This window comes from Cytobacillus gottheilii, from assembly GCF_001636345.1.
In the GTDB taxonomy this organism is placed as follows: domain Bacteria; phylum Bacillota; class Bacilli; order Bacillales; family Cytobacillaceae; genus Cytobacillus; species Cytobacillus gottheilii.
Genome location: NZ_KV440945.1, coordinates 1435332 through 1493002, shown reverse-complemented (window position 1 = coordinate 1493002; position 57671 = coordinate 1435332). Strand labels below are relative to the sequence as shown.

General features: G+C 40.1%; 48 protein-coding genes, 1 pseudogene and 1 other annotated feature (2 of these 50 cut by a window edge). Of the genes and pseudogenes, 5 read left to right on the top strand and 44 right to left on the bottom strand.

The features are described from left to right. The 17 genes from mreC to A6754_RS07000 all read right to left on the bottom strand — a co-directional run. On the bottom strand, positions 1-232 hold the beginning of the coding sequence (gene mreC, locus A6754_RS07080) for a rod shape-determining protein MreC (protein ID WP_066443161.1). Its footprint begins 668 nt before the window's first position; only the first 232 of its 900 coding nucleotides appear in the window; the start codon lies at positions 230-232; its stop codon lies off the left edge, out of view. A 91-nt stretch (positions 233-323) separates the two neighbouring features. After that, a complete protein-coding gene (locus A6754_RS07075) occupies positions 324-1346 on the bottom strand; it encodes a rod shape-determining protein (RefSeq protein ID WP_066443160.1) in 1023 nt (340 codons plus the stop codon). A gap of 145 nt (positions 1347-1491) precedes the next feature. Continuing rightward, positions 1492-2181: a RadC family protein gene (gene radC, locus A6754_RS07070; protein WP_066443159.1), complete on the bottom strand. Its 690-nt coding sequence runs from the start codon at positions 2179-2181 to the stop codon at positions 1492-1494. 43 nt (positions 2182-2224) lie between these two features. After that, on the bottom strand, positions 2225-2797 hold the full coding sequence (locus A6754_RS07065) for a Maf family protein (protein ID WP_066443158.1): 573 nt from the start codon (positions 2795-2797) through the stop codon (positions 2225-2227). A 201-nt stretch (positions 2798-2998) separates the two neighbouring features. Further along, the gene (locus A6754_RS07060) at positions 2999-4057 is read right to left on the bottom strand and encodes a hypothetical protein (protein WP_066443157.1); all 1059 of its coding nucleotides are present in this window, start codon (positions 4055-4057) and stop codon (positions 2999-3001) included. A gap of 121 nt (positions 4058-4178) precedes the next feature. Continuing rightward, entirely contained in the window at positions 4179-4631 is a 453-nt protein-coding gene (locus A6754_RS07055) for a type II secretion system protein (protein ID WP_082851633.1), read from the bottom strand. 107 nt (positions 4632-4738) lie between these two features. Next, positions 4739-5536, bottom strand: a complete 798-nt coding sequence (locus A6754_RS07050) for a PilN family protein (protein WP_066443156.1) — start codon at positions 5534-5536, stop codon at positions 4739-4741. Then, positions 5533-6171 carry a PilN domain-containing protein gene (locus A6754_RS07045; RefSeq protein ID WP_066443155.1) on the bottom strand — a complete coding sequence of 213 codons (639 nt, stop codon included), beginning with the start codon at positions 6169-6171 and terminating at the stop codon, positions 5533-5535. The genes A6754_RS07050 and A6754_RS07045 overlap by 4 nt, the downstream gene beginning before the upstream one ends. Positions 6172-6174: 3 nt before the next feature. Continuing rightward, the gene (gene pilM / locus A6754_RS07040) at positions 6175-7167 is read right to left on the bottom strand and encodes a type IV pilus biogenesis protein PilM (RefSeq protein ID WP_066443154.1); all 993 of its coding nucleotides are present in this window, start codon (positions 7165-7167) and stop codon (positions 6175-6177) included. A 12-nt stretch (positions 7168-7179) separates the two neighbouring features. After that, complete coding sequence (locus A6754_RS07035; protein WP_066443153.1) at positions 7180-7923, bottom strand: prepilin peptidase; 744 nt, start codon at positions 7921-7923, stop codon at positions 7180-7182. Between the two features lie 6 nt (positions 7924-7929). Then, complete coding sequence (locus tag A6754_RS07030) at positions 7930-8328, bottom strand: prepilin-type N-terminal cleavage/methylation domain-containing protein (RefSeq protein ID WP_066443152.1); 399 nt, start codon at positions 8326-8328, stop codon at positions 7930-7932. 114 nt (positions 8329-8442) lie between these two features. Further along, positions 8443-9648, bottom strand: a complete 1206-nt coding sequence (locus A6754_RS07025) for a type II secretion system F family protein (RefSeq protein WP_066443151.1) — start codon at positions 9646-9648, stop codon at positions 8443-8445. A gap of 1 nt (position 9649) precedes the next feature. Continuing rightward, entirely contained in the window at positions 9650-10690 is a 1041-nt protein-coding gene (locus A6754_RS07020; protein WP_066443150.1) for a type IV pilus twitching motility protein PilT, read from the bottom strand. Positions 10691-10702: 12 nt separating this feature from the next. Continuing rightward, positions 10703-12367 carry a GspE/PulE family protein gene (locus tag A6754_RS07015; protein ID WP_066443149.1) on the bottom strand — a complete coding sequence of 555 codons (1665 nt, stop codon included), beginning with the start codon at positions 12365-12367 and terminating at the stop codon, positions 10703-10705. Between the two features lie 22 nt (positions 12368-12389). Next, entirely contained in the window at positions 12390-13775 is a 1386-nt protein-coding gene (locus A6754_RS07010) for a G5 domain-containing protein (RefSeq protein WP_066443148.1), read from the bottom strand. 26 nt (positions 13776-13801) lie between these two features. Continuing rightward, positions 13802-14557 carry a PRC-barrel domain-containing protein gene (locus A6754_RS07005; RefSeq protein ID WP_066443147.1) on the bottom strand — a complete coding sequence of 252 codons (756 nt, stop codon included), beginning with the start codon at positions 14555-14557 and terminating at the stop codon, positions 13802-13804. A 309-nt stretch (positions 14558-14866) separates the two neighbouring features. Then, on the bottom strand, positions 14867-16276 hold the full coding sequence (locus A6754_RS07000) for a hypothetical protein (RefSeq protein ID WP_066443146.1): 1410 nt from the start codon (positions 16274-16276) through the stop codon (positions 14867-14869). A 151-nt stretch (positions 16277-16427) separates the two neighbouring features. Here A6754_RS07000 and A6754_RS06995 point away from each other — a divergent pair, with 151 nt between their 5' ends. Genes A6754_RS06995 through A6754_RS06985 form a run of 3 tightly spaced genes read left to right on the top strand, consistent with a single transcriptional unit; the run spans position 16428 to position 19526 of the window. Continuing rightward, positions 16428-16952, top strand: a complete 525-nt coding sequence (locus tag A6754_RS06995) for a type IV pilus modification PilV family protein (RefSeq protein WP_066443145.1) — start codon at positions 16428-16430, stop codon at positions 16950-16952. Further along, entirely contained in the window at positions 16936-17496 is a 561-nt protein-coding gene (locus tag A6754_RS06990; protein ID WP_066443144.1) for a PilW family protein, read from the top strand. Before A6754_RS06995 ends, A6754_RS06990 begins: the two co-directional genes overlap by 17 nt. Before the next feature lie 11 nt (positions 17497-17507). Continuing rightward, on the top strand, positions 17508-19526 hold the full coding sequence (locus A6754_RS06985) for a hypothetical protein (protein ID WP_066443143.1): 2019 nt from the start codon (positions 17508-17510) through the stop codon (positions 19524-19526). Between the two features lie 127 nt (positions 19527-19653). Here the strand turns inward: A6754_RS06985 and A6754_RS06980 are convergent, their stop codons facing one another. The 4 genes from A6754_RS06980 to A6754_RS06965 form a co-directional block, all read right to left on the bottom strand. Continuing rightward, complete coding sequence (locus A6754_RS06980; RefSeq protein WP_066443142.1) at positions 19654-22551, bottom strand: VWA domain-containing protein; 2898 nt, start codon at positions 22549-22551, stop codon at positions 19654-19656. 168 nt (positions 22552-22719) lie between these two features. Further along, positions 22720-24438 (bottom strand): sensor domain-containing diguanylate cyclase, encoded by a 1719-nt coding sequence (locus A6754_RS06975; protein ID WP_306806917.1) that lies wholly within the window; start codon positions 24436-24438, stop codon positions 22720-22722. 57 nt (positions 24439-24495) lie between these two features. Then, on the bottom strand, positions 24496-25827 hold the full coding sequence (locus A6754_RS06970) for a bifunctional folylpolyglutamate synthase/dihydrofolate synthase (protein ID WP_066443141.1): 1332 nt from the start codon (positions 25825-25827) through the stop codon (positions 24496-24498). An 80-nt stretch (positions 25828-25907) separates the two neighbouring features. Next, positions 25908-28556: a valine--tRNA ligase gene (locus A6754_RS06965; protein ID WP_066443140.1), complete on the bottom strand. Its 2649-nt coding sequence runs from the start codon at positions 28554-28556 to the stop codon at positions 25908-25910. A 63-nt stretch (positions 28557-28619) separates the two neighbouring features. Further along, positions 28620-28860: a binding site (T-box leader), on the bottom strand. A gap of 177 nt (positions 28861-29037) precedes the next feature. On the opposite strand from A6754_RS06965, the gene A6754_RS06955 reads away from it, so the two are divergent. After that, the gene (locus A6754_RS06955) at positions 29038-29229 is read left to right on the top strand and encodes a YszA family small membrane protein (RefSeq protein ID WP_066443138.1); all 192 of its coding nucleotides are present in this window, start codon (positions 29038-29040) and stop codon (positions 29227-29229) included. Between the two features lie 15 nt (positions 29230-29244). Here the strand turns inward: A6754_RS06955 and ysxE are convergent, their stop codons facing one another. The 9 genes and pseudogenes from ysxE to hemA all read right to left on the bottom strand — a co-directional run bounded on the left by ysxE (position 29245) and on the right by hemA (position 40253). Beyond that, on the bottom strand, positions 29245-30312 hold the full coding sequence (ysxE, locus tag A6754_RS06950) for a spore coat protein YsxE (RefSeq protein ID WP_066451452.1): 1068 nt from the start codon (positions 30310-30312) through the stop codon (positions 29245-29247). 106 nt (positions 30313-30418) lie between these two features. Continuing rightward, positions 30419-31603 carry a stage VI sporulation protein D gene (spoVID, locus tag A6754_RS06945; RefSeq protein ID WP_066443137.1) on the bottom strand — a complete coding sequence of 395 codons (1185 nt, stop codon included), beginning with the start codon at positions 31601-31603 and terminating at the stop codon, positions 30419-30421. 654 nt (positions 31604-32257) lie between these two features. Further along, positions 32258-33817: pseudogene (locus A6754_RS06935) on the bottom strand (IS1182 family transposase); the annotation flags it as partial. 166 nt (positions 33818-33983) lie between these two features. Beyond that, a complete protein-coding gene (gene hemL, locus A6754_RS06930; protein ID WP_066443135.1) occupies positions 33984-35270 on the bottom strand; it encodes a glutamate-1-semialdehyde 2,1-aminomutase in 1287 nt (428 codons plus the stop codon). Between the two features lie 42 nt (positions 35271-35312). Further along, positions 35313-36293, bottom strand: a complete 981-nt coding sequence (gene hemB, locus A6754_RS06925; RefSeq protein WP_066443134.1) for a porphobilinogen synthase — start codon at positions 36291-36293, stop codon at positions 35313-35315. Positions 36294-36311: 18 nt separating this feature from the next. Further along, positions 36312-37094, bottom strand: a complete 783-nt coding sequence (locus A6754_RS06920; RefSeq protein WP_066443133.1) for a uroporphyrinogen-III synthase — start codon at positions 37092-37094, stop codon at positions 36312-36314. After that, entirely contained in the window at positions 37094-38026 is a 933-nt protein-coding gene (gene hemC, locus A6754_RS06915; RefSeq protein ID WP_066443132.1) for a hydroxymethylbilane synthase, read from the bottom strand. Before hemC ends, A6754_RS06920 begins: the two co-directional genes overlap by 1 nt. A gap of 34 nt (positions 38027-38060) precedes the next feature. Further along, positions 38061-38894, bottom strand: coding sequence for a cytochrome C assembly family protein (locus A6754_RS06910; protein WP_066443131.1), 834 nt, complete (start codon positions 38892-38894; stop codon positions 38061-38063). A 12-nt stretch (positions 38895-38906) separates the two neighbouring features. Further along, positions 38907-40253 (bottom strand): glutamyl-tRNA reductase, encoded by a 1347-nt coding sequence (gene hemA / locus A6754_RS06905; RefSeq protein ID WP_066443130.1) that lies wholly within the window; start codon positions 40251-40253, stop codon positions 38907-38909. Between the two features lie 307 nt (positions 40254-40560). Here hemA and A6754_RS06900 point away from each other — a divergent pair, with 307 nt between their 5' ends. Beyond that, positions 40561-41043 carry a LiaI-LiaF-like domain-containing protein gene (locus A6754_RS06900; protein ID WP_066443129.1) on the top strand — a complete coding sequence of 161 codons (483 nt, stop codon included), beginning with the start codon at positions 40561-40563 and terminating at the stop codon, positions 41041-41043. A 97-nt stretch (positions 41044-41140) separates the two neighbouring features. Here the strand turns inward: A6754_RS06900 and A6754_RS06895 are convergent, their stop codons facing one another. The 14 genes from A6754_RS06895 to A6754_RS06830 form a co-directional block, all read right to left on the bottom strand. After that, positions 41141-41878: an amino acid ABC transporter ATP-binding protein gene (locus A6754_RS06895; RefSeq protein WP_066443128.1), complete on the bottom strand. Its 738-nt coding sequence runs from the start codon at positions 41876-41878 to the stop codon at positions 41141-41143. 13 nt (positions 41879-41891) lie between these two features. Continuing rightward, on the bottom strand, positions 41892-42539 hold the full coding sequence (locus A6754_RS06890; RefSeq protein WP_066443127.1) for an amino acid ABC transporter permease: 648 nt from the start codon (positions 42537-42539) through the stop codon (positions 41892-41894). Between the two features lie 63 nt (positions 42540-42602). Continuing rightward, entirely contained in the window at positions 42603-43385 is a 783-nt protein-coding gene (locus A6754_RS06885; RefSeq protein WP_066443126.1) for a transporter substrate-binding domain-containing protein, read from the bottom strand. A gap of 198 nt (positions 43386-43583) precedes the next feature. After that, on the bottom strand, positions 43584-43874 hold the full coding sequence (locus A6754_RS06880) for a hypothetical protein (protein ID WP_066443125.1): 291 nt from the start codon (positions 43872-43874) through the stop codon (positions 43584-43586). Positions 43875-43991: 117 nt separating this feature from the next. Next, positions 43992-44582 (bottom strand): ribosome biogenesis GTP-binding protein YihA/YsxC, encoded by a 591-nt coding sequence (gene yihA, locus A6754_RS06875; RefSeq protein WP_066443124.1) that lies wholly within the window; start codon positions 44580-44582, stop codon positions 43992-43994. Next, positions 44579-46906 carry an endopeptidase La gene (gene lon / locus A6754_RS06870; RefSeq protein WP_066443123.1) on the bottom strand — a complete coding sequence of 776 codons (2328 nt, stop codon included), beginning with the start codon at positions 46904-46906 and terminating at the stop codon, positions 44579-44581. The genes yihA and lon overlap by 4 nt, the downstream gene beginning before the upstream one ends. Positions 46907-47165: 259 nt before the next feature. Further along, the gene (gene lonB / locus A6754_RS06865; RefSeq protein ID WP_066443122.1) at positions 47166-48833 is read right to left on the bottom strand and encodes an ATP-dependent protease LonB; all 1668 of its coding nucleotides are present in this window, start codon (positions 48831-48833) and stop codon (positions 47166-47168) included. A 579-nt stretch (positions 48834-49412) separates the two neighbouring features. After that, positions 49413-50678 carry an ATP-dependent protease ATP-binding subunit ClpX gene (clpX, locus tag A6754_RS06860; RefSeq protein ID WP_066443121.1) on the bottom strand — a complete coding sequence of 422 codons (1266 nt, stop codon included), beginning with the start codon at positions 50676-50678 and terminating at the stop codon, positions 49413-49415. Between the two features lie 772 nt (positions 50679-51450). Continuing rightward, the gene (tig, locus tag A6754_RS06855) at positions 51451-52737 is read right to left on the bottom strand and encodes a trigger factor (RefSeq protein WP_066443120.1); all 1287 of its coding nucleotides are present in this window, start codon (positions 52735-52737) and stop codon (positions 51451-51453) included. Positions 52738-52917: 180 nt separating this feature from the next. Then, positions 52918-53931 carry a tetratricopeptide repeat protein gene (locus A6754_RS06850; RefSeq protein WP_066443119.1) on the bottom strand — a complete coding sequence of 338 codons (1014 nt, stop codon included), beginning with the start codon at positions 53929-53931 and terminating at the stop codon, positions 52918-52920. 96 nt (positions 53932-54027) lie between these two features. Further along, the gene (gene leuD / locus A6754_RS06845) at positions 54028-54609 is read right to left on the bottom strand and encodes a 3-isopropylmalate dehydratase small subunit (protein ID WP_066443118.1); all 582 of its coding nucleotides are present in this window, start codon (positions 54607-54609) and stop codon (positions 54028-54030) included. A gap of 11 nt (positions 54610-54620) precedes the next feature. Beyond that, on the bottom strand, positions 54621-56036 hold the full coding sequence (gene leuC / locus A6754_RS06840) for a 3-isopropylmalate dehydratase large subunit (protein ID WP_066443117.1): 1416 nt from the start codon (positions 56034-56036) through the stop codon (positions 54621-54623). A gap of 58 nt (positions 56037-56094) precedes the next feature. Further along, positions 56095-57207 carry a 3-isopropylmalate dehydrogenase gene (leuB, locus tag A6754_RS06835; protein ID WP_066443116.1) on the bottom strand — a complete coding sequence of 371 codons (1113 nt, stop codon included), beginning with the start codon at positions 57205-57207 and terminating at the stop codon, positions 56095-56097. 219 nt (positions 57208-57426) lie between these two features. Next, a protein-coding gene (locus tag A6754_RS06830) for a 2-isopropylmalate synthase (protein WP_066443115.1) crosses the window boundary here: on the bottom strand, positions 57427-57671 show its end. It continues 1294 nt past the right edge of the window; 245 of the gene's 1539 nt are visible here — the last part of the coding sequence; its start codon lies off the right edge, out of view; the stop codon is at positions 57427-57429.

Below are 57671 nucleotides of genomic sequence, written 5' to 3'. Positions count from 1 at the left end.
CTTGATTTTCACTGTATGTATTTTGCAAGTCCTGCACATTTTCAATAAAGCCGGCAATATAATTTGTTGGGCCTGATAGAGCATTTTGCACAAATCCTGTCATGTCCTTAAGGAATTGCTCCGGCCACGTAACCTTTTCGCGTTCACGCAAGGAAAAACCAATTAATGCCACAAGTACGATAATGCTGACAAGCAAAATAATCAGGCGCTTATTCAAAAAAAACTGTGGCATTTTGAACACCTCGATTTATTTTTTCACTTAGCATATAAAGGAAAAAAGGCATCAGACCTGAAAAAGAATGATGCCATTCTATTTTCCTTGATTAACGTGAATCCTTAGCTTTTGTTTTAAACAGATCAATATGATCCAATGCTTTCCCTGTTCCAATGGCTACACAATCCAATGGGTTTTCAGCAATCAGCACTGGCATTTTTGTTTCTTCACTAATAACCTTGTCCAAATTCCGCAGCAATGCACCGCCGCCTGTAAGAACAATTCCGCGATCCATAATATCGGCTGCAAGCTCTGGCGGTGTTTTTTCTAATGTTACTTTTACCGCATCCACGATTGCAGCAACGGTATCATTTAAAGCCTTTGAAATTTCTTCTGCCGTAATTTCAATTGTTTTAGGCAATCCTGTTAACAAATCGCGGCCGCGGATATCAATATTATCGACACCCTCCGGATCACTGGCAGATCCAATTTCTACTTTAATCATTTCAGCAGTACGATCCCCAATCATCAGGTTGTACGTTTTGCGGATATAATTAATAATAGCATCATCCATTTCATCACCAGCAATGCGGATTGATTGGCTTGTTACAATTCCGCCCAGCGAGATGATCGCAACTTCTGTTGTACCGCCGCCAATATCAACAACCATGCTTCCAGTTGGCTCCCAAACAGGAAGATTTGCACCGATTGCAGCTGCAAATGGCTCTTCAATCGTATAGGCGTCTCTTGCACCGGCCTGACGTGTTGCATCAACAACAGCACGTTCCTCAACCGCCGTAATGCCAGAAGGCACACAAACCATGACATATGGCTTCCCAGAGAACAAACCTTTATTTTTATTCGCTTGTTTAATATAATATTTCATCATAACAGCCGTTGTTTCGTAATCTGCAATGACCCCGTCCTTCATCGGACGAAGAGCAACAATATTTCCCGGTGTACGGCCGATCATATTTTTCGCGTCATTACCTACAGCCACAATAGCTTTTGTATCTGTCTGCAGGGCCACAACGGATGGCTCTCTTACAACAATTCCTTTTCCTTTTACATATACAAGTGTGTTAGCAGTTCCCAGATCTATTCCTAAATCTTTAGTTCCAATTCCAAACATAACAGTATCTCCCTTTCTGATACATATAACCTGTCCACTATCCGTGAACAATTTAAGTCCATATCCCTCATTATATCATTTTATTACTGTGCATCTAAAAAATCATAAACAATATTATAGCCCAACGTCAAATAAAAACCTAGTGCTATAAATACCCTTTTTCCTTTAAGCTGACAAATTTATTTTCCCCGATAATAAGATGATCAAGCACTTCAATGCCAATTATTTTTCCGCACTCACCTAAACGTTTCGTCACTTCAATATCCTCCCTGCTTGGAGACGGATCTCCAGACGGGTGATTATGAACACAAATTACTGATGCAGCAGAACGCTTTAACGCTTCTTTGAATACCTCGCGCGGATGGACAATCGAAGCATTTAAGCTCCCGATAAAAACGGTTTGCTTGCTCAGCACCTGATTTTTCGTATTCAAATATAAGCATACAAAATGCTCCTGCGATAAAAAGCGCATATCATGCATGACATAATTTGCTCCATCCTCAGGAGAGCGGATGCTGTATCGTTCCTCATAAGTGAGATTAGAAATACGCCTGCCAATTTCAACGGCAGCCAGGACTTGAATTGCTTTGGCTGTGCCTATGCCTTTAATGGATGTAATTTCATCCAGCGTTGCATCCTTTAATAAGCGAAGACCTTCAAAATGCTTAAGAAGACGATTCGATAATTGCAGAACAGATTCATCTTTTGTGCCTGTTCTCAGCAAAATAGCGATTAATTCATGTGTGGAAAGACTTTCAGGACCTTTTTGAATAAACCGCTCCCTTGGCCTTTCGCTTTCGGGGAAATCTTTTATTAACAATGATTCCGTGTCCATCGTATTCCTCCCTTTGCTGAAGGGAGTTATGGAAATGGTGCCATTACATCGGGAGGTTAAAGCCAGCTTCTTTTAACTTGCGAACCGTCTGTGAAACAGGAAGACCTACTACCGCAAAATAATCACCTTGTATTTCCTTCACAAGCATGGAACCAAATCCTTGAATCCCATATGCTCCTGCCTTATCAAAAGGTTCGCCCGTTTTTAAGTAGGCCTTTATTTCATCATCCGCTAACTCCCAGAATAATACTTTTGTTTCTGTAAAAAACGTAGTTGTGCCTTGTGGAGACACAATGGATACACCGGTAAAGACAGAATGCTGTTTCCCAGAAAGAGAACGAAGCATCGTAAAAGCATCATCTTCATCGTGCGGTTTTCCTAAAATGGCATCACCTAACACAACAACTGTATCCGCACCGATCACATACGAATCTTTATGATCCTGAAAAACGGCGTCTGCTTTACGTTTGGCAAGTTCCATGACAACCTCGGCAGGTTTTGTGCCAGGTTCAAAATTTTCATCAACATCACTGCTTTTGATTTCAAATGGTAGTTGAAGAATTTCAAGAAGTTCTTTCCGACGTGGAGAAGAAGAGGCTAAAATGAGGGTTTGCATGTAATCACCTTACCTTTGTTATTGTACCAGAATGGAGATACATTCTAATCGTACCAAACTTTGCAGAAGCAAACAATTTTTAATAAAGCTTTTGCAGAAAATCTTTATGATTTTCTATCTTTAGGCATAAAAAAAGAGCCTGTCACATAAAATCGAACAGACTCGAAAAAATTTCCCGGGAAAATTTTTCTCTACTATAATTTATAAAGCATCATACGCGGCTAAAAAAGCAAGCAGATGACCTTGCAGTTTATTTGAAGAAGAAGCATCAGGTTTGCTGACATATGCTTCAAATTGTGCAAGTGCCGAACTCAGCTCCTGTTTTAAAAGAATCAGCTTTTCCTGTTTGATCTGATCTTCTGAAATAGCCGTAAGGACTTCGCCGGCTGCAGCTGTACTTTCAGCTGTATCTGCAGGAATTTCAACTCCAGTAAATGCAGCTGACGCACTGGCTGTTAAGCTTTTAAAAAGAGCAGGAATGTGTTCAAGCAGCGCTTTTTCATCTTCTGTCAGCCCTTCTATGGTCGCCCCGCCAAAAGTGAGCTCTTTTGCAAATACTTGAAATCCTTGTTCTTTCAGCTTAGTCCCAGCTTCCTTTGCTTTTGTAAGATCAGCCGATACAGCAAGCAGAAGCGGATAATTGCCTTCACCCTGAATATAAGAAGCTGGCACCCCTTTATCCATACTCTTTTGCTGCTCTTGCTTAACTCCTTCTTCTGTCGTAAATACTCCGCCTTGAACAATAAATGTATTTATAGGTCCGGCTTCAAACTGAATCGTACCAGCAGGCGCACCTGGCTGTTCACCTGTTTCCTCTGAAGGTGTTCCAGCAGCTGGCGAAGCAGTTGCATCAGGCTCCGCAATCACAAGCTTTAATAGAATGAAACCAAAGCTTGTCCCAAGCAATACGGCGAAAAACACAGCAAAAAAGACCGTTGGCACATAACTCTTTGTTCCTTTCTTTTTCAGCCCTGCGTTAAAAACAGAGAAACCTTTTACGTTTTTCTTCTTTTCAGGAGCAGAAGCAATGTTAAATTCCTTCACTTCATTTTCAGGCTCTTCCTCAGGAAGAATCCAGTCAAATTGATCTTCAGATTCCGCCTCTTGAGCAGCTGCCGTCTGGAAGCTCGCAAAACTCTCCATTGGTTCCTTTTTTTTCTGCAGCTTTTCCTCTGGATGATCTGTTTTTTTCACTTGAAACGGCCGGTCTTCTCCATTTATTTTAATGGTGATTGTCTTTTGTCCTTTTTTGTGTTCCACTGCTTGTCCTCCCATCCTGTCGATTTTTGAATGGTTACATCCTAACACAACAGCAAAAAAAAATAACAAGACTTTTGTCGTCTTGTTATGGGAGAGTTTCGTCAAATTTTTTATAGTCGCTTTAATTCGGCAATATATTTGCTGTGATTAACTCGCTGATAGGAATGGCATTTTCTGCACCATTATAAGTGCAAAGGTTTTTCTCGGTACCTTTTAAACAGACAGCTGTGGCTGATTCTCCTGTTATCACAACATATGTATCATCTGATGGCTCTAGCAAGTCACCGCTATGCGGATCTTTAAATGCATCTATAAACTGCTGTTCTTCCAGCGCTTTATAAGAAACAGAAGCTTGAAGGGTGCCTCCGCTTGTTAATTCATGACGAATATAAAAGTCAGCAGCTTCTTTCAAAGCGATCGCATTGCCGACAAAGGCCTGATCGCGTGCCTTTTGAATGACGTTTGTAATCGACATAACGGCAATTGCAGCGACAATGCCTAAAATAACAATCACAGCAAGCAGTTCAATTAATGTAAGTCCTTTTTCGTTTAGTCTAGTGTCCATTTTGATCATGACTAGACCCCTCTTTTTCGACAGAAGTATTTTTTACAGAGTTTCAACAGAGAGAGGAAGATTGCTATTATAAGCCTGCTGCCATTGCATAATAGCAAATACCCCTCTTAAGGTGTATCATCTTCATCTTCTTCCGTTGTGAAGCGATTTAGAGGATCGCTTTTATTTGAACCATCTGGTGCATCTACCGGCGGAAGCTCTGCCTCTAAATCTTCAAGTGCTGGATAATAATAGGCAGCAAGAGTGATTTCAAATGTGACATTGCTCGTATCCTGCTCGACAGAATATACCTCCTGAAGACCAGTAAAATTCAATTCTTCTATTTTAATAATCCGCTCCATAGACAATAGATTCTCAAGCAGCTTCTCTAATTCAAAATAGGAATCTGACTCTCCAAACAATGTTAGTGATGTTTTTTTAATGCCGTTTGGCAATGGAGTTTCGGGTTCTCCTGTTTCACTTGTTTCAGAATCTTCATCTACAATTTCCTCAGGATCAGCTTGCTCTTCCTCTGTTTCTGGATCATATTGTACTGTTCCTTCTTCACTGATCAAATCAATATTTTCATCTTCCTGTGTTCCATTAAGCTGTATTTCATTAATAGTTGCATCCGAAACAATTTCAGCCTTTTCCACATTTAAAAGAAGCTGATCTAAAAGACGCTTAACAGGCACTTCTTTTTGCAGTTCCATCGTATTTAAAACGGTCTGCTCACTATTTTGAGTTAACGTATTATCAATAATATCAAGTTCCTGTCTTGCCATATCGAGTTCTGTGTTCTTACGGTCAATCTGATCGTTCAGCGGCAAAATAAATAAGTAATAAAGCCCGAAAGTGAGAATACCGATTAAAACAATTCCCAGGAAGCCAAAGCCAAGCTGTTTTTTTGAAAGCTGTACATTCATGGTGAAGTGCCTCCTTCATCCTGGACACGATCTTGCTCATCATTTTCTGTCTGAGCAGCCTCTTTTAATGCAGGCACATTGATTCTCATCTCGTAATTGGCAATATATCTTGGAACAATATCATCACTAACAGCAGATTCATTTTCCTGGTCGGTTAAGTCAGCTGTTTGCGCTTCCGTAAGCACAGCTTCCTCTATCCAATCAACAGATGTCAGCAAGCTCAAATAGTATGCGGCTTCTGATTTTGTATCAAATTGAACCTGCTGATTAACTGCATGATCTTCGTCCATTTCAAACTCGCTGATAAAGCCCCGTTCTGGCAGAAGTTTTGTCAGCCCCTGCAGCATATAAACTACATTATAAGGCTGCTGATCTGCCCAAGTAATTGCATTTTGTAAGTCTGTTACAGAATTGGAGGACTGATAGTTTTCCAGCTTTGCCCGCTTTGCCTCCAGCAGCTCCGTTGTTTGTGCCAGCTGCTGCTCAGTATCCGCAATAGACTGCTTCCGGTCCTGAATGATAAAAAAGAAAACAGTAGCTATCATCAACACAATCAATATAGAAGCTAGAAGAACGATATAAGAAGCTTTTGTTTTTTTCTCTTTTTGCGGAAGCAGATTAATATCGACTAACATCTTCTACACCTCTTTTAAAGCTAATCCGATATTCAAATAAAATGAAGGAAGCTCAGCATCCTGACCCGAATCTATCACATCATTTTTTAATGTTAAAACAGGTACAGAATAGCGATTCTTCATTTCTTTAAAAATATCGTCAAGATAAGGATGATCACCATCGACAACGATCTTCGTAATCTTCTTTTTGCCTTGTGTCAGTGAAAATTGATAATAATCCTGAACCCGGTCGATTTCTTTATAGCTGTCCATTAAGGAACTGCCTACATCATTTGCAGATCCTGAATAATGAAGCTTCCTGCCGCCATTTTCAGATCTGACCGTATCCCATTGTGATGCATCAATGTCCAGCTTTAGATGGCGCATAATAATCGGGATATGATTTTCAAATATACTAACATTTACGGTTGTAAGATCATATTGAACGAGCATTAAGTTTTCATCCGCGTTTGCCATATCGAGCTTATGATACAGTCTATAAAGAGAAAGTGCTGATAAGTCAGCTGCTGCCGGCTTAAGCTTTACCTCTTCCAGAATATCTGTATACTCAGCAACTACACTTTCAGGTGCGGCAAAAAGCAGTACTTCCTTGCGCTCATTGTTCTGCTGCGGCAAAGAATAATAATCAAATATTGGATCCTCAAACGGAAGATGAATCGTTGCACCAATTTCCATAAATAAATAGCCCTTCAGTTCATCTTCATGCACATCAGCAGGGATTGCTATTTTTCTCATGACAATGAAAGGATCCGGAACTAAAAAGGTTACTTGCTTGTTTTTTAGCTTCCATTCATTCACACATTCTTCTAAAATGGCTAGTAATGTTTCACTATCCTGAATTCTGCCTTCCTTAATCAATCCACTAGGAATAAACCGTTCTTCTAAACGCTGGATGTGCAGATCTCCATGTGACTTTACCTCAGCTAAACGAATAACATGATCCTTAATGATCAGGCTAATATTTGATTGTTTTCCCAGCTTCAAACGAAAGGCCATTTTCAAAACTCCTTATAATAGTGAATGCAAATACCAGGTGATAATGTCATTGCCAAAAAAATAAGCTGCTAAAGCACCAATCCCGATAAAAGGACCAAAAGGAATCGGATTTCCTCTTTTAAGTTTGCCTGTCAGCAAGCCCAAACCGCCAAAAACAGCTCCTATTAAAGTAGCAATAAAAAATGATAATAGGACAAGCTTTACTCCAAGTGCTATTCCGAGAACTCCATAAAGCTTAATATCTCCGCCCCCCATGCCGCCTTTACTGATTACGGCAATAAAAAGCAGCAGACCAAAACCGACTGCAGCACCAGCAATTGAATCCCACCACGGTGTGAGCGGAATAAAGATACGTTCAGCTATTAAGATAATTGCAAATACAAGCAGGATTTTATCTGGGATCAGCATGTATTTAATATCGGTGATCCAGATGATGACGATCAGAGAGATAAGCGTCCAGGCAATCAATAATTCCGCACTCCACCCCATAAGGAGTGGCGCTGCCACAAACAGCAAACCTGTCATCAATTCAATTAGCGGATAAACGAGCGAAACAGGTGCCTTACAGCACCTGCATCTTCCTCGTAAAAATACATAAGATAAAACTGGGACAAGCTCAAGCGGCGTGAGAACATGTCCACACTTTGGACAATGCGACCGCGGCTTTACAATTGACTCTCCGTTCGGGACCCTAAGGCCGACTACGTTGTAGAAGGAGCCTAGGAGGAGGCCGTAGATGAGAACTAGTATATACATCCGTTCTTAATAATCTAATAGATTTTTTTCAGTAGCAGAATCAGTATCTGATACTAATGGTACTGAATCGTGATCTTCTAATGTGTAGATAAATTTACCAGCACTATCTTTTGTTAAGGTTACAGTATAGTCTGTATCATCAACACTATCTAAAAATTGACCTAATTCAGTTTGTGTCAACTTTGCACCAGATTCAGGGTTTGATGATGTAACATACATTTTAGCTGCACTAATTATTTGAATTCCTTCTGCTACTGTAGCATCTTTTTCTGACTTGTTAATAATCCCACCAATACTAGGTATAGCAATCGCAGCAATAATCCCTAAAATAACAATAACAGCAAGAAGCTCAATAAGAGTTAAACCTTTTTGATTTTTTAATGTGTTTCTTAGTTTTTGAAACATGTTCATTCTCCTTAAAATGTGAATTTTATGTTACTTTTTTACTAGTCTCATTATAACAGATTCATAGAATTGTGCTAGTAGGAAATTGTTTGAAATTGTAAAACTTTTGTATAGTTACCCGACATGGTTAAAGATCTCAAACATCGGCACCATAATGGATGTAACGATTGTTCCGACAATGCCTGCCAGGAAGACAATCATGATTGGTTCAATGAGAGATTTTAAGCGATCTGTCGCACTTTCTACTTCTTTTTCATAGAAGTCTGCTACTTTTGCCAGCATGGCATCAAGAGAACCGGTTTCCTCACCAATCGCAATCATCTGCGAGACAAGGGGCGGAAAGACCCAGTGCCTGCGCATTGGCTCTGTTAATGAGCGGCCTTGCTCTAGTGAATCTCTCGATTGGCGAATTACTTTTGCAATGACTTCATTTTCAACAATATTTTCAACAATGGTCATTGCCTGCAGAATTGGAACGGATGAAGTAAATAAAGAGCTTAATGTTCTCGTCATCCGGGCTAACGCTGCTTTTTGAAAAATCTTTCGGAAAATCGGCATTCTTAATAGAAAATAATCTAAATAATATTTTGTTTGTTTATTATTGCGAATAACCATAATGCCTACGAAAATGGCGATAAAAAACAGTATAACCAGCCACCAGTATACCTGCATCAGTTCACTGGATTTCAAGACAAACTGCGTGATCGCTGGAAGCTCGCCCCCAAAGTCCTCAAACATTTCAACAAAGGTCGGAACAACAGAGACAAGCAAAAAGATGACAACCGCAACAGCAATGATTCCTACCACAATAGGATATGCGAGAGCTGAGACGATTTTTTGCTTTGTAAAATGCTGCTTTTCATAATGAACTGCTAATCTCTCAAGCGTATCATCCATATTACCGCCTACTTCACCAGCACGAATCATATTAATAAACATGCTTGTAAAGATCTTCTTATGCTTCGCCGCTGCCTCAGAAAGTGGATTTCCTTCCCGCAGATCCTGTTCAACAACCTTTAAGGCTTTTCGCAGTGCTTTGCTTTCCGTTTGTTCGGAAAGGATGGCGGTCGAGTCGACAACAGACACGCCAGCCTTCAGCAAAGTCGAAAATTGCCGCAGATAGATGACAAAGTCTTCTAGCTTAACAGGGTTGCCGATCGTAATATCCTTTGTCAGGACCGTTTCGGGCAATTCCTGAAAATCCATGACACGAATGCCATTTTCCCTCAGCTGAACCACTGCCTCACGTTTTGAAGAAGCGGTGATGACACCTGACTTATTTCCTTTTCGGTCTCTTCCGCTATATTTATAACGAGGCATCTTATTCCACCTTCTCAACTAAATAAGGGTTCGCGAGTTCCTTTGAAATTAAACCGTTCTGATAAAGCTCTTTCACATTGGTCTCCAATGTATGCATGCCCTGACTTCTTGATGTTTGCATTACATTCACAATCTGATGAATTTTTTCATTGCGAATAAGGTTAGCGACAGCCGCATTATTGAGCAGAATTTCCGTTGCCGCTTTTCTGCCCTGTCCATTAACAAGCGGAAACAAGCGCTGCGAGACAATGGAAACAAGCACAGATGCAAGCTGAATGCGAATCTGATCCTGCTGTGCCGGCGGAAAGACATCAATGATCCGGTTAATGGTTGCAGGGGCACTGGATGTATGCAAGGTTGCAAACACTAAGTGTCCTGTTTCTGCTGCCGTTATAGCCGTTTGGATCGTTTCAAGATCTCTCATTTCTCCTACTAAGATAACATCAGGATCCTGTCTGAGTGATGCTCTTAAACCATTCGCAAAGTTATTCGTATCAAAGCCAACCTCACGCTGATCTATGATACATTTGCCGTGCTTATGCAAATATTCAATTGGATCTTCCAGTGTAATGACATGCTTGCGCATGGTCTGGTTCATATAATCAATCATTGACGCAAGCGTGGTTGATTTCCCGCTGCCTGTAGGTCCTGTAACAAGTACAAGTCCCTGCGGCTTTGCTGCAATTTCTTTTAAGATCAGCGGCAAGTCCAGTTCATCCATTGAAGGTATTTTCGTCGGAACAACACGGACTGCAAGTGCCACACAAGAACGCTGATGATAAGCATTCACCCTGAAACGGGAAACGCCATGCAGGCCATAGGAAAAATCCAGCTCGCCATTTTGCTTAAATGTATTCCAGAGATGATCCGGGATTACGGCTCTTGCCATGCTTTCAGTATCTGCCGGCAGAAGCGTATCTTGCCCGTAGCGTTTTAAATCTCCATTGATCCTCATGATTGGCGGTACACCAACCGTGAGATGAATATCTGATGCTTTTAGCTCAAAGCCTGCCTTCAGAAGCAAATCAATTTTATTTACCATACCGTTTTACTCCTAATCAGGTAGTGCTACTCTTAGCACCTCTTCTGTTGTTGTAATTCCTTGCTTGATTTTGATTAATCCATCATCAACAAGGAAGATCGTTTTGTTTTTAATGGCAATTTCTCTTAGTTTCGAGAGAGATTCACCATTCATAATCACACGGCGCATAACATCATCTACAACTAAAACTTCATGGATCGCGACACGGCCTTTATAGCCAGTCATATTACAGGATGAACAGCCGGCACCTTTTACAACCTGATCGATTTTCATGCCTCTCTTGGCAAAAATCTCAATCTCCCGTTTTGATGGCTCCATTGTTTTCGCACAGTCACGGCAAACTCTTCGGACAAGTCGCTGTGCCACAACCCCGCTCAATGAAGAGGCAACAAGGAAAGGCTCAACACCCATGTCTACTAATCTTGTAATCGTGCCAATTGAATCATTTGTATGCAAGGTGCTTAACACGAGATGCCCTGTTAAGGAAGCACGAATGGCAACTTCCGCTGTTTCCTTATCACGAATCTCCCCAACCATGATAATATTCGGGTCTTGCCGAAGGATGGCACGCAGTCCAGCGGCAAACGTCATTCCCACGTTTGAGTTCACATGAATTTGATTAATGCCTTCAAGCTGGTACTCAACAGGATCTTCGACTGTTATAATGTTCACTTCTTCGCTATTAAGCTTGTTTAAAGCCGCATATAAAGTGGACGATTTACCGGAACCTGTTGGCCCTGTTATGAGAACAATCCCTGTTGGTTTTTCAATCATATCGGTAAAGCGCTGAAGATTTACTTTGTTAAAGCCCAGTTTATTAATGTCATTCAGCGTACTTCCAAGGTCAAGAAGACGCATAACAATTTTTTCACCATAGACAGTAGGCAATGTGGATACACGCAAATCAACCGGGTGGAAATCCAAGTTCATCTTGATTCTGCCGTCCTGAGGAATCCGATGCTCTGTAATATCAAGATTCGCCATGATTTTGATTCTTGCTGTAAGAACACTTTGCATATGCTTAGGCAGCACTCTCTCTGTTCGGAGTATGCCATCCACACGATAGCGGATAACTACCTTTGTCTCCTGCGGATCAATATGCACATCACTGGCCTTTACAACAGCGGCATTCGTCAATACTTGGTTAACTAGACGGACAATCGGAGAATCCTGGTCAACGATTTTCTCTTGTTCTACTTCTTCTGTATGTGCAGGTGAAGTCCCGAATAATTCCTCCAGCCCTTCATCCATATCGTAGTATTTATTGACTGCACGCAAAATATCATCTTTTGTTGCAATCGCTGTTTCGATTTGGAAGCCGGTTGATAGACGAAGATCATCAATGGTATAAAAGTCCATAGGATCGGCCATCGCTACGTATAACTTATCTCCATCTTTTTTCATGGGAATGATTAAGTTGCGTTTCGCCATATCCTTTGGAACTATACTAAATAGATTCGTATCAAATGGATAACGGTACAAACTTACATGTGGAATGCCAAGCTGAAATTCCAATACTTCGATCAGCTGCTGCTCTGTCACATATCCGCGCTGCAGGAGGGCATCTCCAAGCTTTTGCCCGCTGCTCTTTTCTTTAAGCGTCAGCTGCAGCTGTTCTTCCGTAATTAACCCTGCATCAACAAGCAAGTCTCCTAATCTTTTACGAACTTGAGTCATCTATATCCCTGCTTTAACCTCATTATTTTGTTGCTTCTTTTTCGTGACCCCATAATTCATTTTCATTCTTCTTTTCACCATTCTGAGCTTCTTCCTCAGAGCCAGTTTCAGAATCTGATCCTGCTTCCTCATCCCTCATATCATCTTCTGAATCTGCATCTGTATCAACATTGATATCTGCATTTCCATCAGAATCTGTTCCATCTTCAATCGTTGTATCTATTGAATCTTCTTCCACCGGATCTGGCTGTGTGTTAGCTATTAAACTCTTAATCACAACTTTATGAACAGGAGGGTAAAAGTCATCAGAAATGAATTCTTTTCTTAGAATGCTGCCTGATGGTTCCTTTACTTCACGATATAATTTAATAATGACACCATCACTGCCTTCTGAAACAGTCTGTTCCTCACCAAATCTCAGCTTTGCATCATACTGCACAATTGTCTTTGGTTTGAATACCTCTTGATCTTCAAGAGAAAGGCTGTATTCATAAAGAAATGGCGAGCCTTTTAAGGAAACATGGAATTGATTATCAATAAGCTTAAATTCCAGTGTAAAAGAGCTGTCATTTGTATTGCTGATAATAAAATCCATATTCTTGGCAGGATCTACTTTTGCCTCAAAGCCGGCTTCCGCATAATCTGGCAGCAGCCTGCTAATATGGCGCTCAGAAATAAGAAAATTGGTTGACAGCACTGTTTTATACATGGCAGAGGCAATATGGCTTAATGTCTCACTGCTAAAGGAAGATGTTAACCCGTTTTCCTCAATATATTTTAATAGTGACAGCTGTGATTGCGGCTCAATTTCAATCTGACTTACCGCTTGTGTCCATTTTTCCAGACTTTCATAAGCCTCGTCAGCTGCTAAAGTAGCTTCAGCCACCACTTGATCCTCTTCTGCTTGGGCAAAAAATGTCTGCAGCTTCATAGTCTGGCTGCCCGTATGCAAAAGAGAGGCCATATTCAGCAATTCCGTTCTTAGTTTCTCCTCCTGAAAATCCTCAGATGTCAGCTCTGGAGAAATCTCTAAAAGCTTAAGTGCCAGCTCATCTTCATTTACTGTTACAAGCAACGGATATGTGCCGCCTTGCTTAACCGCCTGCAAAGAAGAGTCTACATCAAAAGAAAAGATAGAAAGATCAACTTGTTCATCTTTTTCTTTATAGTTAAAAGAAAGGGTGCTTTGCTCCTGCCACAGTTTAGTGTTCTGCAGGATTTGATCATACGCTTCTTGAGGTGATAATCCTGTAACATCTACCGAGCCTACCAGCGTCTTTTCTGTATAAACACCTTTACTTCCCGTAACATTTCCATAAACAGCAGTGCCAAAGTATGAAAAACTAAAAATAAACGCTGTGCTAACAAGCAAGATGATATATAATTTAGCACTATCTGATTTCTTCATGCTCCGATCCGCTCCGCTCATTATTCCTATTCAACATTTACTGCCAATTCAATTAGGACTGCTGGTCCTTCCGTTTGCGCAGAGTGTATTTGGTCTTCTGTTAGAATGGTTCCAGCTGGAATGAAAACTTGTCCATCTAAACCGATAATATCTTTATTCACTTTTTTGCCAACAAGCAGTTCCACCTGTTTATTTTTCAAGGCATCAAGCTGCTTCGTATTTTGCTGTTCTTCACTAGCAGCCGCTTCCTCATGGTGGATGGAATCCGTTTCAGGTGTTTGTTGTCCAAGAAGCTCATGGTTATCAAGGAAGCCTTGTTCTGCATCTTCTTTTACAATAACAATATCCTTTCCATACGTAAGTACGTACTCTGAAGGCATTGTCACTTGTTTTTCACCTACAAGTAAATCCATTCCAAGGATTTGACCAGTTTCGTCATCAGCGTAAAATTCAATAACTTCACCAAGCAATGCACCTTTTCGTGTCATTACTTTTGTTTGGTTGATTTTAATTTTTTTGTTTACGAGCTGGTTTGCAATTGGAATTTCGTTGAGGTCAATGACGGCGTTGTCTGTTTCGACAGTAATAGCGTATTCTCCAATTCCGACAACTTTTTTGAATGGAATTGCTTTAACGCTTACTTGCCAGTCTTCGTGTTCGATTGTCAGGAAGTCAATTGTGCCTTTTTCAGGGTTGATTACAAGTGTTTTTACTGCGCCGATCTGCTGTCCGTCTGCGATGCTGATAATTGGCAATCCTGTAATTTGTGAGCTGTTTTTCATTTATGTCACCACACCTATTCTTTTAGAGATCACTTTTCTGCTTAGATTACAGAAAAGGTATAAAGATTTATATTCATTAAGGGTTCACATAGAGCTGCTTTCCGCGGGTGGAAGTTGAGCCTCCTCGGTGCATTCGCACCTGTGGGGTCTCAACCTTTCCACTTCTCCCGCAGGAGTCTCGTACCCCTCCGCTGCAATCAGCCAACATTTTTACATATACATATCGAATTCAATTCTCTCACTAATAATCATCTTATACTAAAAATCACAGGCCATATAACACAGTCATATCAACCCATTACTTATAGATTACTGTTCCTGATTGGAATAAGAAAGTAGTAAAAATTGGATTTGTTCTGAGATGATTGGCATGTTGGAATATTGTTTTTTTAGTTCGTTTAGTAAGGTTTTCAGTTTTTGGTGCTCTTGCTGTGAAATATAGTGTTCGATTAGCAGGCTGGCAAAGATGTAATGCTCTTTTTGCGGCATTTTTTGCTGCATGCACTGCTGAATCCATTTTTCGTATACATGAGGTTCGGTTGTTTCTTTTGCCAGTTGAAGCTGTTCAAGAAGAGTTTTCAGCACTTCTCTTTGAAGGGTGATATTTTCTTCTTGTTCTTGCTGCTCTTCATCCGAATCAGATGATGTTGCTGCTAGAATCCACGGCTCTTCTTCTTCCTCTATAATAGGATCTTCTTCATCGGCCATAAGCTCTGGAATGATCTCATCACTTTCATTAACGACTTCTTCTTCGAGACTTTCTTGGAACTCTTCAAGCACAATCAGTTCTTCACCATCTTGAGGCTGAAGAATTTCTTCAGCAGAGACTTCATCCTCCTCCAGCATTTCCTCTAGTGAAGGGATAATGTATGAACTTTCATCGAGAAGTTCGCTTTCCTCTGACTTCAGCTCTTGCTCTGAAGTGCTTGTCTCATTTTCGACTGAAGCAGGGATAATAAAATCATCATCCTCTAATTCCAGACCAAGGCTAAACTCATTTTCTTCGGTTTTACCAGGCAAGTTTTCCTCGTACTTTTGCTCTACCTGTATGACAGGATTGTCATCAGACATCAGTGACTCCAGCTCACCAATATAGGAAAGCTCCGCATCTTTAGACTCATCTTCCTTTTCGTCTATAGCAAGCGTCTCTTTGTCTTGTGCAAGTTCAGTTAATCTAATTTGGTCGAAGTCAATTTCATCAAGCTGTCCGTCCACTGCTTCTGCTTCCGTTTCTGATTCCGCTTCTGCCTTTTCCGCTAACACCACTGCATCAGTTTGCTTAGAATCAGCTACCGGCACTATAATTTCTGCTTCAAAAACTTCCAGTACATTTTCTTCATCGTGATCTGTTTCGATCATTTCGATCACTGAATCATGGTCCTCAATAGGAGATACCTCCTCTTCGGCTTCCTTTTCTTTATACTCTTGATGATCATCCTGATTGTAAAGAGGAAAAGCAGTGTCTGCAGTTGCTTCTGCTGCAAGAAATTGCTCGCTTCTCTTCATCATTAAATACCCGCTCATAACAACCAGCAGAAGCAGTATTAATAATAACTTCCATAATTCCATCACCGATTGTCCCGCTATGCCAAGCAGTGCAAATGAAAAGGATAAAACGGTCATCATCACTTTCCCTTTTTTCGTTAAACCGAGCGGCAAATAAATGACGAGCGGAATAATGACGATTAGGGAGATTGCAGCTAAAATGAAGCTAATCATCGTTTCACCTCACTAGTATAGGATAAAAGATTCATAATATTGCTAACATTGTCGAAAAATAATAGAAAACAATGTAAATTGTCCTAAAAAAACAGTAAATCATAAGAAATATTGTATAATATAATCATCAAGAATGAAAGAAGGGAAACGAATGAATTGTAAAAAAATCCTTTCTAGTACTAAAGGCCTTACTCTTATTGAGGTTTTAGCCTCATTAACCATCTTGAGTATCGTTTTAATTGGAATCATGAGCTTTTTTACACAAGCATTTTCCTACACCAATAAAAACGAGACCAAAACGGCAGCTGTCAATGTTGCCCGCAATGCCTTGATGTATGTCGAAAATCAGAGTTTTATAGAAATGAGAGAGAAATTCTCCTCCTCCAACTCTACTAATCAAAATGAAGAGTTACGTATTTATATATGTAAAAATCCAAATGGCAGTGAACAATATAATTTGTTTTGGAAGGGCGAAACACAGTCAGCAGACTGCTCATCCATTACAGTAAACAATATAAAATATGATGTGCGTATTACATCTAATTATTCTAGTGATTATAAAGAAAATCATGAGGACTATTTTGTTCCGCTTAAAGCAGTAGTGACATGGAATGATGGTGATCATCAAAAATCGACCGAGGTTGAAGGAGCTATTCAAAGTGAAGATATTAGATGAAAAAGGAGCAACACTCTATGAGCTGCTCGCGGTAATGGTCATCTTAATGATTGTATTGCCGGTGATATATGGTGTCTTTTCGTCAGGCTATAAATTGTACAATAAAGTAAATGCTGAAGGCCAGCTCCGCGATGATGCTGACTATACAGCGACCATGATTATGAATGCCTTTTACTCTACTCCTTTTGATTATGTCCGTTCCTGCGGAGACAACTGCATAGAGCTTGTAGACAGCGAGCATACCACTGTTGCACTTGAAGAAGGAGAACAGCAATCATTTTACAGTATTGATCAATCAAGTGTATATGATGAAGAAAAAGTAACGGTTATACAGCTGACAGATAAAACAGTGAACGATCAAACGATTTCAGTATTTGAAATTGATGGAGCTGCTTTAGATGTTCAGTCCGATTTTTCAAATTCGACCATTACAGGCTGTGAAGGTGGTCCTTGTGAGAATGGAATTATTCAGCTTCATTTCAATTTATCACATAAAAGGCTTGCGGAAGGAAATTTGGAGCTTGACAGTCAATTCGGCTTTTAAAGGAGAACAAAATGATAAAAAATGAACAAGGAAATAGTTTAATTATCGTATTACTTGTTTCACTCGTTTTTACCGTTTTAGGTATGGCCGTTGTCTCTGCATCCATCGGAGGTGCCAAAAGAACTGAAACAAGGGAAAGTGATGTTGTCTATACGTATGATGCATTAAAACTATTGAATGAAATGACGAGCACCCTTCCCGAACTATTAGGCGAAAATGAATTGAACCTCGAAAATTTCAGACGCTGGGACAGCAATCACCGCTTATACGTCGAAAATCGATTTGACGATGTCTTAGAGAATGCAATTGTGGAACAGATACTTGAACCCAATCGCGCGGCAGATTATATCGAGTGCATGAATGTAATTGACGTCAGTACAGCTTCACCATCGTACCTGGATAACAGTCACGCCTGTGTAGGCAGTCTTACAAACTATGATGCTCCTTTTAACATTGATAAAGATCTCGATTTTACCAGAATACTAGATGTTGTACTTGTAACAAAAAACCCAATTGAAACAGAAGGAAAAGTAACGAGAACCATTAAGAAAAGATTAATACTTTCTCCGCTGCCAAGCTTTTTGAAGTATGCAGCCGGATCTTTTTCTGATAATGAAGGAGAAGGCTTTAAATTAAATGGCTCTGCGAACTTTAATGGAAATGTATATGCCAATCATCTTCATATTCAAGAAGAAGCAGAGTTTGAGCTGCGCGATGGCACAGAAAAAAGGCAGGATACACCGATGTCATCCATTATCGGCGATTTATATAGCAGTTCAGCTAACCTGCTGCCGCTATTAAAAGAAGATAACTTTTACAAAGAGGATATTCCGGATTTAAAGCATGACAGTCAGTTTATTAACATTCAATTTCAAAAGTCAATGAATGAACTGACCAATTCGATTTTAACGGACAGTAAACTGTCTGCAGCAAGAACTGGCAATGGCAGTGATTTCTCAGACAGCTTGGCATCTGCGATAAGTAATACACAGCCAAGCAGACAAATTGTTGGAAGCGATGGATACATCGAGAAAGTGGAGGTTCAGCCAAATCCGCTATCCATTGTAGGTGAAACGGCTGCTCCGCTTGATAATAGCTTTATTATTGAAAGTGCAGATCAGGCAATGGAATTTAATGACCCGTTAAAAGTAAATGGCGATCTTGTCGTAATGAGCACTAATTATCCAATTTCATTCCGTGAACAGCTTGTGGTTGACGGTGATCTTTACTTAGTAAGCTATAAGGATATGAATTTTAATGGCGACATACTTGCGACAGGTGATGTTCACATCATTAATATGACTGGAATGTTAAATGCAAACCGCAATATTATTGGTGCAAAAAATGTTGAGTTAGAGTCCTATGAAAACAACGTCTTTTCTGTGGAAAGCAGCGGACTAAAAGTGGCTGGCGACATTGTTTCTGGAGAAAATGTTTTTCTTAAACCTTTTTCGACAACCATTGATATCCAAAGCAATATTATCAGTAATAAAAACCTGACGATCATTGGGGACGAGAATGACCAAGGCGGAGAAGATGATCAGGTCATGTTTGACTCTGTCGTATATACAGGGGAAAAAGCGAGCATATCCAATGTCAATATCATTGGTGCGCAAAACAATGAAAAACAGATTGTCCTGCTTGTTCATGACGACTTGTTAATAACAAGGATTAATGAGTTTAATAACTATACACCTGCTGATGAAGAAGGACTTCCATACTTGCCAAGGGAAAACAATACCGTAAAGCCGCTAAAAGGATTTTTCTATACTGAAAAGGATGCTGAATTGTATGGAGTCGGCTCACTCTTTTATATAGAAGGCGGGCTTTTTGCTAAAGAGGCATTAACGATTAATGCGATTCGCGGCAGAGTTAATTCTATCACTCAGCTCCCAATGAGCAATCAGCAAGAAGACAACTATTCGCGCTTTATTGTCGATTATAATCAGGATGTTTTGCTGCAGAGAATCGAAGCACTTCCGATTGTTGAACAGCTTCAAGTATTTTCGGATGAGCTGATTGTAGATTAAGAACGTTGGTTTAAATGTAAAGAAGGGATGCCGCAAAGCATCCCTTCTTTTTTTGAGTAAATTAAAAATATGCAAACAAAAACGCCCTACATCATATAGGGCGTTTTTCATGTTCTAGCTATTCATTTTACCAGCGTCCTGCTCCATTTGAGCCGCCGCTGTCATGGTCTGCTCCCTCAGGTCCTACTTCAAATAAAGCAGATGCCTTTGGTTTTGATTGATCTCTTTGCTTTTCGGCTTCTGCGGTTACCGTAGAATAACCGACTTCTTCACCGATAATATACCACTCAGATCCTTCTTTTCTTACAGATACTTTATCTGGCAGAGTAGACAGCAGAGATTCAATGTCTTTGTCTGTTGCATTATTAGGGTTAAAGATTAACACATCGCTGAGAGCAATCTCTTCACCTTCTTCAATTTTGAAGACAGACTTGATAAACTTAATTTCTTTTAATCCAATATAAGCGTCTTTAACAATTACCGGCACCCTGACTGTTATACCAGAGCCATCTTTCGCTTTGACAACTAAATAGGTTTCACCTTCAGCTTTGCCGATAATTCTCATATCCCCTTTATATTCAGCTATATTCTGATCTTCGATATAAATATCAAGATCTTTATTAGATGCATTTAGCGGAGAAATGTTAACCGTAAAGGACTTAACTTCATCCACTTCCAGTTCCAATGGATTTGGTGTTACATGGATTGATTCAACTGGAACTTGAAGAGTAATATCCTTTTCTACAGGCGTATTGAAGGCAAATCCGCCTTCAGCTTTTATTCTGATCGTATTTTTCCCTATATCATCGATTACGATGGATTTTGAAGGGTCAAATTCTGTCCACCCAATATTGCCGTTAGGATTCTCAATAGAGTAATAATACTTAACTCCTTTGCCGGCAACCAGCTGTGTAACATCCACATTGACTTTTTCACTTGTAACGTCTCCGTCCTTGTAGACAACTCCGCTATCCTGTCCTGTCATCTCAAAATCCGGAGTCAAGTAGATGATCACTTCTTCATTATCAGAATATGTTACTTTAATGGCTGTATTTTTATCGCCGACAAATTCCATATCCTTAATTGGCTTAGGCTTTAATCCGTAATCATTTGGGAACTCTGTTTGTGCAACAACTGTATTATTGTTATTAAGATCCACCTTGTTTATGAGACCAGAAGCATATCCATCATATGCTTTGCCGCCCATTTCATTCAAGCGCACCTTTAAATTGATAAACTGGTTGGCTGGAGCAATGGAAGCCTGCTGCTCACCAAAACGGCTATCTTTGTACGTAACATACGCTGTTGGCATCTTGACGTTATTTAGCGCCCAGTCCCCTTTTAGGTTTAAAGAAGCAGCTAAGCTGTTCGGTGAAAAAACACCGGAAGCATAATTGATTGACTGACCTAGTGTAATTTGTGCTGCCGGACGACCATCTTGTCCAGTGATAAGCTTAACTCCTTCAGAAGGAATTAGAGAAACGCCGCTTGGCAGTGGCTGAACAATTTGGATATTTGATAGATTTCCCTTCACTTGATTATTGAATAAACCATTCGGACTTAAAGAATAATTGACTTTAAATTCATTTGTTCTTTCATTAGAACCAGAAACTTTGATTAAATTATCCGGATTATTGATAACACCCTTTAAGCTCATCTCACCAACCATACTTGGCGCGGCATCATCTTTTACAGAGATTTTTACAGGTGCATGGGTGATTGGCGCAACTGCTTTGCCATCAATATCCCTGTATGAAAGTTTAATATTATCAAATACATAATCTCCTGCTTGCGTAAAGCTTAATGGCAGAGAGAAATCAATTGGCTGTGGAGCTCTTTGATTTAAAGGATATTTTAAATCAAACTTAATGGTCGCAATTCCATTCGTAATGGTAGCATTTGCACCATCCTGCAGCTTCACTTTTCCATTAAATTTGTTAAGATCTACTGTAATTTCCCCGCTGATGGATGGTGTATCGATTTCCCCGGAAATCGCCCGGAAAACTTCAGATATATTCCCTTGTGATGCTTGGCGGGCTGTTACACCAGTTACAGATGATAGCTTGCGCAAATAATCCATATCGACTTCACTGTCATTGCCAAAGCCTATTGAATACAGTTTAATATCTTTTTGAGCAAGGGATTGTGCCATATTTATACCATGCTGTTTAATTCGCCTTTTTGTTTCATTTACGTCCTGGTTGATAGTGTAACGGTTGCCATTCAGATAATAATATACTTCACTAAAATCGCGGCCTGTTCTAGTGTCTGTGTATATTTCATGATAAACAAGAACATTTTCAGTTACTGTTTTTTTCTCATATACTGGTACAGTAGAACACCAAAACAAGAAACAATCTTCTCTAGTTCCTACTTGAACTTGTTTCTGATAAGTTATTGCTTCCTTATAGTTAGAAAAAGTAGGCTCCCCATCAGTCATAAAAATTACATATTGGTTTTCTGCCGGTTTTTCTGCCCCATTCGTTTGGCCACCGAGCATTTCAAGTGCTTTTTCAAAAGATTGAGTATAGTTTGTACCCCCAGAGGCAGATAAAGTATTCACAGTATCCTCAATTTTATTTAGATTGCTTATAAAATCATTAAATGAGAAATACACAACTCTATCCGATACTTTTGTATCAAAAGGAACTAACCCAAAACGATCTCCAGGCTGTCCATGCTCTTTAAAATACTCAACCGCTTCTTCAATGGCATCCTTTGCATCCTGAAACTTTTTCGGATTTCTACCCGATTCATTCATCGAACCCGATTTATCAAAGATGAAGATTAGGTCGATCGGATCTCTCTCAGGATTTGTAGCCATTCCTTTTGGCATAAGATGAAGGTCAAGACCTCCAATTGCATCTGCATTCTGCGGCTTAACAATAATTTTCTGCGACGCTTTTGCCGAAAAGTTTACCGACGGAGGATCTGCTGCTGCAGACGCTCCAGCTGGAGAAAAAAGAATAGATAATAGCAATGGCAGCATCAATAATAGTAAAAAGCCTTTCTTTATTTGCTTCATCTTTTTCACTCCTTTCAAATATATAAATTTTTCAGATTAATTTCAGAACTTTTATACTATAAGTATACCAATTTACCTATAAAACAAATAGATAAATCTATTGAAATCATAAAATTTTTTTAATAAAAAATAGAAGACAGAAACCTGTCTCCTATTTCCGAAGCACCTTTACTTCACATACTCTGCGACCTTATTTCTCCCCGCTCTTTTCGCGCCAGTATAGAGTGCTCTGTCAGCATGGCGAATAAGAGTCATTGGGTCTTCGGCATTTTCTGGTGCTGCCGCGACCCCAAATGAGGCCGTGATCTGTATTTCCAGATCGATCTGTTCTGCTCCAATATGCTGTGATAATTGAAACGGCTTATTTGCCAGCAGGAGCCTTAAAGTTTCAGCAAATTGAATAGCTTCATGCTTTGGATAGTTGGGAAGAACAATAACAAATTCCTCACCGCCATACCGGGCAACAATTCCAGAATCACCGGTAGCTGCTGTCAAACGATTTGCCAGTTCACATAAAATCTCATTGCCGCTTTGATGTCCATAGTTATCATTGATAGATTTAAAATGATCAAGGTCGAGAATGATTAAAGATAGTGTGTATATCTCCTGTTTTGCCAGTTTTGCAAATTCGTTATTCAGTCTTTTCTCAAGGTATCTGTAATTATAAAGCTTTGTTAGTGCACAGCGCTCGCTTTTTTCTTTTGTTTTCTCGTAATGATTGGCATTTTCGACAGCAATGGCCAGATGTGAACAAAGGATATCAACAATCATCAGCAAAGATTTGTCAAAAACGGCTTTTCTTGTAGAAGCCAAAAAGAGTACACCGGTTACTTCGCTGTTTCGAACAACCGGAACAGAGACAATGCTTTCGATATTGGCAGGCACATACCCTTTAATCAGCAGCTGCCAATCTTTTCTTGTCTTAAATAGGACACCCTTTTTTTGTTCCCACACAAAACCGCTTATTCCTTCTCCTTTTTTTAGCGGCTTCATCACCGCTCGGTTTATTTGCCCATTTTCATAACTGCGGATGATCTGCAGCTCTTTCCCGTCCACAATGTCCATTAGATAGGCATAATCTGCTGGAAGCATCTGAATCAGCTTTTCCATAAATAAATCGAGTACTGCTCCGACTTTTAATCGTTCTGCCAGCTGATGGCCTATTTCCGATACTTTTTGTAAATACGCATTCACATTTTCACTGGAGGAATATAGACTCATAATCAGCGAAAGACTGGCAAATGGTATGCCGACACATAAAACGGCAATGACACCAATTTCCTTATATAAAATAAACAGAACATACCCTACAGGGAAAGATGCTAATGATGAGAGCATGTCCCAAACCATATCTTTTCCAAAGAGAAACTTCTTTTTATCCGTTAAAACAATATCTATAAAAATAAGAAATAATAAATTTAAAATATAGTAAAAGACTGGATATAAGAGAGCAATAAAAAAGGACTCAGTATTATAGGTGAGCTGGTCGGCGGAAACACCGCCAACTGCATAGTAAAGCATACCGCTAAATAAAGAAACAAGCAGGAACATACTTGAATTTAAAGGCAGTCGATACAGTTGTTTATTTTTACTGATATTGAGTCTGGCAAGCAGCACAAAAATCGCAAATTGAGCCAGCAAAATTTCAATAAACAGACCAAATAAAAGAAAAACCGCCATAGAGACCCATTGCAGTAAAAACACTGGTGTATTATTTATGACGACAGGTAATAGCGCAACGAGAAAGGTAAGTAAAAAGAAGGCTGCCAAATCAGTCAGCGGAACTGCTTCAACAGGAGGAGGATAAAAATGATAGGCAATCCAAAGTGAAGCTGGCATTAACAAGATCCAAGCAGCCCAGATGATTTTTTTATATTTCACCTTCATTTTCATCCCTCCTTTTTCCATAGGTAAAAAGTTGTATAATGTGGATATTTTATCAAATTAAAAGGTTTTTGTCACATCTATATTCAAACTATTTAAACTTTTAATTAAAAATGGCTTTGCTTCTGATAAAAAATAGAGTGAGCCTGTAATAATCAGCATCTCATTTTTCCCCACCGAAAGCATCTCAGAGCGAATGGCATCTTTCCAATCAGATGCAGCTCTTTTACGATGTGAAGAGCTAATTTTCAATAGATCTGAAGCTTTAGCAGCCCTCGGGAAGTCAAAGTCCACAAATGTCATTGTATCTGCAACTGAGTCTAATTGCATGATCATTTTGTCTAGTTTTTTATCAGAAAGAGCAGCGAATATAACCCTCTTTTGTAATTTTCTGTATCGTTTTTGCAATTCGTTTGTGAGGGCTTGGATCCCCTCATTGTTGTGCGCACCATCTACTATAATTAAAGGCTTTTCGCTGACGGTTTCAAATCGGCCCGGCCAATAGGCTTTCATTAACCCCTGCTTTATTTGATGTTCCTCTAGAGGAAAACCTTTAAGAGTTAACAGTTCAGCTGCCATAACGGCGAGGGAGGCATTTTCAACTTGATGCTCTCCTGGCATGGTAATGTCAAGTTGTCCATACTCGTTATTTGCTGTCTTTAGACTAAATTGCTCACCAGCTGCTGTGGAAAAATGTTCTTGAATGACAAGATTCTTTCCAAGCTGATAAACCTCTGCATTCTGCTTAGATGCTGTCTCTAATATCACACTTCTCGCACTTTCTTCTTTTACAGCTGTAATGAGCGGGGTATCTTTCTTGATAATCCCGGCTTTTTCATAGGCGATTTCTGCATAAGTCTCTCCAAGGATACTCGTATGATCCAGGCCAATGCTTGTTATGATAGAGAGAAGAGGTTCTATGACATTCGTGGAATCAAGCCGTCCGCCAAGACCCACTTCAAACAAGGCTATATCTGCAGGCTGAACATGACCAAAATATTCAAATGCCATCACAGTAATGACCTCAAATTCAGTCGGACCACCAAGGTCTGTCTCTTCTAATTCCTCAGCAAGCGGCAATATCCGGTTCACAAGCTGTAAAATCTCTTCATCTGAGATTGGTTTGCCGTTGTAAGAAATCCGTTCATTAAATTGCTCAAAAAATGGAGATGTGAAGCTGCCCACAGTAAACCCTGCTTCCTGTAAAATACAGCGTAAATACGTCAGTGTTGAACCTTTTCCATTTGTTCCGCCAATATGTACGGTCTTTATTTTTTTCTCTGGGTTTCCCAGTTTCGAAAGCATCCATTCCATTCTTTTTAATCCAGGTTTAATCCCTAACCGCAATCTGCCATGGATCCATTCCAGTGCTTGTTCATATGTAGTAAAAATAATAAAAACCTCCTTACAGTATGGAAGACGAATCCTTCATAGAGGGACTCGCCTTCGATCCATACATTATTTAACCTAGATTACACGTTTTTCAGTTCATTCATACGTGCTTCAACAGCAGCACGTTTTTCCGTATAATCAAGCTCCTTCGCTCTTTCCTCTTCAATTACTTTTTCCGGAGCCTTTTTAACAAAACCTTCGTTGCTTAGTTTCTTCTGAACACGCTCTACTTCCTTGTTCAGCTTCTCCCACTCTTTTTGCAGGCGGGCGATTTCTTCGTCTATATTAATCAGGCCTTCAAGCGGAAGAATAATTTCTGCTCCTGTAATAACAGCGGTCATTGCTTTGTCAGGAGTCTCAACATTCATACCAATCGTTAGTTCTTCCGGATTACAGAAGCGTTCGATATACGCACGGTTGCTTTCTAGGATGCTTTCGATCTCTTCGTCCTTCGCTTTAATCAGCATCTTGATTTTCTTGCTCATTGGTGTGTTTACCTCAGCTCTGCTGTTTCGTACAGAACGGATAATTTCAACAAGAAGCTTCATTTCTGCAGCAGCCTTTTCATCGCTGTACTCTTCTACAACCTCTGGCCAAGAAGCTACTGTAATAGACTCCCCTTCATGCGGAAGGTTCTGCCAGATTTCTTCTGTGATGAATGGCATAAATGGATGAAGAAGTCTCATCGTGTTGTCTAAAACATAAGCAAGAATCGAACGCGTCGTCTTCTTAGCAGCTTCATCTTCGCCATTCAACGGCAGCTTCGCCATTTCAATATACCAGTCACAGAAATCATCCCAGATGAAGTTGTAAAGAATCCGTCCTACTTCACCGAACTCATAGCGATCAGATAATCTTGTTACGGTTTCAATTGTTTCATTTAAACGTGTCAGAATCCATTTATCTGCAACGGATTTTTCTCCAGATAAATCGATCTCCTCGTATTTCAGTCCATCCATATTCATCAACGCAAAACGGGAAGCATTCCAGATTTTATTGGCAAAGTTCCATGTCGATTCTACCTTCTCCATGCTGAAACGCAAGTCCTGACCAGGTGAGCTTCCAGTGGAAAGGAAGTATCTTAGTGCATCTGCTCCGTATTGATCAATGACATCCATTGGATCAACACCATTTCCAAGCGATTTACTCATCTTGCGGCCTTGCTCATCGCGTACAAGCCCATGAATGAGAACGTCTTTAAATGGACGCTTACCCGTAAACTCTAGACCTTGGAAAATCATACGGGAAACCCAGAAGAAAATAATATCATATCCTGTTACAAGGGCATCTGTTGAGTAATAGCGTTTGAAATCTGCTGAATCTTCATCTGGCCAGCCCATTGTTGAAAATGGCCATAGTGCGGAGCTGAACCATGTATCTAATACATCGTTATCCTGTGTCCAGTTCTCCGGGTCAGCAGGAGCATTCTCACCAACGTAAAGTTCGCCTGTTTCATTGTGATACCAGGCAGGAATGCGGTGTCCCCACCATAATTGACGGGAAATACACCAATCACGGATATTTTCCATCCAGCGCAAATACGTATTCTCAAAGCGGGCAGGCACGAAGTTAACCTTTTCTTCCTTGCTTTGCAGGGCGATCGCTTCATCAGCTAATGGCTGCATTTTAACAAACCATTGTGTTGAAAGGTATGGTTCAACAACGGCGCCGCTTCTTTCAGAGTGTCCAACAGAATGCATATGCTCTTCAATTTTAAACAGAACATCCGCTTCCTGCAGGTCCTTTACGATTTGCTTTCTGCATTGGAAACGATCTAATCCTTTGTATTCGCCGGCATTTCCATTCATTGTACCGTCTTCGTTCATAACAAGAATACGCTCAAGATTATGGCGGTTGCCGATTTCAAAGTCATTAGGATCGTGTGCTGGTGTAATTTTAACTGCACCAGAACCAAATTCCATATCTACATAATCATCACCGACAATCGGGATTTCTCTTCCAGTGATCGGAAGCTTTACCGTTTTGCCGATTAAATGCTTGTAACGGTCATCTTCAGGGTGGACAGCAACTGCCGTATCTCCAAGCATCGTTTCCGGACGAGTTGTCGCAACTTCAATATAGCCGCTTCCATCTGTTAATGGGTATCTCATATGATAAAATGCACCCTGAACATCTTTATAAATAACCTCGATATCAGATAGTGCTGTTTTCGTTGCAGGATCCCAGTTGATGATATATTCACCGCGGTAAATTAAGCCTTTCTCATAAAGAGAAACGAATACTTTATTTACAGCTTTTGATAATCCTTCATCAAGCGTGAATCGTTCTTTCGTATAGTCCAGTCCAAGTCCGACCTTGCCCCACTGCTCACGGATATGGCCTTTGTATTCATTTGTCCATTTCCATGTTTCTTCCACAAACTTTTCACGCCCTAAATCGTAGCGGCTTTTTCCTTCATTGCGGAGCTTTTCTTCAACCTTTGCCTGTGTCGCGATGCCGGCATGGTCCATTCCAGGCAGCCAAAGAACATCATAGCCTTGCATTCTTTTAATACGCGTTAAAATATCCTGAAGCGTTGTGTCCCATGCATGACCAAGGTGCAGCCTTCCCGTTACGTTTGGCGGCGGAATAACAATGGTGTAAGGTGTTTTTGTTTCATCTGCACCAGATTCAAAATATTTACCGGAAAGCCACCAATCGTAGCGCCCTTTCTCAATCGATGCCGGATCGTATTTCGTCGGCATTGTCAGTTCATTATTGTTTTCCATTTTTATATTCATTCCTTTCACATGACCTAATACTTTTAAAAAAACAAAAAACCCCATTCGTCATAAAAGGACGAATGGAGTTTGCTTCGCGGTACCACCTTTTTTTCAATATCAAAAAAACAGCCTGATATTGACTCTTAAAATTGATAACGGCTTTCCCGTCTTTTACTAATGAGCATAATGCCGTTCGCAAAAGAAGCTCAAGGGCGACCTTCCAAAGCATCCGCCTGACAAACCTCGCAGCAAAATGGTTCATCTCTCTTAAGGCTTTTCACTCTGTACTCTTCCCTATCCTGGCTTTTATTCATTATTTATATGCTCTATACTACTCAAATCAATAACGCTAGTCAATATCGTAACACTATTTTTTTATTTTATACCTTTTCTGAGGAAACGTTCCAAGGGATACGGCAAATTATGCATGGAGTTTAGGCACTATCACTAAATGAGGTTCATATGATGGGGAGAAGGGGGACTGATGATGAAAAGAAGATATAATCCGCATGGACTGCCGCCTTGGCTAAGATCGATTCGCAATGTATGCGGACAATTTATTGTTCCGATTTGCATTTTTCAAGGCATTCGAACACTGATTCTGCCTTCCATTTTAGACGTGCTATTGCTTTTCCTGCTTATTGCTGCTGTCATTGCATTTCAATTTGAAATGATTTAGAGCCCGGAACATGGATTAATTCTGGGCTCCTTCTTGTTCTGCCTGTGCTTGTGCTGCCGCAGCAGCCGCTGCCTCTTTTTTTTGTCTTTCTGTTTCTTCTATTCTCATAATCACATATTCTGTATTTTTTAATAGCCAGAACTGATTCTGGAAATATTGCAGCATTTTACGTTCACCACGGCTATTTTTCTTTTTATAATAACGTTCTGCTGCACGGATCACCGGACCAGGATAGGCGAAATAGCTTTGAAAAAGCAATAACTCATCTTCTTTATATGGAAAGTATTTTAAATACGTATAAAACCAATCCACAGCTTCCTCCGAGCGTTTAGGATATGTCTTTAACGACCTGGAGAGAAACGGAAGCATGTCATGCAGAGGAGAGCTTAGCTTTGCATTTTCGAAATTCAGGAAATATCCATAGCCGCGCTCATCAAATAAAAAATGTTCAGGTGAAACCTTTCCATGAATAAGGACCGTTCTTGCTTTTTCTTCTTCTTTCGTCTTTTCATACCATGCTTTCAACTTATCTTCCGCATATTTTATTGCCTGTGTTATATCATGATAATACAAGCAAAATAACAGCTCTGTCGGTGACATATACGCTCGTTTTTCACATTGCTCTATAAAGCCTGAAAGAAATTCCTTTTCTCTTTCCCATTGCTGCAGTGTGTTCTCATAATGCTCTTCTCTTTCCTCTTTGGTGATTTTTACTTCTTTGACCGAAAGGGTATGCATCCGTGCCAATTCCCGGAACATCTGCTGATACCTTTGTGTTCGGTCCTCTTTTAATTCATTCGCCAGCCAAGGCATTAAATAATATAAATGATGACCATGCAGCACCGCGTAACGGCCATCTGCAGTCGGATAAATTGGTACAACCCGGTTATAGCCTTTTTGATATAAGTTATGAACATGTCTGATAAAGTCAGCACCATGATTGGTTTTGATTTTCTTTAAAGCAAAGATCCCTTTATTGCTATAAATTTTTTGGACTCTGCCAAAATCCTCAACAAAATTCGCTTCTACAGCATAATGTCTTAAAATGGGTGCTACCTGCTTTAATCGATTTTTTTCCTGCACAGTAATCACTCACTTCCTACAATTCAGCGCAGATACATGATCACTTCTGCGTAAAAAAACAGATGAGCAGGTTAACATACACCTGCTCATTGGTCCATGATCAACATTAACGGGTTACAACAGCAGGGATATACAGCACCTGACCTTCAAAGACGTCTTGAGTGATATCAAGGTTGTTCACTCTCTGCAGCTGCTGAGAAGACACTTCATATCTTTCTGCAAGCAGCTCGAGTGTTTCTCCGTGCTGCACAATGCATACCTTCAGCTTAGACATTTCATTTTCATCTTTTCGTGCAAAAAACTCTGTTAATGTCATACTGTTTTTGGATTTTTTCTTTTTCTTTACTTCTTGCTCAGAAGAAGATGATGATTCTTCCATGTATACATTTTCAGTCACTTTTACTTCTTGAACAGGACTTTCTTCAAGCGGTACTTGCTTGAACTCTTCCACTTCTGCCACGTATGTTTCAGCAGGTGTTTCACTTCTTTGAGCTGTAAATGCGATATTAGGGAATGCTTCCTTAGGCTCTTCTGCGGCTTGAGGTGCAATTTGAGCTTCCTGCAATGCTGGAGGTGCTACCTCTTCTTCATTCACCTCAACTGCCGGGACTTCCGGCTGTTTTCTTGCCTCTGCTTCAAATGGGCGGAATAACTCTTCTACTTGTTCTTGATCTTGTTCTTGTTCTTGCTGTTCAGCTTTTTCAATGCGCAGTTCAGTGACAAAATCACTTTCTTGTTCTTCATCTTCTTGTGCTGGAGGCTCAAATATTGAAGCGGATGAACGATAGAGCGGCTCCAGCTCTGCCTCTGCCTCAGAAGCTTCTACAACTTCCTCAACAGCATTTTCAGCCTCTTCACGCTGCTCGCCATATAAACCGGAAATCATTAAGTTTGCGTTCAGCTTCATACAGCTGCGTTCAGGAAAATCGTAATCAAAGGATTCCACTTCTACACCAATGTCCTCAATGCTTTGAATTCGATTATTCGGGATCGTAATATCTACTGGAAAAAAGTGAGTGAATTCAAAAACACCTTCATCTCTTTCCTCTACACTTTGCACAAACTTTGCCTGGTAGCCAGCATTCTGCTGCTCTGCTTCATCTGCTTCGACGCGATTATACTCCCCTGTAAGCTCTAAAGCACCTTGGATGGTGACATATTGTTCACTTTCCTGGATTGTAATATTTGGATCAAGTGAGATTGATATTAATTGCAGTACTTCCTGTCCTCTTTGAAACCACACTGATTCTTCTAAAGAAAATCGTAAGCACGATGGATTTCCCTGAGTCAAAGCGACTCCTCCCTTCATATCTTTCACGTCTAATCACTATGTCATTATCAATTTATGAATAGACGATTCTAAATATGAGTAAAAAATTGCAAGATAGATTAGTAAGAGTGCTTTCGGTGCAGGAGTTTTGAGATTAGGAACTTGTTAGAGGCAGCTGGTTTGTTTAATGCTTTGAAGGGAGGGGTTTTGCTGTGGGGGGTTGTGCTTTTTTGGGGGGGTGTTTTTGCTTGATTGTCTGGTTTTTCACTTCTGGGAGTGAGGTGCAGCGATTGTTTTGGGTTTTAGGTTTAACGGTTGCTGCTGGAATTTGGAGGTTTGCGACACTATATACCCAGTTTCTGATTTATACGGGTGCGTTTCTTCCCTTTTCGCGACACTATATACCAATTCCTGGATCACAAAGGTACATTCCCTCTTTTCCCACCACATCTCTAATGAGATTTAAAGGTACCTTTCCTCCCCCACAACATCATTTACTAATTTACAGATCACAAACCCAAATTTCCGCCATTCAACCCAAACCCATCTAAAAAAACACCATTAAAAAAGAGGCTGGGACAAATAGTCTCAGTCAATGAAAAAAAGTGAAATCGCTCGTCGATTTCACTTTTTTCTTATGTATTTTGGTCTTAGGTAGGCAAGATCTTACGCTCTTGCCGCAGATTTTCTTATATTCACGGCCATTAACGCGAGGCCGATTTCGTTATCGACTTTTGATTGACCGCGAACCGAAAACCGAGTGAAACCCAAATTAGCCTTCAAGAATCCAAAAACTGGCTCCACGTCTGTTTTGCGTTGACGGTAAATGGCAGCCGTTTCTTCTTCCGAAAGCTTTGTCTTTACATATTCTTTTTGCTGTTCCCATTTCTCGTTGATCATGAGTTTACGATTTGTACCTACTTGTGCTTTTGTACAAAACGATCGCAATGGGCAGTCTGAACAGTCCTCGCATTCATAAACCTTTAATTGTCGCTTGTAACCACTTTTATCGGAACGAGTTGAATGGTATTGAAACATGACCTTTTTGTCATTCGGACAAGTGAACGTATCACTTTCCTTATCATACTCCCAGTTACTTGTTTTGAAGGGATCTTGTTTGAACTTTTTCTTTTGCTCATTTAAGTAGTGATTATACGTAATAAGCGGTGTACAGCTGCGTTTTGTCAAAATGTCATCATAATTTTGTTCGCTTCCATAACCGGCATCTGCCACAATGTATTTCGGCAACGAAAAGAATTCCTGTTCAATTCGGTCAAGAAAGGGGATTAATGTTTTGGTATCCGTCGGGTTTGGAAACACATCATAAGCCAGTGCGTATTGTCCTTCTGTCGCGATTTGTACATTATAGCCAGCCTTTAATTGTCCGTTTTGCATATAGTCATCTTTCATTCGCATGAAAGTTGCATCCTGATCCGTTTTTGAATAGCTGTTTCTTGTGCCAAACATGTTAAAATCCTTTTCATACTTCTGTTTGCGGGCAATCCAATCGTTCAGTTGTTTTACCATTTGTTTTGGTGACTTCCGTTCACTCCGAAGCTGTTTACGCTCTTCTGCATCATCAGAGCTCTCAATTTTTTGTGTATAATCATCGACTACTTCATCTAGTTGTTTGGCGACTTGCTTTAACTCTTCAATCGAAAGCTGTTCTTCATTCTCTCTTTTTATTTCAGGAATGATTTCATTTTCAAGGAGCTGGCTGTATAACTGATTAGACTTTTCAATGAGATTGGCATGGAATTTTTCAATGGCTTTCTTCCATACAAACGTGAATTTATTAGCGTTCGCCTCAATTTTTGTGCCATCAATAAAGATCGCTTCTTGATCAATCAGGTTCTCCTGAACCAGCTGACATCGGAATTGGACGAAACATTGGCGTATTAATTCTTTCATTTCGGGGTGTACACGGAACCGGTTGATCGTGCGGTAGCTTGGCTCATATCCTTGTGCGAGCCACATCATGCGGATACTATCTTTCAATAATCCTTCTATTTTACGACCAGAGAAAGTAGATTGCGTGTAGCCGCATAAAATAATTTTCAGCATCATGCGTGGATGATAGGATGGACAGCCAGTCTGTCGGCTAAAGGAATGAAAAGCTTCTTGAGGAATACTTTCGACTAAATGATGGATGGAAAAGGCGATATCATTTTCTTGTAATTTCACTGCTAAATCTAAAGGCAAAATAATTTGATTCATGTTATAATCTTTAAACATAAGGACCCTTCTTTCTGATTGAATTTGTTGTGGTGACTTTATTTTATCAGAAGTGGTCCTTATTTTTATTTAAAAATGATAAAAGCCGGTGAAATTTTACAATGAGTAAAATTTCACCGGCTTTTTTATCTTGGAGGTAGGTTTTGTCCCAGCCTCCTCCACTGTATTACATAATTCTTGAAAAAGCAGTTTCTGCTGCTTTAATTGTGTTTTGAATGTCTTCGTCACTGTGTGCAGTTGAGAGGAATAATCCTTCGAACTGTGAAGGCGGAAGGAAGACCCCTTCATTTGCCATTTCACGATAGTAGGAAGCAAATAGGTTCAAATCAGATGTTTTCGCTTGATCATAGTTTGTTACTTTTTCGTTTGTGAAAAAGATGCCAACCATGGAACCAGCGCGGTTAATCGTATGCGGAACTCCGTATTTTTCTGCTGCTGCTTTTAAGCCTGACTGCAGCATGTCTGCTTTGCGTCCAAATTCTTTATAAGTTTCTGGTGTCAGCTGACTTAATGTTTCAAGCCCTGCTGTCATGGCAAGCGGATTTCCTGATAGGGTACCTGCCTGATAGATTGGTCCGCTCGGTGCAATTCTTTCCATAATTTCAGCTTTCCCGCCGTATGCACCAACTGGCAGTCCACCGCCGATGACTTTCCCTAAACATGTAATATCAGGTGTAACGTTAAAATAGCCTTGTGCACATTGATAATCTACGCGGAAGCCTGTCATCACTTCATCAAAGATAAGAAGTGTTCCATTTTGCTCTGTGATCTCACGAAGTCCTTCAAGGAATCCCGGCAGTGGCGGCACAACACCCATATTGCCGGCAACTGGCTCAACAATTACACCAGCAATATCATCTCCATATTGATTAAATGCCAGCTTTACGCTCTCAAGGTCATTGTAAGGAACTGTGATAGTATTTTTAGCCACACCCTCAGGCACACCAGGACTATCTGGCAGTCCTAACGTGGCAACACCAGAACCAGCCTTGATAAGCAAGGAATCACCATGACCGTGGTAGCAGCCTTCAAATTTCATAATCATGTTGCGGCCAGTATAGCCTCTCGCCAGGCGAAGGGCACTCATTGTTGCCTCTGTTCCAGAAGAAACCATACGCACGATTTCAATCGATGGCACACGCTCGATGACAAGCTTGGCAAGCTCATTTTCAATTTCTGTTGGAGCCCCAAAGCTCGTCCCGTTTTCAGCCACTTTTTTGATTGCTTCAACCACGCGGTCATTACTGTGACCTAAAATTAGCGGTCCCCACGAAAGGACATAATCAATGTATTCATTGCCGTCAATATCATAAATCTTTGATCCTTTTCCGCGCTCCATGAAGATTGGATCCATATTAACAGATTTAAATGCACGGACAGGGGAGTTAACTCCGCCAGGCAATAGCTTTTTCGCTTCTTCAAACGCTTGAATGGATTTAGTATAAGAACGCATACGATCCCTCTTTTCGTTTTTTAGTTAAAGATTGTTTTTTTATTAGTTTTGCTTTTTCAGCCATCTTGCCGCATCTTTTGCATGATACGTAATGATCAGATCACAGCCGGCTCTCTTCATGCCTGTCAGCATTTCCATTACAATTCGCTCTTCGTCAATCCAGCCGTTTTGAGAGGCTGCTTTGACCATGGAGTATTCTCCGCTCACATTATAAATGACAAGCGGAAGATTGATATTGTTCTTTACATCGCGGACAATATCCAAGTACGGCATCCCTGGCTTCACAATAAGGAAGTCGGCACCTTCTACCAAGTCAGACTCTGCTTCTCTAATTGCTTCAAGGCGGTTTGCCGGATCCATTTGATAGGCTTTGCGGTCACCGAATTGAGGTGTGCTGTCAGCCGCTTCTCTGAACGGTCCGTAAAAGGCTGAAGCATATTTAACAGCATAGGACATAATCGGCACATTTTCGAATCCTGCTTCATCCAATCCATCACGAATTGCTGCTGTAAAGCCATCCATCATATTGGATGGAGCAATGATATCAGCTCCTGCTTTTGCTTGACTGACAGCCGTCTGCACTAGCAAATCAAGTGACTCATCATTTAAAACTTCTTCATTTTCCACAAGACCGCAATGGCCGTGGTCTGTAAATTCACATAGGCATGTATCCGCAATAACAATCAGCTCAGGGAAGCTTTCTTTAATTAATCTTGTTGCTTCCTGTACAATGCCATGATCGTGATAAGCCTGCGTGCCGCACGCATCCTTTTCTTCAGGAATCCCAAATAGCAGAACCGATTTTATGCCTAAAGATACTACTTCTTCAAGTTCAGCATGAAGGTGGTCCAAGGATAAGTTATAAATGCCAGGCATGGATGTTATTTCTCTTTTAATATCCTGACCTTCTGCAACAAAGATTGGATAAATAAGATCATCTGTATGCAGTCTATTTTCTCTTACAAGCGCTCTCATATTAGCTGTCTTACGAAGTCTGCGGTGACGATTGAATTGTAGGTCCATAATAGAATCCTCCTTGTTTTATGTTGTTTCTATCTCTTTTAAATACTGAATGATTTCATTTAGCATATCTTTCACCGTATATCGATCCGGGATTGCATGAACATGCAAACCATGTGTTTCCGCCCTGGCTTTTGATACCGGTCCAATACAGGCGATAATACATCGTTTTATTTGATCTGCCAGATCGTTTTCAAGAACAACATCCATAAAATGATCAACTGTGGATGGACTTGTGAAAAGAATAATATCCAGCTGATGGTCCAGCAGTTTTTCTTTTAATAGCGCTTTGCTATCATCTGGCATATCGGTTTTATAGACGATGATTTCTTTCACTATTACTTCTTTCCTGCGTAAAGCAGAGGCGATCGCATCTCTTGCTAAATTTCCTTTTGGAATGAGAATGTGCTCACCCTTTTGAATTAAAGGCAAAAACTCTTCTATAAAGCCTTCCGCAACATATTGAGATGGCACAAAGTCAACGTTCAGCCCTTTAGCTTCCAGTACTTCCTTCGTCTTGTCGCCGATTACTGCCATTTTCGGAAGCAGCTCACTTTTTGTATCCACATGCGCAAAAAATGTTTCCACCGTTACATTGCTCGTAAAAATCAGCCAGTCATATGTATGTAATGTTTCGTTTAATCTGGCAGCATCTTTCTGTGTTATGGTCGGCTTAAAAGAGATGAGAGGAATTTCCACCGGAATTCCCCCTAGATCTCTTACCAATTCAGCAACTGGTTTAGCATGCTGCTTTCCTCTGGGAATCAGCATGCTTTTGCCGAGCAGAGAGGACGAAGCAGACATTACTCTCCAAGCTCCCGTTTTACTTCGTCAATTAAGTCCTTTGCACCCATTTCAGTCAGTGAGGATGCTGTTTGTATGCCTACAGCCTCAGCATCAGCTCCAGCAGACATTTCCTTCAGCATGGTCGTGCCATCAGGAGAACAAACAAGTCCTGTTAACTCCACTTCTCCATCATTTTTAAGTGTGGCATAGCCCGCAATTGGAACCTGGCATCCGCCTTCCATATTGTGGAGAAACGCTCTTTCTGCCGTAACCGTTTTGGTTGTCTCCTCACATGCAAACTTCTCAAGCAGTGATAATAGTTCTTCATCTTCTCCGCGGCATTCAATAGATAATGCTCCTTGTCCAACAGCTGGCAGGCAAAGATCAGGGTCTAAGAACTCTGTAACAACATCCTGTGACCAGCCCATGCGTGCAAGTCCAGCAGCAGCCAAAATAATGGCATCATAATCTTCCGTCTCAAGCTTCGCAAGACGTGTATCGATATTTCCTCTAATCCATTTGATTTCTAAATCCGGACGTCTTGCCAACAGTTGCGCTCCACGGCGTAAGCTGCTTGTACCAATGACAGAGCCAGGCTTTAAATCTGAAAGCTTAATATGTCCTTTTGAAATTAAGGCGTCACGGTGATCTTCCCGTTTTGGTATACAGCCAATGACGAGCCCTTCAGGCAAAACGGCAGGCATATCTTTCATACTATGTACAGCCATATCAATCTCTTTATCAAGCATAGCCTGTTCAATTTCTTTTACAAATAATCCTTTTCCACCAACTTTGGATAATGTAACATCCAGGATTTTATCTCCCTTTGTCACGATTTCCTTCACTTCAAACTCATAGCTGGGATTTAATTTTTTCAATTCAGCGATAACCCAGTTTGTTTGTGTAAGTGCCAGCTTACTTCTTCGCGAACCCACGATAATTTTTCTCATGATGGCCTCCTATGTTTACATCGTACTTAGACAGTTATTGATCCCAAAAATGGAAAGATGATAATTTTCCAAATAAGAAAAAGTTAATTAATACAACTAGAAAAGCGGCAGCATTCCAATAAGCCAGTTTCTTACCATAGAAGCCCTTGCCTACTCGAAGGTACAAATAGATGCTATATAGAATCAGCACTAGAAATGAACCAACTACTTTCGAATCAAGCCAGGACATATCGGGAAGCTTTATATATGCCCATTGTACACCAAGTATAAGGCTAATCATCAATAACGGAACCCCAATCACAGCCAATACATATGACATATGTTCCAGTTTCGCTAAATCAGATAACCGCACAAGGCGGGAATTCCATTTCTTTCTTTTTAAAAGATCATATTGAATTAAATAAAGGAGCGAAAACACAAATGATAAGCCAAATGCTCCATAAGATAGTATGGCTACTGTTATGTGAATAAATAATAACTCTGACATTAACCTGCCAGCGAGTACGGTTGACTCAAATTGTACGGGAGCAAATGTGTGAATCGCCATAAAAATAAAACCGATGATGTTAGTAAAAAACACAGTAAAATCCACACGCAGCAACGTATTAATGGCAAGTGACAGAGATATTAGCACCCATGCGTAAAAGTATAAACCTTCAAAGATCGTCAGCACAGGAAATCTGCCTGTTTCGAACATATATAGAATTAAAAAGAGCGTTTGTAAAACCCATACAAATGAAAGTAACCAGAAGGCAGCTCGGTTCGCCTTCCGGTTATTATGAAGAAAATCGATAAAATATAAGAGTACACATAAAGCATACAGAATAACCGTAAATTCATGCAGCCTCGTCATATAGATGTCAAACATGGCCAGACCTCACTATACTTGTAAGGAAGGCTGCGGAACTATAGTCCGAGTTTGACTAGCCTGTTCCGTTTTCACGTTTTCATGGGCTGAAACAATATCTTCTATATTAAAGATCTTCACAAAAAGGTCTAATGCCTCTTCTGCATCCTTGCGTCCAGCTAATTCTTTCGCCTGAAGAATCGGATCTTTTAATAGCTGATTAATAATGCTTTTCGTATGCTTATTCAATACTTTTTTGTCACGATCGCTCAAATGCGGCATCTTTCTCTCGATGCTCATCATTGTCTCTGCTTGAATCGTCAACGCCTTTTCTCTTAAAGCAGAAATAACAGGCACAACTCCAAGCATGTTTAGCCATTGCTTAAAGTCAACAATTTCAGCTTCAATCATAAGCTGAATCGTTTCAGCTGCTTTTTCCCGTTCAGCCAAGTTAGCCTGAACAATGCCTTCTAAATCATCAATATCATATAAGAACACACTATCAAGCTCTGTTAAAGAAGGATCAAGGTCACGCGGCACAGCGATATCTACCATAAATAGCGGCTGGCCTTTGCGCATTCTTTCTACGGTTTCCATTAACTCTTTCGTAACTACAAATCCTTTAGCACCGGTAGAGCTAATTAGTATATCCGCTTCAACAAGAGCGCATTGCAGCTCCTGCAGCGATTTTGCTTGTCCATCATAACGGCTGGCAAGATTCTGTGCTTTTTCAAATGTTCTATTAATAACCGTAACTTTCTTAGCTCCATTTGAATATAGGTTCTGAATCGCAAGCTCACCCATTTTACCGGCACCAAGAATCAGCACATGCTTGTTTTCAAGAGAGCCAAAGATCTTCTTAGCCAGCTCAACAGCTGCATAGCTGACAGATACCGCGTTAGCTCCAATATCCGTTTCAGAATGTGCTCTTTTTCCTAATGTGACAGCCTGCTTAAATAGCTGATTAAAGATTGTACCTGTCGTTTTTTCTTCTTGTGCCTGCAAAAAGCTTGAACGCACTTGTCCAAGAATCTGTGTTTCGCCAAGCACCATAGAATTAAGACCGCATGATACTTTAAATAAGTGTTCCATTGCCCCTTCTTGCTCATATATGAATAAGAACGGAGAAAATTCACTTTGCTCAATTTGGAACCATTCTGATAGAAACTCTTTTATATAGTAACGGCCAGTATGGATCTGGTCGACAACCGCATATATTTCCGTACGATTACACGTTGAAATAACAACGTTTTCAAGAATGCTCTTTTTCTGTTGCAAAGCCTGCATTGCTTCCCCAAGCTGCGCAGGATTGAATGTTAAACGTTCTCGTATCTCTACAGGGGCAGTTCTGTAGTTAAGACCAACAACTAAAATATGCATGAAATTGACACCCCCAGAATGATTACATAGTTCGCTACTCTAATTATATCACTTCTAGACATAAATCCGTCACGAACATGTGAACAGATTATGAACTTAAGTTTATCTATATATGTTTGCAGTGTTACAGATTTACCGTGCAAACAGCACAAAATCTGATAATATGGTAAAGAAGCCAATTATATAGCTTCTAGCAAGATCAACAGCATCTTGCTTACATAATAAATAGATCGAAATACTCCCTTATGTACAGTAACAAATATCACACTTATATTCAAGTAAACATGACCGAAAGTGGTGAAAATATATGCGAAATCAGCGTCTCTTTCCAGGGATGATTCTGCTCGGATTTGGAGCCTATTTTTTTCTGCAGCAGTTAAATATCTCTTTATTACAGCCATTATACTCTTGGCCAACATTATTAATTATTGTCGGCATTGCTTTTTTAATTCAGGGCTATGGAGCAAAAGATTATGAAGCGATTCTCCCAGGAGTCATTCTCACTGGTTTTGGGGTGCATTTTCATATAGTTAATAGATTGGAAATTTGGCCGGACCATATTGGAAGCTTTATTTTAATCATCGCTTTAGCCTTTTTGCTTCGTTATTTAAAGACAGGTGCAGGTCTTTTTCAAGGGTTCCTTTTTTTAATTCTTGCTGTTCTCCTGCTTTTCTACGACACTATACTGGGATGGCTTGGTATTTTACCAAGCAGCGTTTCAACTGCTTGGAGATTTTGGCCGCTGCTATTAATGGTTGCCGGGCTGTTTCTCCTAATTAAGAAGAAATAATGTTCAGCTGCTATAAACCAAGTAATCATAAACTGTAAATGCAAAAGGACAGGGAGTTTACGTTATCTTTCCCCGTCCTTTTTTATCTAAACACTTTTTACAATACAGAATCTAAAAAGTTTTTCGTTCTTTCTTCCTTTGGCGCTGTAAAAAGTTCATCCGGATGGCCCACTTCTACAATTCGTCCGTCATGCATATAGACAGCCCAGTCTGCAACTTCCTTGGCAAAACCCATTTCATGTGTGACCACGACCATGGTCATTCCTTCTTCCGCCAGCTCTTTCATGGTCGTTAAAACCTCACCGACCAGCTCTGGATCCAGCGCAGAAGTCGGTTCATCAAAGAGCATGATATCCGGTTTCATTGCTAAAGCCCTGGCAATGGCAACCCGCTGTTTTTGACCGCCTGAGAGCTTTGAAGGATACACATTCTCTTTATCTGAAAGTCCAACTTTTTTTAATAATTCCTGTGCTTCTTTTTTCACTTGCACTTTTGGCTGCTTTTTCACATGTAATGGCGCTTCCATCACATTCTCCAGAACCGTTTTATGCGGAAAAAGATGAAAATGCTGAAAGACCATGCCTACCTTTTGTCTTACTGCATTTAAATCATGTGTGTGCTGATCTATCTCTTCACTTTCAATACTTATACTGCCGCTGTCCTTCATTTCAAGAAAGTTTAAACAGCGCAGTAATGTGCTCTTACCAGATCCGCTTGCCCCAATTAAACAAACGACATCACTTTCCTTTACAGTCAAATCGATATCCTTTAACACATGGAGATCACCAAAAGATTTATTCAGCTTGTTTACTTCAACAATAATTGACTTAGTCATTATAGACACCTCCTTAATCACTTATGGACATTCTTTTTTCAATTAAGCTGACAATAATAGAGAAGAACAAGACAAGTACTAAGTAGTAGACGGCAACAATTAATAAATAAGTCATATAGTCATAGGAAATGGAACCTTGTGTTGTGGCAACATTAAATAATTCATACATTCCTATGAAGGATGCAAGTGAAGAATCCTTTAACGCAATAATGAACTGGTTTCCAAGTGGAGGAAGTGCCCTTCTGCTTGCCTGCGGAAGAATAATTCTCCGCATAGCCAGGCTCCTTGTCATCCCAAGTGATCTGCCGGCTTCCATTTGACCTTTGTCAATGGATTGAATAGCCCCTCTAAATATTTCAGCAATATAAGCACCGTTATGGAAGGCCAGTCCGAGCACAACAGCCCAGAAATCTGAAATATTGAGCGAGGTCAAACCAAAATAAAAGATAAAGATTTGGACAACAAGCGGAGTTCCGCGCACGACAAATATATATACATCAGCAATTACTTCAAGTATTTTTATCTTGGAGATTTTTAAAAATGCAAACAGCAGCCCGACTGCAATGGCAATAATGACCGAGACAACTGTCAGCTGAAACGTAAGCAGCATCCCTTTTAAAAAGATCGGTGCTGTATCAATAAACGTTGTTAACCAATCCATTCATTTTCCCTCCTTTAAAACATTGTAAAAGGCGGATGCTTTCGAACATCCGCCTCAAATGGTTTATTCATCTTCAGGATTCACTGTAATATCTTCACCGATATATTTCTCACTGATTTCCTTCAATGTTCCATTTTCGTGCAGTTTCTCAAGCGCTGCATTTATTTCTTCCAGCAATTCAGGATTATCCTTGCTGACTGCAATGGCCTGCTCGCCAACACCCAGCAAATCACGTCCTTCAATCGTCATTCCAGATCCGATCGCTTCCTTGCCGGTAATAAAGTCTGTCACAACCGCGTCATGCTTCCCTTTACTCAATGCTTCTAAAGCGACTACATCACTATCATAGTATTTAACATTATCGGTTACAGGCAAAACTTCTTCAGCATATGTCGTTCCTTTTGCAACAGCCACTTCTAAATCAGCCAGATCCTCAAGTGTTTCGACTGAACTATCTGGACGCACAAAGATTTGCGGTCCTGAATAATAATACGGAATTGAAAAGTCGACTGCCTTTAGTCGTTCCTCTGTGATCGTATGACTTGCAACTGCTGCGTCATAGCGGCCAGCTTTCACACCTTCTACAATTCCGCCAAATTTTGTTTTCTTCTGAACCGGTTCCAGTCCAAGTTCTTCTGCTACAGCTTCTCCGACTTCAATATCAAACCCAGTCATGGTTCCATCTGCTTCTGTTACAGAAAACGGATTAAATTCACCAGAAGAAGCATATGTAAATTTTCCTTCATCCACTAATGCTTTTCCGCCAGAAGACGCCTCTTCCGCACCACATGCTGAAAGAATCATAACAAGCAATATTCCGTAGATGCCTTTTTTAAAGATTTGCATTTTCCTTATTCCCCCTTTTTTTGTTCTGCTTAAAATTCTTACCCTTTAACCTTAACAATCAAACAGAATTATCTCAAAATTCATATTTTGTGATAATTCACCTTAATTAACTCTATGCCAGTTTCTGTTAACTTCACAGATACTAATTCATGGATATAAGTGGTTTTCCTTCCGTATTCTTATGAACTTAGTATTCTCTTAAGTAAAATATAGAAATAATGTGGTGATTAAAAGCGGGGCACTGAATAGAGCGAGGCGATACATACTTTTGCTGTTTCTAACTGGTTCGGTACTTACTTTTATAACATCTGTTGACCCTGCATTTGATTTTTCCTTACTCCAGCGATTAGTCGCAATACCGCTGATCAGCAGAGCAATAAGAGCTAAACCTCCTGTTATATAGCTAAATAACATAGAATGATCTGTTAAAAAAGCTAAAATAATAAAAGCCAAACCCAATCCAATTCCAATAAAGAATGATTTCCACATACACAATCTCTCCTTTTATTTCAATTTTATCGGGCTGATTGAACAATTATGTCATTAAAATGTTTGCTGAAAATAAAAAAAGGAGCAGGCAATAATTTGCCATACTCCTTTATCCAACTATCCCTGTCTCATATACCCTTTTAAGATTGACCATGCTTCATCTTTTCCTTGACCGGTTTCAGATGAAAATAGAACAACAGAATCTTGCGGGTCCAGATCTAATGTTTCTTTTGTAACCTTTAGATGCTTTTGCCATTTTGATTTCGGAATCTTATCCGCTTTGGTGGCAATGATTACACATGGAATATTATAATGCTTTAAAAATTCATACATCATCACATCATCGTTTGTAGGAGGATGACGCAGATCGACAATCAGGACTACAGCTTTGAGCTGCTCCCTTGATGTTAAGTATGTTTCAATCATTTTGCCCCAAGCTTCCCGCTCTTTCTTGGAAACTTTTGCGTATCCGTATCCCGGAACATCCACAAAGTGAAGAATTTCATTGATTAAATAAAAATTCAAGGTTTGTGTCTTTCCAGGTTTAGAAGAAATGCGGGCAAGTGCTTTTCGGTTTAGCATTTTATTAATAAATGATGATTTCCCGACATTGGATCTCCCTGCCAGTGCAAATTCAGGCAGATTACTTTCAGGATATTGATCGGGTTTAACGGCACTGATAACAATTTCTGATGATACTACCTTCATGAATGCAAACCACCATTCAATGCGTGCTTCAGCACTTCATCTAAATGAGAAACAAGCACAAAATCAAGTTCACTTCTCACACTTTCAGGGATATCATCAATATCCTTTTCATTATCCTTTGGCAGGATGATCTTTCTTAAACCCGCACGATGTGCACTAAGCGACTTCTCCTTCAAGCCGCCAATAGGAAGCACACGGCCCCTTAACGTAATCTCACCTGTCATGCCAACCTCTTTGCGGATCGATCTCCCAGTAAGAGCTGAAACAAGTGCTGTCGCGATGGTAATCCCAGCAGATGGTCCATCCTTAGGAACAGCACCTTCTGGAACATGAATATGAATATCATATTTTTCATGAAATTTTTCATCAATATCAAGCTCAGCCGCTTTTGAGCGAACATAGCTGAATGCTGCCTGAGCAGATTCCTTCATAACGTCTCCAAGCTTTCCTGTTAAAACAAGTTTTCCTTTTCCAGGAGAAAGCGAGACCTCAATTTGCAGGGTGTCTCCACCTACTGTTGTGTAAGCTAGTCCTGTAGCAACCCCTACTTGATCCTCTAGTTCTGCTTGTCCATAACGGAATTTGGCTTTACCAAGAAATTCTTCGACATTTTTGCTTGAGATAATAACTTTTTTCTTTTCACCAGAAACAATGATTTTAGCTGTTTTTCTGGCGATTGTCGCAAGCTGGCGCTCTAAACTCCGGACCCCAGCTTCACGCGTATAGTATCTGACAAGCGTTTGAATGCCATCTTCGCGAATCTGCAGCTGTCCTTTTGTCAGACCATGCTCCTTCACCTGTTTCGGAAGAAGGTGATCCTTGGCAATATGGATTTTTTCCAGTTCCGTATATCCGGCAATTGTAATGATTTCCATACGGTCTAAGAGCGGACCGGGAATTGTGCTTAAATTATTTGCTGTGGCAATGAACATCACTTTTGATAAGTCATAGGTTTCTTCAATATAATGATCGCTGAAATTATGGTTTTGTTCAGGATCTAATACTTCAAGCATGGCAGATGATGGATCTCCGCGAAAATCACTGGACATTTTATCAATCTCATCTAATAAAAAGACTGGATTGATGGTGCCGGCTTTTTTCATCCCTTGAATAATCCGTCCTGGCATGGCTCCAACGTACGTACGTCTATGACCGCGGATTTCCGATTCATCACGGACCCCGCCCAGTGAGATTCTCACAAAATTGCGGTTTAACGAGCTTGCAATTGATTTGGCCAGACTTGTTTTACCAACTCCTGGAGGTCCGGCTAAACAAAGAATCGGGCCTTTTAATGAGTTAGTAAGCTTTTGAACAGCCAAATATTCTAAGACACGCTCTTTTACCTTTTCAAGGCCATAATGCTCTTCGTTTAAAACACGTTCAGCTTTTTGAATGTTTAAATCATCTTTTGTAGCGTTTGTCCATGGAAGAGAAATAAGCCATTCGATATAATTGCGGATTACTGCACTTTCAGCTGAGCTTGAAGGTACTTTTTCGTATCTTCCCAGCTCTTTTAATGCTGTTTCCTGAATATGCTCCGGCATGCCTGCCTTCTCAATTTTATCAGTCAGGTCTGCTATTTCGCCTGTCTTGCCTTCTTTATCGCCCAGTTCTTTTTGAATGGCCTTCATTTGTTCGCGCAGGTAATACTCTTTTTGCGTTCGTTCCATTGATTTCTTTACGCGCTGGCCAATTTTCTTTTCGAGGTTAAGGACTTCTTTTTCATTATGAATAATTTCAATCACTGTATTCATTCTTGCTTTCACATCAAGTGTTTCTAGAATATCCTGCTTCTCTTTAAGCTTTAAAGGCAAATGCGATGAAATAATATCTGCTAGCCTGCCTGGTTCTTCTATATCTGTTACGGATGAATACGTTTCTGCCGATACCTTTTTCGATACCTTTATGTATTGCTCGAAGTATTCAAGCATTGTTCTCATTAATGCCTGATCCTCTACATCCTTCGATTCGGGATCTTCATGAACTTCAACATTAACGGAGTAGTATTCATCCTCATCATAAAATTCCATTACTTCTGCTCTTTTGAGACCTTCAACTAACACGCGGATTGTACCATTGGGAAGCTTCAGCATCTGCTTCACTTTTGTCAGTGTACCCATGTGATACAAATCGTCTTCTGAAGGGTCATCTATAGACATATCCTTCTGCGTAGTTAAGAAGATTAAATGGTCATCTACCATTGCTTTTTCAAGCGCTTGTACTGATTTTTCACGGCCAACATCTAAATGAAGCACCATTGTCGGATATACAAGCAAGCCTCTAAGCGGCAGGAGGGGGACGATGATTTCTTCCTTTTTCGTCATTTCTCATGCACCTCCAAATGCAAATCTAAAACCCTAATAATTGCTGATTTCTTTGTACAATTCTATCTTATTTACCTTGCAGTGTCGACTGTTTAGCCACTTTCTTCACGTACTTGCCTTAGTATCAAATAAGAACAGGCTCATTATGCCTCTAGTACCGTTATTTTTCCTCAAGCTTCTCTATCCTATTCCATTCGGAGAAACAGAAGACAATTAGACAATAAATCAGCTTGCAGTTCTTACACTGCAAGCTGGGATATTACATGCTTTCTTTCTTGGACAGTTCGATTGGCATGGATAATAATTGTTCTTTATAGCCGTCTTTTTGAATCGCAATTTTAAATACTTCGCTTAAATGGCTGACAGGAATAATGGTTATGCCGTCAATTTCCTGCAGTATACTTTGATGATTTTCCTGCGGGATAATGACTGTGGAGGCTCCTGCTTTTTTCGCAGCCTTGATCTTTGGATACACACCGCCAACAGGTTTTACAAATCCATGAATACTAATTTCTCCTGTCATTGCGATGGTATGATCAACTGGCAGCTTATAGATCGCCGAATAGATCCCCGTTGCCATTGCAATTCCTGCTGAAGGGCCGTCAATCGGCACTCCGCCTGGAAAATTAACATGAATGTCATACTCATCTGCCGGAACACCAATTGATCTTAAAACCGTTAAAACATTTTCAATGGAACCTCGCGCCATACTTTTGCGTCTAATCGACTTCCCTTGTCCGCCAATGCTTTCTTCATCAACAATACCCGTAATATTGATGCTGCCCTTATCATGGGCAGGAATCACAGTGACCTCGATATCGAGCAGTGCCCCGCTATTGGGACCATGCACAGCGAGCCCATTCACAAGTCCAACAGCTGCTTTTTCACCAATTTTCCGTTCCATCCTTGGAGTGAGCTGACTGGATTGAACAACCCATTCGATATCTTCGTCTTTTATGTAATTTCTTTCTTCAGTAATCGCTAATCCAGCTGCAATCTGAATCATATTAACAGATTCTCTGCCATTTCTCGCGTAGGATGCGAGTGTACTTAATGCTTTCTTACTGATTGATAACTTTACTTTTTCAGAAGCTTTCAATGCCACTGACTCAATTTCTTCCTCTGATAACTCACGGAAAAATACTTCCATGCAGCGGGAGCGAATGGCAGCAGGGATTTCACTCGGTGTCCTTGTTGTTGCTCCAATTAAACGGAAATCCGCAGGAAGCCCGTTCTTAAAAATATCGTGAATATGCGATGGAATTTGGGTGTTTTCTTCATTATAATAGGCACTTTCTAAAAATACTTTTCGATCTTCCAAGACTTTTAAAAGCTTATTCATTTGAATGGAATGAAGCTCTCCAATTTCATCAATGAACAGAACTCCGCCATGTGCATTTGTTACTGCACCTTGCTTTGGCTGAGGAATACCAGCTTGCCCCATCGCGCCAGCTCCCTGATAAATCGGATCATGGACAGATCCAATTAATGGATCGGCAATCCCGCGCTCATCAAATCTGGCTGTTGTTGCATCAAGTTCTATAAATATGGATGAAGCTTTAAATGGTGATTTATTATTCTTCTTTGCTTCTTCTAATACTAATCTTGCAGCTGCTGTTTTCCCGACACCAGGCGGTCCATAGATAATGACATGCTGAGGATTCGGTCCGCATAGCGCTGCTTTTAAAGCTTTTATTCCGTCCTCCTGGCCGACAATATCAGCAAATGTAGCAGGACGCACCTTTTCTGCTAAAGGCTCAGTCAGCGAAATGGATCTCATCTTCTTTAACTGATCCATTTCTTTTTTAGATTCGCGATCTATGGATACTTTTTGCGTGCGCTGACTTTTTAACAAGTTCCAAAAATACAACCCAATGACAATCCCAAAAAACAATTGAATAAATAACGCAATCCCCGTCCAACTCATGTCGTTCCCTCCTGAATTTTAATCTAGCTGTTAACTGCTAGTATCTCCCCGACATGGTTGGAATAAACAGAAAAAGAAAAATCCGTTGAAAGGACTTGTATACGTTCTTTATTTCTTTATTTGATTGATAAAAACAGCTCTTATATTCTTAGTAATCCCTCTATAGAGAATAGGTACTTTTTTTGCCCTTAATTTAAGGGGAAACCAGTGAAATAAGCGGAGGTTTTACCCTTATTTCACAAATTGACCTATTTTCAAGCAAAATAAGGGGAGATTTTCCGGCTATATTGATTAGAATCGCCCATTTTCATGTTTTTCAGTTAGTTAGTCGGAATTACTCCGTCTATTTAAGTACATTTTAAGTGATTTTACGATTTAAGCGGAAATCTTCCGCCTATTTATGAAATTTCTAATTCTGCATTTTAGAAAAAATATAAAACCAGCTTAGTACTATGCCTGTTATGACCCATGCGTTTGCTAAGCACTAGCCCAGCCGTAAAGCAAATAGTTTTCAAAAAAAGCCCAAAAAAGAAAAGCCAACCGAAGTCGACTTTTCTCAGAAATGTTGCATTTATATCCTTATGCAGAAGTTTTGCGTTCTTCTTCAACAATGGTTCCATCTTCAAGAACAAGCTTTGGTGCCCCAGTGTCAAGAACAGTGTCTTTCGTAATGATGCATTTTTTAATATCATCACGAGATGGAAGTTCAAACATAACATCAAGCATAATGCCTTCAATAATAGAACGAAGACCACGTGCACCTGTTTTACGTTCGATTGCCTTTTTCGCGATTTCGATCAGAGCTTCATCTTCAAAATCAAGCTCAACATCATCAAGCTCAAGCATTTTTTGATATTGTTTTACAAGAGCATTTTTTGGTTTCGTTAAGATTTCAATTAGTGCTTCTTCATCAAGCTGCGTTAAGCTCGCAATAACTGGAAGACGGCCGATGAACTCAGGAATTAATCCAAATTTCAACAGGTCTTCTGGAAGAACCTTAGAAAGAAGTTCTTTTTGCTCTAGCTCGTTTTGCTTGTTATCAGAACCGAACCCAATTACCTTTTGACCTAAGCGGCGTTTAATGATTTGCTCAATGCCATCAAATGCACCGCCGCAAATGAATAAGATATTTGTTGTATCGATTTGGATGAATTCCTGATGTGGATGCTTTCTTCCACCCTGTGGAGGAACACTTGCCACAGTGCCTTCAAGAATTTTCAGTAAAGCCTGCTGAACACCCTCACCTGAAACATCGCGAGTAATCGACGGATTTTCAGATTTACGTGCCACTTTATCAATTTCATCAATATAAATGATGCCTTTTTCAGCTTTTTCAACATCATAATCAGCAGATTGAATTAATTTTAGCAGAATGTTTTCAACATCCTCACCAACATAACCTGCCTCCGTTAAAGAAGTTGCGTCTGCAATAGCAAAAGGTACGTTCAAAATACGCGCAAGAGTTTGTGCGAGCAATGTTTTTCCGCTACCAGTCGGTCCGATCATTGCAATATTACTCTTTGCAAGCTCTACTTCATCAATTTTGCTGTTTGAATTGATGCGCTTATAGTGATTATAAACGGCTACAGCAAGTGACTTCTTAGCTTGATCCTGCCCAATAACATATTCATTTAAAATCTCACGAATTTCAGAAGGCTTTGGAACATCTTTAAATTCTACTTCTTCTTCTGTTCCTAACTCCTCTTCCACGATTTCCGTGCAAAGTTCAATACATTCGTCACAAATATAAACACCTGGTCCCGCAACAAGCTTTCGGACCTGGTCCTGTGTTTTCCCACAGAAGGAGCACTTTAGCTGTCCTTTTTCATCATTAAATTTAAACAATTCCTTCACCCCTCAAAAAAACTGAAAAGATATATAACCGCGAATCCTATTTCACTGAACGTTCCGTTGACTGACCCGAAAATAGATTAGATATATGTATGGAATAGGCTCTCTGCAATGCTGCTCACTTTAGATGGTCAAAGAATATATACCATTACAGCATCGTGACTTACTCCAACTAATTTTCCGGCTGCTAAAAAAGAGTAATCTAAAATAAGCACATAAATATTTATGTTACTTACTTTTCCCTCTCATATTAGGCATTTAAACGTAACTTTAAATTTTTCCCAAAACAAGTATGTACTGCATTGTAACACATATTTACAGCAGACAGGAAATGATAACGCTTATGGTTGAAAATAGAATATGTACTTCATTCAGTAAATATGATTCGCTGGTTATGAAAAAACAAGCGATCGCCATAAAGCGATTGCCAAAGATAAAACTTGCCGTTTGACAGGTGCACAGCCAGAGGCTTCACATACCTTATGCTGTTAATGCTTGCTTTAGTCAAAGAAAACCGGCATTGGTTTTATCATCATGTAAGTCAAATCGGGTCTTTTCGGTAAACGAAAAAAATATGTACTTTCTTAAGGATATCCATAGTGTCTGATTTCCATAAGTGTATCTTTTGCAAGAATACATGGTTTCTATGTAATACGTTATCATTTTTGTCTTTTCACAGAGCAAGGAGATACAAGAGTTATGTAGTATTTCTTTGGAGTACAAAACAAGGCACGATCAAAATCGCGCCTTATTTTTATCTATTATATTATACAGTTTTGCTGTTTTCTACAAGTAAATCGATTGCTTTTTTCATTTGAAGATCAGATTTTAATGCATCAAGGTTACCGCCAAGTGCTTGTGTAATAGCGTCTACGCCCATGTTGTACATTTCAGCCATTTTATCAAGCTCAGCAGAAATCTCTTCTTCTGTTACTTCAATGTTTTCAGCTTTAGCGATCGCTTCAACTGTTAAGTTTACACGAACACGTTTTGCAGCTTCTTCGCTCATTTGCTCACGCAATGCGCTTTCGTCTTGACCAGAGAATTGGAAGTAAAGCTCAAGATTCATGCCTTGCATTTGCAGACGCTGTTCGAATTCTTGAAGCATGCGGTCAACTTCAGTGTCAACCATTGCAGAAGGAACATCGATTTCAGCATTTTCAGCTGCTTTTTCAACAACAGTGTCACGTACATGGTGCTCAGCTTCATGCTTTTTGCTGTCTTCTAAACGAGTTTTGATTTTTTCTTTAAGTGCATCTAAAGATTCAACTTCTTCATCAGCATCTTTTGCAAACTCATCATCTAGAGCAGGAAGCTCTTTACCTTTAATTTCGTGAACAGTTACTTTAAAAGTAGCTTTTTTTCCAGCAAGTTCAGCTGCATGGTATTCTTCAGGGAAAGTAACTTCAACATCTTTAGACTCTCCAGAAGCTGCACCAACCAATTGCTCTTCAAATCCTGGAATAAATTGGCCTGAACCTAATTCTAAAGAATAGTTTTCAGCTTTGCCGCCTTCAAATGCTTCTCCATCAACGAAGCCTTCGAAGTCCATAACAACTGTATCGCCGTTTTCAGCTTTGCCTTCTTCTTTTACAACAAGCTCAGCTTGTTTTTCCTGCATAGCAGTAAGTTCAGCTGTTACATCTTCTTCTGTCACTTCAGTTTCGAATTTTTCTACTTCGATTCCTTTGTATTCGCCTAATTTTACTTCTGGCTTAACTGTAACAGTTGCTTTGAAGATTAAGTTTTTGCCTTTTTCAATTTGCTCAACATCGATTTCCGGACGATCCACTGGCTCAATTCCAGTTTCGTCGATTGCATTTGCATATGCATCCGGTAATAGATAATCTACAGCATCTTGATAAAGAGATTCTACGCCAAAACGCTTTTCAAACATACCACGAGGCATTTTTCCTTTACGGAAGCCTGGTACATTGATTTGTTTAACGACTTTCTTAAATGCAGCGTCTAAACCTTCGTTTACTTTCTCTGCATCTACTTCAATTGTAAGAACCCCACGGTTCCCTTCAAGCTTTTCAAATTTAGCTGACATACAATTAGTTCCCTCCAAAATCTATGATCATTTCATTTTTCACGAAATGGTATGAATACGTCTTGTTTTCAAGCCACTATTCATTCACTAGTAACTGTTAAAAATTACTTATCTGCGTAATACAACCATTATATTATAACACACGGAGCATAGCTTTCAAGATTGAGCCTTATTTTTGCGCTAAGAAATTTCTTCTAGTGTAGAGATGTGCTCACTTGCAGCCTGAATCTCTCTCTCTTCCACTTCATATAAAGCTTCTAATTCTTCTAATGAAATCTCTATTCCAAAGTAGTTTGTGACTAGTCTATGATAAGCAGCAGCCAGTGCATTTGAAGAGATCGATTCAACCTCAAAAGGATAGAGAAGAAAGTAGTGGCGCTTTATGATTTCTTTTGTATTTTCATATAAAATAGGATCTTCCTGAGAAATGCCAGCTTCCAGAATCCCTATAATCTCATTGTATTGCTTTTGATCATCCCAGTTATGCATGTCGGCTGGTATTACCTGCTTCTGCTTTCCGCCCTTATTAACCAGCACAGAACGTTCAAAGCCATGTTCTGCTAAGACATTTAACAGGATGGTTTTAAAAAAATATTGCCCGTCCTGATCTCTCAAATACTCTTCTATTCCTTCAAGCTGATTCCGTATGTTAGATTGAGCCAGTTTTGCGGCTATCTGAATTTGCTCATTTTGATCTAGCACAGCAAAAAAGTTAATTGGTTCATGTTCCTTGATATCTTCATGTTCTTCTTCTATCTCGATCGGAGCTAAATGGACATGCTTTCTGCTAAAAGCAAGCATGGTGCTAAAATGCTCGTATTTTTCCTTTGGCACCTCTTTCTCTTCCAAAAGGCCTTCAATCGCAGTAATAATCTCAGCATACTGCCCCAGCTGAACGAGAATCATTAAGTATAGCTCCATTATATCAATATAATTTCCTATGTCTTTCTGCAGCATGCTTTCAGCCAATTTTTTTGATTTGTGCAAGTTACCTGACTCAAAATAGGCAAGGACTAGACCAATATGTATTTCACTATTATCAGGATCCAGACTGAGGGCGTCTTCTAGATAATGAACCGCATTTTTGAAATCTTTTAGTTTGACTGCCTCAAGTCCTTTTTCTATAAGCCGCTTCTCAAGACCGGGAAAGAGAATAATATTTTCACCTGAATCTTTCTGTTCCCGTTTTTTCATATCTATACCGTCCTTATGATTGGTTTGCAGTTAGTTTAGCATGGTGAGAATAAAAAAACAAAAAGATCCATCACCTAATAGTAATGGACCTTCTATTTACTGCGCCTTTTCATATACAGTAATGTATTCATCTAATTGCATGGTAATTTCAATCTCATCCCAGCCATTTACGAGCATCTTTTTCCAATAAGGATCTATTGAAAAATGTGCTTTAAACCCGCTGGTGTCAAAAATGCTTTCGTTTTCTAAATCAACGGTAAGTTCATAGTTTTCATGTTCTGCTTTTTGCAGCAGCTGTGCGACTTTTTCTGCGTCCAATGTAACTGGAAGCAATCCGTTTTTTAAGGAGTTCTGATAAAAAATATCTGCGAATGAAGGAGCAATGATTGCCTTAAAACCATAATCTAATAATGCCCATGGCGCGTGCTCTCTGGATGAGCCGCAGCCAAAATTTTCATTGGCAATTAATATTTTTGCACCTGCGTTCTCAGGTCTATTTAATTCAAAATGAGGGTTTGGCTCACCATCGGGTGAATATCTCCAATCATTAAACAAAAAGCGGCCAAAGCCTGTTTTTTCAATTCTTTTAAGAAATTGCTTTGGTATGATTTGATCTGTGTCGACATTTGCGCGATCAAAAGCTGCCGCCTTTTCTGTTATTTTTGTGAATGCACTCATCCTTTTCCCCCCTATTTAACTGCTTCTTCCGGCATCATCGCTGATACATCGGTAATTTTTCCATATATGGCAGCCGCAGCAGCCATGATTGGGCTGACAAGATGTGTTCTTGCACCTGTTCCTTGTCTGCCTTCAAAATTCCGGTTCGATGTTGATGCGCAATGCTCACCAGCAGGAACAATGTCATTATTCATGCTTAAACACATACTGCAGCCAGATTCTCTCCACTCGAAGCCTGCCTCCGTAAAAATACGGTGCAACCCTTCCTCTTCTGCTTGCTTCTTCACCTGCTGTGAGCCCGGAACCACCAATGCTCTAACATTGCTATGCACCTGTTTGCCTTTCACAATTTCAGCTGCCTGCCTTAAATCCTCGAGGCGGGAATTTGTACAAGAACCGATAAACACATGCTGTATGTGAATATCATCTATTCTTTGTCCCTCTGTTAATCCCATATAAGAAAGGGCATTTTGCAGAGATTTTCTTTCAATCTCGTTTTTGCAGTCTGAAAGATACGGAATTCTTTCATGCACTCTTGAAGTCATTGCAGGATTCGTCCCCCAGCTGACCATTGGAGCAATTTCCTCTGCATGGATTTCAATCGTCTTGTCATAGACCGCATCATCATCTGAAGCAAGCTCTCTCCATTCTGCAACTGCCTTAGCCAATTCCTCGCCTTTGGGAGCAAACTTTCTGCCTGTTATATAGGAGAAAGTCGTCTCGTCAGGACTCACTAAGCCAGCCCTGGCCCCGCCTTCAATAGACATATTACAAATGGTCATTCTTTCATCCATCGACATGGATCTTATTGCCTCACCACAATATTCAATAATATAGCCTGTTCCAAAATCAAAGCCATGCTTTGAAAGGATATATAAAATAATGTCCTTCGCTGTTACTCCTTTATTAGGAGTTCCGCTGATGTCAATTTTCAGTGTTTTCGGTTTAGCGCGCCATATGGTTTGAGTGGCCAGTACATGCTCAACCTCACTCGTTCCAATACCAAAAGCAATAGAACCAAAAGCACCATGTGTTGAAGTGTGGCTGTCTCCGCAGACAATCGTTTTGCCTGGCAATGTCAGTCCAAGCTCCGGACCAATGACGTGAACGATCCCTTGATCTGGACTATCTATGCCTGCTAACGGAATCCCAAATTCATGACAATTTTTTTCTAATGTCGTCATCTGATTCAGCGCTACTTTATCTTGAATTTCGGAACGATTGTCTGTTGGAACGTTATGGTCCATGGTAGCAAAGGTTTTATCCGGTCTGCGCACCTTTCTCCCTTTCATTCTTAGCCCTGAAAAGGCCTGCGGTGAAGTAACCTCATGCACAAGGTGTAAATCAATATATAATAAATCCGGCTTGCCCTCTTCTTCATATACAACATGTTTATCCCATATCTTTTCAATAATTGACTTACCCATTGTGTTCCCCCCTATCGAAACGAGTGCTTCATTTTTTTGACAACTGCATTGGCTATAATTAAGAGTAAGCCTCCATAATATGCATAATCGCTTCATGATCTAAAATCATCGCTTTAACTTCATTAATCATTTCGCTAGTAGATACATAGTTATTGACAGATCTGCCGATATCTTTCGTTCGATAGCCTGCATCAAGCACTTGGTTGACTGCCGTTTCAACCGCCTTTGCTTCCTCCTGCATTCCAAAAGATAAACGCAGCATCATCGCTGCTGATAAAATGGCTGCAAGCGGATTGGCAATATTTTGACCTGCAATATCAGGAGCAGAGCCATGAATCGGTTCATATAAAGAAGGACCATCCTCTGAAAGACTGGCAGAAGCCGACATTCCCAATGATCCTGTCAGAACGGAAGCTTCATCACTTAAAATATCGCCAAACATATTTTCCGTTACAATAACATCAAATCTCTTTGGATTTGTGACTAATTGCATCGCTGCGTTATCGACCAGCATATGCTCCAGTTCTACATTCGGAAACTGCTCAGAAATCTCATTAGCTACTTCTCTCCACATTCTGCTTGATTCTAAGACATTTGCTTTATCTACTGACGTTACTTTTTGATCGCGCTTCTCCGCAAGCTCAAAAGCAAGCTTAATGACACGCTGCATTTCAGACTTTTGATAGTATAATGTATCAACAACCGCTTCTTTTCCGTCTCTTTCCACGCGCTCACTTGGTTTGCCAAAATACAGCCCGCCTGTCAGCTCTCGAACAAAAAGCAAATCTACATTTTCGATATATTCCTTTTTTAATGGAGAATTCTCTGCAAGACTATCATAATAGCTCGTTGGCCTTAGATTTGCATAAAGGTTCAGTTCTTTTCTGATTTTCAGCAAACCGCGTTCTGGACGAAGGTGTGGAGGCTGAACATCCCATTTCGGACCGCCAACAGCACCTAATAAAACCGCATCGCTATCTTTACAATGTTGTATGGTTTCATCCGGTAAAGGCGTGCCATATGTATCAATGGCTTCTCCGCCAATGCTTCCATATGTGAAATGAAACTGGTGTCCAAAGCGTTCTCCAACTGCCTGAAGAACTTCAACAGCTCCTTTTGTCACTTCTTTTCCAATTCCGTCTCCTGGAAGAACAACGATCCGTTTTTCCATCACTAACCCCTCCGATTTTGTTCATTTGGCTTTTTTGTGTGAAAAATAAAATGAAAATTCAAATTCCAATTCATGCTGGTCGTTTTAAGGAGGAGCGGTGGTGAGCCTCCTGCTGCAGAAGCACCGCACCACTCCAATCAGCGATTTCTATACTGACCTTGTATATAAAAGGTTATTTAAACAATAATCCTTCAGCAAAAATCACTTAGAAAGCGAAATTTATACATTTAAGACCGCTGTTTTGCTTTCTTTTAAGTAAATGACACGATTAACAGCATTTAAGTAGGCTTTGGCCGAAGCTTCAAGAACATCCTGTGCTAAGCCTCTGCCGCTTGATTCTTGCCCTTCATATTGAAGGCTCACATATACTTGTGCTAACGCGTCTCTGCCTGCACCAACAGACTGAATACGGTAATCAAGTAAATGAACTTCGCCTGTAATACATTTTTCGAGCGTATTATAAA

Bases quoted from the DNA above. Each gene is read 5' to 3' on its own strand.
- leuB (WP_066443116.1), bottom strand. From the start codon at position 57,207: ATGGAAAAACGGATCGTTGTTCTTCCAGGAGACGGAATTGGAAAAGAA.
- A6754_RS07025 (WP_066443151.1), bottom strand. From the start codon at position 9,648: ATGCCTCGTTATAAATATAGCGGAAGAGACCGAAAAGGAAATAAGTCA.
- A6754_RS07030 (WP_066443152.1), bottom strand. From the start codon at position 8,328: ATGTTTCAAAAACTAAGAAACACATTAAAAAATCAAAAAGGTTTAACT.
- tig (WP_066443120.1), bottom strand. From the start codon at position 52,737: ATGTCAGCTAAATTTGAAAAGCTTGAAGGGAACCGTGGGGTTCTTACA.
- lon (WP_066443123.1), bottom strand. From the start codon at position 46,906: ATGACGAAAAAGGAAGAAATCATCGTCCCCCTCCTGCCGCTTAGAGGC.
- A6754_RS06890 (WP_066443127.1), bottom strand. From the start codon at position 42,539: ATGGATTGGTTAACAACGTTTATTGATACAGCACCGATCTTTTTAAAA.
- A6754_RS06885 (WP_066443126.1), bottom strand. From the start codon at position 43,385: ATGCAAATCTTTAAAAAAGGCATCTACGGAATATTGCTTGTTATGATT.
- A6754_RS07015 (WP_066443149.1), bottom strand. From the start codon at position 12,367: ATGACTCAAGTTCGTAAAAGATTAGGAGACTTGCTTGTTGATGCAGGG.
- hemL (WP_066443135.1), bottom strand. From the start codon at position 35,270: ATGCGTTCTTATACTAAATCCATTCAAGCGTTTGAAGAAGCGAAAAAG.
- A6754_RS06895 (WP_066443128.1), bottom strand. From the start codon at position 41,878: ATGACTAAGTCAATTATTGTTGAAGTAAACAAGCTGAATAAATCTTTT.
- leuC (WP_066443117.1), bottom strand. From the start codon at position 56,036: ATGGGTAAGTCAATTATTGAAAAGATATGGGATAAACATGTTGTATAT.
- pilM (WP_066443154.1), bottom strand. From the start codon at position 7,167: ATGGCCTTTCGTTTGAAGCTGGGAAAACAATCAAATATTAGCCTGATC.
- A6754_RS07035 (WP_066443153.1), bottom strand. From the start codon at position 7,923: ATGTATATACTAGTTCTCATCTACGGCCTCCTCCTAGGCTCCTTCTAC.
- A6754_RS06910 (WP_066443131.1), bottom strand. From the start codon at position 38,894: ATGTTTGACATCTATATGACGAGGCTGCATGAATTTACGGTTATTCTG.
- lonB (WP_066443122.1), bottom strand. From the start codon at position 48,833: ATGAGTTGGACGGGGATTGCGTTATTTATTCAATTGTTTTTTGGGATT.
- A6754_RS07020 (WP_066443150.1), bottom strand. From the start codon at position 10,690: ATGGTAAATAAAATTGATTTGCTTCTGAAGGCAGGCTTTGAGCTAAAA.
- A6754_RS07010 (WP_066443148.1), bottom strand. From the start codon at position 13,775: ATGAAGAAATCAGATAGTGCTAAATTATATATCATCTTGCTTGTTAGC.
- A6754_RS07045 (WP_066443155.1), bottom strand. From the start codon at position 6,171: ATGTTAGTCGATATTAATCTGCTTCCGCAAAAAGAGAAAAAAACAAAA.
- A6754_RS06985 (WP_066443143.1), top strand. From the start codon at position 17,508: ATGATAAAAAATGAACAAGGAAATAGTTTAATTATCGTATTACTTGTT.
- hemC (WP_066443132.1), bottom strand. From the start codon at position 38,026: ATGAGAAAAATTATCGTGGGTTCGCGAAGAAGTAAGCTGGCACTTACA.
- A6754_RS06900 (WP_066443129.1), top strand. From the start codon at position 40,561: ATGCGAAATCAGCGTCTCTTTCCAGGGATGATTCTGCTCGGATTTGGA.
- A6754_RS06955 (WP_066443138.1), top strand. From the start codon at position 29,038: ATGAAAAGAAGATATAATCCGCATGGACTGCCGCCTTGGCTAAGATCG.
- A6754_RS07075 (WP_066443160.1), bottom strand. From the start codon at position 1,346: ATGTTTGGAATTGGAACTAAAGATTTAGGAATAGATCTGGGAACTGCT.
- A6754_RS06980 (WP_066443142.1), bottom strand. From the start codon at position 22,551: ATGAAGCAAATAAAGAAAGGCTTTTTACTATTATTGATGCTGCCATTG.
- yihA (WP_066443124.1), bottom strand. From the start codon at position 44,582: ATGAAGGTAGTATCATCAGAAATTGTTATCAGTGCCGTTAAACCCGAT.
- A6754_RS06995 (WP_066443145.1), top strand. From the start codon at position 16,428: ATGAATTGTAAAAAAATCCTTTCTAGTACTAAAGGCCTTACTCTTATT.
- hemB (WP_066443134.1), bottom strand. From the start codon at position 36,293: ATGGACCTACAATTCAATCGTCACCGCAGACTTCGTAAGACAGCTAAT.
- A6754_RS07005 (WP_066443147.1), bottom strand. From the start codon at position 14,557: ATGAAAAACAGCTCACAAATTACAGGATTGCCAATTATCAGCATCGCA.
- leuD (WP_066443118.1), bottom strand. From the start codon at position 54,609: ATGAGTGCATTCACAAAAATAACAGAAAAGGCGGCAGCTTTTGATCGC.
- A6754_RS06880 (WP_066443125.1), bottom strand. From the start codon at position 43,874: ATGTGGAAATCATTCTTTATTGGAATTGGATTGGGTTTGGCTTTTATT.
- hemA (WP_066443130.1), bottom strand. From the start codon at position 40,253: ATGCATATTTTAGTTGTTGGTCTTAACTACAGAACTGCCCCTGTAGAG.
- radC (WP_066443159.1), bottom strand. From the start codon at position 2,181: ATGGACACGGAATCATTGTTAATAAAAGATTTCCCCGAAAGCGAAAGG.
- A6754_RS07065 (WP_066443158.1), bottom strand. From the start codon at position 2,797: ATGCAAACCCTCATTTTAGCCTCTTCTTCTCCACGTCGGAAAGAACTT.
- A6754_RS07000 (WP_066443146.1), bottom strand. From the start codon at position 16,276: ATGATTAGCTTCATTTTAGCTGCAATCTCCCTAATCGTCATTATTCCG.
- A6754_RS06920 (WP_066443133.1), bottom strand. From the start codon at position 37,094: ATGTCTGCTTCGTCCTCTCTGCTCGGCAAAAGCATGCTGATTCCCAGA.
- A6754_RS07050 (WP_066443156.1), bottom strand. From the start codon at position 5,536: ATGAATGTACAGCTTTCAAAAAAACAGCTTGGCTTTGGCTTCCTGGGA.
- A6754_RS06965 (WP_066443140.1), bottom strand. From the start codon at position 28,556: ATGGAAAACAATAATGAACTGACAATGCCGACGAAATACGATCCGGCA.
- A6754_RS07055 (WP_082851633.1), bottom strand. From the start codon at position 4,631: ATGATCAAAATGGACACTAGACTAAACGAAAAAGGACTTACATTAATT.
- A6754_RS06850 (WP_066443119.1), bottom strand. From the start codon at position 53,931: ATGAAAAAACGGGAACAGAAAGATTCAGGTGAAAATATTATTCTCTTT.
- A6754_RS06975 (WP_306806917.1), bottom strand. From the start codon at position 24,438: ATGAAGGTGAAATATAAAAAAATCATCTGGGCTGCTTGGATCTTGTTA.